This window comes from Pseudomonas kilonensis, from assembly GCF_001269885.1.
GTDB classification, from domain to species: Bacteria; Pseudomonadota; Gammaproteobacteria; order Pseudomonadales; family Pseudomonadaceae; genus Aquipseudomonas; species Aquipseudomonas kilonensis.
The window spans coordinates 1-56991 of sequence record NZ_LHVH01000020.1; the positions used below are offsets into that span (position 1 = coordinate 1).

Consider the following 56991-nt stretch of genomic DNA (forward strand, 5'->3'; position numbering starts at 1 on the left):
GTGCCAGTCAAAACTCCATTGCTGACACACCGCCTTCGCGAGCAAGCCCGCTCCCACAATGTTCCCGGCTGATCGCAAAATCCACGTTCGCCAGTAATCCCCTGTGGGAGCGAGCCTGCTCGCGATGGCGTCAGGCCAATCGGGATTGATGTTGACTGACACACCGCTATCGCGAGCAGGCTCGCTCTCACAAGGTTGTCGGGTTGGCACGAAGAAAAAAGCCCGGTCAGTTGGACCGGGCTCGCAAGGGTGAAGCCTTATTCCTTGGGAAGACTTCGATACTGCGTCGTCGTCATCCCCGCGTACCCCCAATTATCCGTGTCGACCTCCTCGATCACGATGTGGGTCAAATGCGGGTCCTTGCCCAGTACGCGCTGGAGGGTTTCGGTGATTTCGGAAATCACCTGGGCTTTCTGTTCACGGGTGACGCCGTCTCGGGTAATTCGCACATTGACGAAAGGCATGTTGCACTCCAGCAGCTGAGAAAGTGCGCAGGAAGAATCCCACGCCGTTGAGAGGCCACTATATTTATACGCCGCAGACTGATAAACAGGCCTTTGGAAACTTCAGTTGATACGCGGTGTAATGAATCATGAAGCGTCATTTCGAAGACCTGCAGTTGGGCAGCATAGAATTGTTCTGCCTGGCGGCGGAGGCGGGCAGCTTCACGGCGGCGGCGCAGTTGGCGGGGGTTACCCCGGCGGCGGTGAGCCGCTCGATCTTTCGCCTGGAAGAGCGCCTGGGCTCACGGCTTTTCGTGCGCACCACCCGCAGTATTCGCCTGACCGAAGCCGGCAAGACCTATTTCGAGCAATGCCGCCAGGCGTTGACGCAACTGGTCGAGGCGCAACAGGAAATGATGGGCGCGCAATCGGTGCCGTCCGGGCAACTGCGCATCAGCCTGCCCACCACCTACGGTCATCACCGCATCCTGCCCTTGCTGCCGGCCTTTCGGGCGCTGTACCCGCAAGTGACGGTGGACCTGCACCTGAGCAATCGAAACATCGATTTCGTCGCCGAAGGTTATGACCTCGCCATCCGGGTGCGGGCCCAGCCGGACTCGTCGTTGATCGCCCGGCTGCTGGAAGACGGGAAACTGGTGGTGGTCGCGTCTCCTGACTATCTGCGCAAGGCCGGCACGCCGCAGGTGCTTGAAGACCTGGACGATCACGAGTGCATCCAGTTCGAATTGCCCAGTAACGGGCGACGGATTTCCTGGTTGTTCAATGTCGAGGGCAAGGAAAAGGAGGTGTTCGGCGAAGGGGGTTACTGTTGTTCGGACGATGTGCTCGGCGGTGTGACGCTGGCCAAGCATGGCGCGGGCTTGTTCCAGACTTACAAATTCATCGTCGAACAGGAGCTGGCTAACGGGCAACTGGTGGAGGTGCTTGCGCCTTTCGCGGGGCGGTCGCGGCCGTTCACCTTGCTGTATCCCCACGGCCGGTATGTGCCGCAGCGGGTGCGTGCTTTTGTGGATTTCCTGTTGCAATACCGCCAGCAGTGGGCCGCGGATTGAGGGGAAAAAACAACCGGTGAGGGGAGCAAACCGTCATGTGATTTTTAAGGCTGAAAATACATATCGATCGTTCCCACGCTCCTGCGTGGGAACGTCGCCAGGGACGCTCCGCGTTCCGTTTCTGGAAGGTGACGCAGAGCGTCACGGGATGCATTCCCACGCAGAGCGTGGGAACGATCAAAAACAGATATCTCGTGGACCCGGTCAACCCGCTATCAGAACCGAAACGCCTGACGACCGATCAGCAGCCATTTGCCATTCTTCTGTTTCTGCCAGATCTGGAAGTTCTCGATTTCCGTCGGCACCACTTCAGTGCCCTTGAGCGCCTGCGCCGAGAAGTGGTTGCGCACCAGCGCCACATCACCCGACAAGGTGATTTTCTGGTTCTGCATTTCCAGGGTCTTGAATGCGCTCTTGCCCGTTTCGATGTCGGCGATGAAGGCCTTCTTGTCCTGGATGTTGCCGCTGGAGTGACCATAGGTCAGGTTCTCGGCGGCCAGTGCCTGGAGCTGGGGAATGTCTTTGTGCAGCATGGCTTGTGTCAAATGATCGACCGCCTGGGCCACCTCCTGCTCGGCCGATGTAGCGGCTGCCGCTGCGTAGCCGCTGAACAGGCACAAGAAGCTGATGACCAATGTCGCTTTTTTCATGGGGATTTCCTTGTTGTTGTAGGTATCAGGAACGCGAGCGATGTGCGCTCGTCGGTCATCGTACAACTAGGGGTGAGATGTTGGCAAACCAGCCGGGTGCATGGCTCAAGAGCGCTGACAATGTGGCGAGGGAGCAAGCTCTCATGGAACAAATTGCAACCATGTGATTTTTAAGGCTGAAAATACATATCGATCGTTCCCACGCTCCTGCGTGGGAATGTCGCCAGGGACGCTCCGCGTTCCGCTTCTGGAAGGTGACGCAGAGCGTCACGGGATGCATTCCCACGCAGAGCGTGGGAACGATCAAAGTCCAATCGGTCTATGAGGAACCGCAGGTCAATATCGGGCAAGGTGCCATTTGATAACGCAACAAGTTGTAGCCGGTCAACTGTAGGAAAATTCCCCAAGGCATCCGCCAACGTATTATCTACGGCATGACCTCGTTTAATATCGATGAGGCCAAAGCGTCCCATAAGACACTGTATTTACACCCATACAGCCCCAAGAAATAACGAAGAAAAGTCGCCATGTTTAATTTAAGAAAACATATCCAGCGCGACACGTTTAAATACATTCCACATAACGCCCCAAAGGCTACGAGCCCTTGCGTCCTTACTTACGCATGCGTCAGAATCCGCTGGCTTGTGCGCTTTGCCCCTGGCTTCTATCGTTTACCTGCCACTGCCCATCAGTGGTCGGGTTTAGTAGCCCATCAGGTTTGGTAAGGTGCTTGAGCACCGTTCAGTCAGGTTATTTATATGCCTGCACTAAATGGTGGTTGTGCGCAGGGTGCCCTCGGGCGCGCCGGGTTTTGCCAATTCCTACCGGTCTACTAACCTGCGTACAGCCGCCACCCTTCTTTTAGTAGAGAACGGTTGCAGCTCCAATGTAGGAATTGTCAATTATGTTCAAAGTAACGCCCAACCCCCCGGATATCTATTCGGTACTCTACGGCGACTCTCTCGACCCTGAAAAGTTGAAAGAGGCGGCAGACCGCGCGCTCAAGCACTACCTGAACCCCGGGGCAACGAAAACGCAGATACCGCCCCGCAAGCCCAGCACGATCTTCACCATCGACGCAGCGGTGGATGACGAAACGTTACTCGTGGAGGCGTGCGAATCCTTGGCATCCGCCAGCGTGATGGTCAGCGACCTCACCGAGTTGACGGACGGCCCAAGGCGCCAAACGATGCTGGTGCTGCAACGGGTCATCATGTTGGGTGAGCTAGCGGTCAATCGAGTACTGGATAACTACAAGCCTGGGTAGTCGCCAGGTAGTGTTGTGGGGGGCGCCGCAAGCGCCCTCACAACCTAAGTCCACGACGCTCGGTGGAATGTTGGGTTCCCTTGTTGTTCCGCCTTCACAACCCTTCCCGAACCGCCCCCCGAATCCCCTCCAGCAACATGGTAAACGCCGGGTTGTCGTTGTCCTCGCGCCACACCAGGTGCAATTCGCTCTGCACCCCTTCGCCCAGGTCGATCTCGCGAAACACCACCTGCTTGAACACCACGCTGGTGGCGCAACGCGGTACCAGGGCCAGGCCCATGCCGGCGTTGACCAGTGCCAGGATCGTCAGCGACGACCCCAGCCACTGCACGAATTGCGGTGCGACCCGGGCCGAGCGGAGCATGCCGGTGAGCAGTTCGTTGAAGGGCGGGTAGGCGGCGTGGGAGTACATCAGGAACGGTTGTCCGTCCAGGTCCTGGACGCTGACGGTTTCAGCGCTGGCCAGCGGATGTCCGGCAGGCACCGCCAGCACGAAGGGTTCGCGCACCAGGCATTCGGTGGCGTAGCCGGTTTCCAGCAGTGGCGAGCGGACGATGCCCAGGTCGATGCGCCGAGCGCGCAGGGCTTCATGCTGCTGGTAGGTGTTCATCTCCGCCAGGACGATTTTGACCTGGGGCTGTTTCAGCCGGGCCTCGGCAATCACCTTGGGCAGAAACTCGTACACCGCACTGCCGACGAAGCTGATGGTGACCGAGCCGATGTCACCCTTGGCAAAACGCTTGGCGGCCTCGGCGGCTTGTTGCGCCTGTTCCAACAGGTTCTGGGCCTCGATGAAAAACGCCCGGCCGGCGGCGGTGAGCGCCACGCTGCGGGTGCTGCGAGTGAACAGCTCGACGCCCAGGTGGTGCTCCAGCAATTGGATCTGCCGGCTCAGCGGTGGCTGGGTCATGTTCAGGCGTTCGGCGGCGCGACGGAAGTTGAGTTCGGTCGCCACGGTGGTGAAGCAGCGCAGCTGGGCCAGTTCAAACATTGATTCAATCCAGGTATCAATCAAGTGCCAAGTTAGATTAGACGGGAACAATCCGTCGCGTCCATCATCGTCCCGTTCCCCACAAAAACAATGATCGGGAGGCACCCCTTGAATAACGTAACGGACTCCACCCATGACAGCACCCTGGCGCTCGCGGCGGCCAAGGTCAAACGTCATGTCCTGCCGCTGGTGGTGGTGATGTTCATCGTCAACTACATCGACCGGGTCAACATCGGCTTCGTGCGCAGCCACCTGGAAACCGACCTGGGCATCGGCGCGGCGGCCTACGGGCTCGGCGCCGGACTGTTCTTCATCGGCTACGCGCTGTTCGAAGTCCCGTCCAACATGCTCTTGCAACGCTACGGCGCGCGTGCCTGGTTGACGCGCATCATGTTCACCTGGGGCGCGGCCGCCATGGCCATGGCCTTTGTGCGCGGCGAGACCAGTTTTTATGTGCTGCGCTTCATCCTCGGCGCGGCGGAGGCGGGGTTCTTTCCCGGCATCATCTACTACTTCACCCAATGGCTACCCGCCAACGAGCGCGGCAAGGCGATGGCGATCTTCCTCAGCGGTTCGGCCATTGCCTCGGTGATTTCCGGCCCGGTGTCCGGCGCCTTGCTGCACATCAGCGGGTTGGGCCTGCATGGCTGGCAGTGGATGTTCCTGATCGAAGGTTTTGCCTCCATCGTGCTGTGCGGGTTTGTCTGGTTCTGGTTGCAGTCGCATCCGAGCCAGGCGAAATGGCTGACGGCTGAAGAGAAAAGCGTATTGATCGCCGCCATCGCTGAAGAGCAACGGGCCCGGGAAGCGGCCCAGGTGATCAAGCCGTCGATGTTCAAGTTGCTGGCCGACCGGCAGATCGCGCTGTTCTGTTTCATCTACTTTTCCATCGCCTTGACCATCTACGGTGCCACGTTCTGGCTACCGAGCATGATCAAGAAAATGGGCAACCTGGGGGACTTCCAGGTCGGTTTGCTCAACTCCATTCCATGGATCATTTCCATCATTGCGATGTACGGCTTTGCCGCCCTGGCCGGCAAATGGAAATTCCAGCAGGCCTGGGTCGCGGTGACGCTGGTGGTCGCTGCGTTCGGCATGTTCATGTCCACCACGGGCGGGCCGATCTTTGCCTTCGTGGCGATCTGTTTCGCGGCTATTGGTTTCAAGGCTGCCTCGGCGTTGTTCTGGCCGATTCCCCAGGGTTACCTGGATGCACGCATCGCGGCGGCGGTGATCGCCTTGATCAACTCCATCGGTAACCTCGGCGGTTTTGTCGCGCCGACGGCGTTCGGTTTCCTGGAGCAGACCACCGGCTCCATCGAAGGCGGCCTGTATGGGTTGGCCGCCACGTCGCTTGTCGCCGCCGTGGTGATCTTTTTCGCCCGCACCGCACCGAAGCGCGACACCCCGAACTCACGGTCCGGCCGCCCCGAAACCGTTGCCGGAGCCGATCAGTCGCAAACCTCTCAAGCTTTGAAACCTGGCCCATCGGGAGCCGCTGTATGAAGATCAAACGCGTCACCGTCACCCCCATCGCTTTTCGCGATCCACCTTTGCTCAACGCCAGCGGCATCCATGAGCCGTTCGCGTTGCGCTCGATCATCGAGATCGAGAGCGACAACGGTTACATCGGCCTCGGGGAGAGCTACGGCGATGCGCCGGCCCTGGCGATCCAGCAGCAGTTGCAGAGCCAGTTGATCGGCCTGGATCCGTTCAACCTCAACCAGTTGCGGGCCATCGTCCAGGCGACCGTCGCCGCGCAGAAACCGGTCAGCGTTGCCGGTGCCGAACTGGCGCCGGGTTCCCACGCGAGCAAGGCAGTGAGCAATGCCTATTCGGCGTTCGAAGTGGCATGCCTGGACTTGCAGGCCCACTCCCTGAACGTGCCGCTGGTGGACCTGCTGGGCGGCGCGATTCGCGACGAGATCCCGTTCAGTGCCTACTTGTTTTTCAAGTACGCCGAGCACATCGATTCGCCGTACCCGCCCGACAGTTGGGGCGAGGCGCTCAACGAACAGCAGATCGTCGCCCAGGCCCGGCGGATGATCCAGGACTATGGCTTCAAGAGCATCAAGCTCAAGGCCGGCGCCCTCGATCCGGAGCATGAAGTCGCGTGTATCAAGGCGCTGAAACAGGCCTTTCCCGGCTACCCGTTGCGCATCGACCCCAATGGCAACTGGTCCCTGGAAACCTCGATTCGCATGGCCGAGCTGCTGGGGGATGACCTGCAGTATTACGAAGACCCGACGCCGGGGCTGGAAGGCATGGCCGAGCTGCACAAACGCACGGGGCTGCCGCTGGCGACCAACATGGTAGTCACCGATTTCGATGAGTTTCGCCGCAGCGTGGCGCTGGACAGTGTGCAAATCGTGTTGGCCGACCACCATTACTGGGGCGGCCTGCGCGACACCCAGGCCTTGGCGAAAATGTGCAGCACCTTTGGCCTGGGCGTGTCGATGCATTCGAACTCGCACCTGGGCATCAGCCTCATGGCCATGGCCCACGTGGCGGCCGCGGTGCCGAACCTGGACTACGCCTGCGACACCCATTACCCCTGGCAGGAACCGGATGAAGAAGTGATCAAGGGCGGCAAGCTGCCGATTGTCGACGGCTGCGTGAAGATCACCCGGGCGCCTGGCCTTGGCCTGGAATTGGACCGGGATCAACTGGGCAAGCTGCATGAGCAGTTCCTCAGTTGCGGCATCCGCCAGCGCGACGATGTGCGGCAGATGCAGCGTTACCGGCCGGAGTGGAAGACCGTCAAGCCGCGGTTCTGAGCCGAAGGCGAGGGGCCTGCTGCGCAGGCCAGCGGGAGCAAGGTCTGTGGGAGCAAAGTCTGTGGGAGCAAGGCTTGCCCGCGATGAACGATAACGCGGTCCGGCGGTTCGACCGCGGCGCGGCTATCGCGGGCAAGCCTTGCTCCCACAGGTATCTCCACAGGTATCTCCACAGGTATCTCCACAGGTATCTCCACAGGTATCTCCACAGGTCTTGCTCTCACAGAAAAATCCCTCCCACATCCCTAGGCCGCCCTGCGACCCACACCCAAAGTACCGCACCCGCCAGCCTCGCCGTCTTACACCCAAACTGCCGCGCCGGGCCGGCGCTGCCAAAGCATCCGCCAATTGCCTCCAAGGCAGCGTATGACGCGCCCGGGCGCCTTTCGATAATCGCCTCCGACATCCCGTCCCCTGTTGCGGAGCGCGCCATGCACAACAATAAAAATACCCGCCAACGTTTTTTGCCTGCGGTCATCGTAGGTGTTTCGAGCCTGGGCCTGATGCCTTGGGCCAACGCCGAAATCATGCTGTACGACAAGGATCAGACCACCTTTTCCACCGACGGCTACATCAACGCCTTTTACGTCAACAGCGACGTCGACCGCGCGGGTGAGCAGTACGACCGTCGGCAGGCGCGGGTCAAGATGGGCTTCTTGCCCAACTACCTGGGCTTCAACATGGGCAAGCAGGTCGATGACCTCAAGCTCGGTGCCCGGGCTTCGTTCTGGGTGACCATCAACGACAGTGAAACCAATGGCACCGACACTGCCATCGACGTGCGCCAGTTCTACGGCACCGTGGCGAACCCGGAGTGGGGTGAGGTGCTGATCGGCAAGGACTTCGGCCTGTTTGCCCGCTCCAACATCCTGCTGGACGAACTGCTCGCCGGTTATGGCCAGGTCAGCGACACCCTGGGGCTGGTGGACGGCGGTGGCGTGTCGTTTGGCAACATCGGCAGCGGTTATCCGTACCCGTTCCCGACCTCGCAGATCACCTACCGCACGCCGGTGATGGAGGGGCTGCGGGTGGCGGTGGGGATCATGGACCCGGTGGACACCAACGACAACAGCGCCACCGGCAAGGCCTATCAGGAAAACCCGCGCACCGAGAGCGAGATCACCTACCAGTTCGACCTGGGCGGGGCGAAGATCTACAGCTGGCTCAACGGCAGCTACCAGACCTCGGACAACACCGACGCCAGCGTCGAATCGGTGACGTCCAAGGGCCTGGGGTATGGCGTGCAGGCGAAGATGGGCGGGTTGTCGCTGACCGGCTCGGGGTTCCAGGCCAAGGGCATCAACCCGTTCTTCACCAACAACGCCGGTGAAGCCACCCTGCGCAATGTCGACAGCAAGGGCTACCTGTTGCAGGGCTCCTACAAGCTGGGCAAAAACCGCCTGGCGCTGTCCTACGGCAAGACCGATGACGACGGCAACGGCGTGGTGGGCAGTGGCGCCGATTATGAAACCCGTGGCATCGCGCTGTTCCACGACATCAACGACAACCTCAAGCTCGTGGCCGAGTACAACCAGTTCGAAATCAACGGCCACGACACCAGCGCCCAGAACGAAGACACCGATACCTTTGCGGTGGGTGCGGTGCTCACCTGGTAAGAGTTGGATCCTTTGGGTCCGACGCCGTCTGTGGGAGCAAGGCCTGTGGGAGCAAGGCTTGCCCGCGATGAACGATAACGCGGTCCAGCAGTTCGACCGCGGCGCGGCTATCGCGGGCAAGCCTTGCTCCCACAGATAAATCCCCTCGCCACAATAGTCATTCCAACAGGACACCGTCTCAGTCTTTTGTGGCGGGGACGTTTGCTCCCGGGGGGCTGCGCATCAGCCCCCTTTTTTTCAGTGTGACGTCCCCTCGGCGAACTCGATCTTGTTGCCGACGTTGTATTTGCCCGAAGGCTTGTTCATGGGCAGGCGCTTGATTTCCTTGAGGGTGTTGCTGTCGTAGACGATCAGCGCGCCATCGGTGTCCCAAATGCTCAGCAGCAGGTAGCGGCCGTCGCGCGTGAACTCGACGTGGGCGGCGGTTTTGCCGGGCATGGGCCGCAGGGTATGGGCGATTTCCAGGGTCTGTTTGTCGATCAGGTGGATGGCATCGTTGTCCGGGCCGAAGAACACGTCGGTCCAGGCGTAGCGGGAGTTGACGTGGCTGCGCAGGAAGAAACCCGGCCCGAGCGTGGGGATCTGCTTGATGACTTTCCAGGTGTCGAAGTCGATCACCGAAATCAGCCCCTTGCTGATGTTGGGTGTGGCGAACACCCAGTGCCCATCGCGTTTCCAATAGGTCCCCGAGCCCAGGTGCGGCATGCCCGGCAGCGCGATGTCGGTGACGATCCGCCCCGTGTCGAGGTCGATCACCTGGCCGCCCTGGGCCTTGCGCGAGGTGGCGAGCAACTGCCGGTAATCGGGCGAGAAGGAAAAATCATCAAGGAAATCCCCGGCCTCGATCCGCCGGGGCACGAAGTCCGGGTTCGGGCCGGTGGACAGCTCCCAGAGCTCTTTCACATCCTTCAAGGCGACGATGAAGCTGTTGCGCGGCGGCGCGGTATAGACCGCACTGACCCTCGACGCCTGGCCATCCAGCCCCACCGTTGCAATGGTCTTGACCAGTGACAGGTCGCGGGCATCCAGCACCACCAGGTTGCCGGGCAAGGTGTTGCCCACCAGCACCCAGCGCCCATCCTTGCTCACCGCCAGGTTGCGGGTATTGAGCCCGGCCCGCACCTCGGCGATGAGCGTGAGGTTGTGCAGGTCATACAGGCTGATCCAGCCGTCCCGGGAGGCGAAATAGACGAAGCGTCCGTCCGGCGAAAACTTCGGCCCGCCATGCACCGCGAAATGTGAGGCGAAGCGCGCCAGGACCTCGAAGCGATCGCCGTCGACGATATCGATGTGATGATCGCCAGCTTCCACCACCACGAACAGGTTCAGCGGGTCGGCGTGGTGCTGGGGTTTATCCGGCAGGCTGGTGACATCCGCCAGCAGGCGATGGCTGCGGCGCGTGTCGTCCTCGCTCCAGGTCGGTTCGACCGCGGGTGGACGCTGGAGATAGTGGGTCAAGCCATCGATCTGCGCAGGCTCCAGCACCGCACCGAACGCCGCCATCTGGCTGGCCGGGCGGCCATTTTCGATCACCTGGCGGATTTCGTCGGGCTTGATCCGACTCAGGCTCTGGGGCAACAGCGCCGGCCCGGCGCCGCCGATGCGATTCACCCCGTGGCATTGCTGGCAGTGTTGCTGGTAGTTCTGTTCGGCCAACGCCAGGTCCGGTTCAGGTACCGTGGCGCCGTGGACAGCGCCGATCCACAGCAATGGGGCAAGCCAGCCGATTCTCATGAGGCGACCCTCGCGATACTTGGCTGGAGCGGTAGGGCCGGGTGCAGGCGGGCCGGATGCTCCAATACCTGATGGGCAAACAAGCCAACCACCTTGCCGATCACCGTCAAGGTCGGCAGGCCTTCGGCGCATGCCAGCGCCATCTGCGGCAATTGCTGGAGGGTGCCGCGCAGGACCTGCTGGTCGGGGCGCGTGCCGTTGCTGATCAGCGCCGCCGGCGTATCAGCCGCCAGGCCCGCCGCGATCAGTTGTGCGGCGATGGTGCCGAGGTTCGACAGACCCATGTAGAACACTAGGGTCTGGCTGTCATCCGCCAGGCTTTGCCAGGGCAGGTTCAAGTCGCCTTCGCGTTGCAAATGACCGGTGATGAAACGACAGGAATTGACCAGGTCGCGATGGGTCAGGGGAATGCCGGCATAGGTGCTGCAACCAGCTGCGGCGGTGATGCCGGGCACCACTTGGCAATCGATGCCGCGGGCCAGCAGATACTCCAGTTCCTCGGCGCCGCGACCGAAGATGAACGGATCACCGCCCTTGAGTCGCACCACCCGTTGTCCCTGGTCGGCCAGGTCGGCCAGCAGTTCGTTGATCTGTGGCTGGGGCAGGCTGTGGCAACCGGCGGCCTTGCCGACGTAATGCCGGGCGCAGGTCAGCGGGATCAGGCTGAGCAATTGCGCGCTGATCAAGCGGTCGTAGACCACCGCGTCGGCCTGCATCAACAGGCTCCAGGCGCGCAATGTCAGCAGGCCCGGGTCACCGGGGCCGGCGCCGACCAGGGCGACTTCACCCGGTCTGAAGGACGCTTGCAGGGCAGCGGGCAAAACGATGGAGGCAGGCATGGGACTTCCTTGGTTCGGTATCAGGTTCGCCGTCGGTTGATCAGGCGCAGGGCATCGCAACGCTGGGGATCGCGTGCAAGCCGATTTCTTCGTCGCTGAGGTGGCAGCCGGGGTCCTGGCCCCACAGGTCGCCGTCGGCCCAGGCCCGGGTGCGGGTATTGCCGTTGCAGATTGCCAGCCAGCGGCATTGCCCGCAGCGACCGCCCACGGCCCGTGGGTGTTCGCGCAGCTTCAGCAGCAGGGCATCGGGGCGCTCGAGCCAGAGTGTCTTGAACGGTGTCTGGCGGACATTGCCCACCGAGTGCTGCCACCAGTACGTGTCGGGGTGGACCTCGCCGGTATTGTCGATGTTGGCGATGCCGCTGCCCGAGGCATTGCCGCCCCAGGCCCGCAGCATCTGCTCCAGTGCGGCGTAGTGTTGGGGCAGGCGCCGGGATACCCATTGCAGCAACAGGATCGCGTCGGCGTCGTTGTTGCCGCTGACGAAGTCACTGTCGCGGCCTTGTTCGATGTCGTGCCAGGCCCGCTCGAAGATCAAGGTCATGGCCTCGCGGCTCATCTGCTGATGGGCATCGAGCTTGCGACTGCGCTTGCCCCGGCCGCTGTAGTTGAGGTGCGACAGGTAGAATTTCTGTACGTCGTACTCATTCATCAAGTCCAGCAAGCGCGGCAACTGGGCATGGTTTTGCTGGGTGAGGGTGGTGCGCAACCCGACCCGGATGCCTTGTTCACGGCAGAGCCGGATGGCGGCCATGGAGCTGGCGAAACTGCCCTTGAGCTGACGGAATTCATCGTGGGTCGCTTCCAGGCCGTCGATGCTGATGCCCACGTAATCGAAGTTCGCCGCCGCAATCTGTTCGATATTGGACGTGTCGATCAGCGTGCCGTTGGTGGACAAGGCGAGGAAAAAACCTTTGTCGCGGGCATAGGCGCTGAGTTGGAACAGATCCTCGCGCAACAGCGGTTCGCCGCCGGACAGGATCAACACGCGCACGCCGGCATCGTGCAGGTCGTCGATGACCTGGAGCGCCGCCGCGGTGTCCAGTTCATCGCGAAACACGCTGTCGGCCGACGTTGCATAGCAGTGCTTGCAGGTCAGGTTGCAGCGCCTGAGCAGGTTCCAGATCACCACCGGCGGGCGGCAGCTGCCCGGTGGCGCGACGCGTGGGGCAGGGCAATGCCCGTCCAGGGCTCGCAGGTAATGGCTGATCCTCAACATGAGTCGCTCTCCTTTGATGTGGGAAAGGCTTGGTGGGAGCAAGGCTTGCCCGCGATGAAGCCGATGCGGTCCTTCTGGAACCGAGGTGCTTGCTTCGCGAGCAAGCTTTGCTCCCACAGGCGCCAGGCGCAGGCCGGTCTCAACATAAGGTGCTCCTTTGATGTGGGAGCAAGGCTTGGTGGGAGCAAGGCTTGCCCGCGATGAAACCGATGCGGTCCTTCATAAAACCGACGCCCCTGTTTCGCGAGCAAGCTTTGCTCCCACAGGTGTCAGACGCAGGCCGGTTTTTTTCAGGATGCGGCTGATCCTCAACATAAGTCGCTCCGTGGGAGCAAGGCTTGGTGGGAGCAAGGCTTGCCCGCGATGAAACCGATGCGGTCCTTCATAAAACCGACGCCCCTGTTTCGCGAGCAAGCTTTGCTCCCACAGGCGTCAGGCGCAGGCCGGTTTTTTTCAGGATGCGGCTGCTCACCAGCATGTCGTCGGCGGCGCAGGCGTCCCCCAGCAGGTAGCGCAGGTGTTCGCGGTAGCTGTCGATTTCTTCGCGGCTGCGGCCATGGACCATGGCGAACAGGTTGTAGCGCCAGCCGGGCCGGCGCGGGCGCCGGTAGCAGTGGCTGACGAAGGGCTGCGCCCCCAGCAGGGCGCCGAGACGCGAAATGTCGGCATCCGCCACGTCCCAGACCGTCATGCCGTTGTGGCGATAGCCCAGGCGATAGTGATTGGGCACGGCGGCAATGCGGCGGATCGCACCCTCGGCCTGCAGGCGCTTGAGCAGGTCGAGGGTGGATTCCACGCTCAGTTCCAGTTGTTCGGCCAGCCAGGCCCAGGGGTCTTCGAGCAAGGGCAGGCCGGCCTGGGTCAGTTCCACCAGGCGCAGCGCCAAGGGTGTTTCATCCAGCCGTGGCGGCGCTTGCCACAAAGACTCAGACAGGGAAATACAGGCCGACATGGTAGGTCTCCTCTTTGGGCAGGTTCAGCGGCACCAGGCCGGTCAGGTGTTCGATGTGCAGCAGGGTGTCGTTGATCGCCTGTTCGCTGGGGCAGGCGAGCACGAACCACATGTTCCAGGTGTGCTCGCGGCGGTAGTTGTGGGCGACTTCGGGCATGTCCGCGAGCAGCTCGGCGATGGCCTCGAAGCGCGGCTCGGGCACTGCCAGCGCCGCCAGGGTGAACGCACCGCCCAGGCGATCGATGTCGAACATCGGACCGAAGCGGGTGAGGACCCCGTCGTTGAGCAACTCATGCAGGCGGTCGAGCAATTCGGTGCTGCTGCTGTCCAGTTCCTGGGCCAGGGCCTGCCAGGGATGACGCACCAGCGGCAGGCCTAGTTGCAGGCGATTGATCAGGCGACGGTCCAGGTCATCCATCGATACGGGCTCCGGCGGGGGCGGCGAAACGTCCGCCGCATTGCTTGAACAGGTGCGTGCTGAACAGCAACTGGTGGGGCAGGTCGTCCAGCTGGTGTTCTTCCAGCAACGCCTGGACCTGGGTCTCGACACGGTCACGCTGGCGACCGTGGATCATGCAGAACAGGTTGTATTGCCACTGGGGCAGGCGCCTGGGGCGTTGGTAGCAAAGGCTGATGCCCGGTGTTTGTCCGAGGCGTCGGCCGACTTCATCGACCAAGGCGTCCGGCACGTCCAGCACCAGCATGGCGTTGGCGGCAAACCCCAAGGCGCGATGGTTGACCACCAGGCCGACACGGCGGAACAGCCCCTGTTCATGCCAATGCTGCACCTGCTCGAGCACCTGCGGCTCACTGGCCTCGATCTGCTCGGCCAGGGCCTGGAAGGGACGCGATGTCAGGGGCAGGCCGGTTTCCAGCAAACGGCGCAGTGCCAGTGACTGTTGTTCGCTCAGGGCGTTTTTCATGGGGTGGCCTCCAGGGCAAAGCCCAGGTCGATGCGGTAGGCGGTCAGCATGGGCAGGTCCAGTGGCGTGAGACCGGTGTCGTTCTCCAGTTCCTGGAGGATGTTTTCCAGGTGGGCACGGTTGGGGCCGGTCAGCACGAACCACAGGTTGTAGCGATGTTCGCGGGCATAGTTGTGATTGACTTCCGGGTATTGGCTGATGCGTGCGGCCACCTGGTGCAAGCGGTCTTCGGGCACGGCCAGGGCGGCCAGGGTGCTGGCCCCGGCCCGGGTGTGTTCGAACACCGGGCCGACCCGCGATAAGGTCCCGGCCACTTGCAGATGTTGCAGGCAGTCGATGACCTGGGCTTCGCTGCAGCCCAAGGTCTCGGCCATGGCCCGATAGGGCTCGGCGCACAACGGCAGGCCATGCTGGAATTGATCGATCAGGCGCCGGGCCAGTGAGCTGGAAGTCATGGTCAGAACCCCGACTTGTGCGCGCGACTGCTGAAGAAAATGCCGCTCGGGCTCAGGGCCGGCAGGCTGCCCAGGCGTTCGAGGCGATAAGGATCCCAGACCTGCACCTGACCACCATCCCGGGCGGACAGCCACAACTGGTCACCCCGCGCGGTGAACTCCATGTGCAGCACCGCCGGGCCTGGCCGCAGGTCGGCGACGATGGCGTGGGTCTGGGTGTCGATGACCTGGACGCGGTCGTTGTCCGGGTAGGCAAAGTTGACCCACAGCTGCCGACCGTCCGGACGCGCCGTGACGAACACTGGTTGACCGGCCACGGCGATGGCGTCGGTCTGTTGCCAATCCTGGGCGTTCATCACCAATACCTGGTGATGCCCGACGGCAGGCACGAAGGCTTGCTGGTCGGCCAGGGCCCAGCCCTCCAGATGCGGCATCTTGTACACCGGGAGCCGCGCCTGGCCGCGGCCGTAATGGCCCAGTACCCGTTTCACCCCGCGCTCCGGGTGCCAGAGATCGAGTTGGGCCATGCCGTCTTCACCGAACAGCCCGGCCATGTAATAACGCCCGTCCGGGGTGATCAGGGCATCGTAGGGTTGCTGGCCGATGGCGGTGAAACGTTCGATGCGCGGGCTGAGGCCTTGGCTGAAGTCGGCGGTCCAGATCTCGCCAGTGTCGAACAGGCTGAACACGAAGCGTTGTCCCGGCGCATCCACCAAACCGACCACCCGTGAGCGCTTTTGTCCGCCGGGCAACGGCGTGGCCGGGATGTCGGCGACCTGTTCCAGGGTCTGGGCGTCGAACACCTTGACGCCGCCGGGCTCGTAGTTGGAAACGGCGATCAGCTTGCCATCCTGGCTGATTGCACCGCCGATGCTGTTGCCGCCCTGAATGATCCGGCGTTCGATGTGCGCGCGCAGCAGGTCGACTTTGCTCAGGCCCCCATCGCGACCGAACACGTAGGCGTAGCGCTGGTCGCGGGAGAACACCACCGAGGCGTGGGACAAGTCGCCCAGGCCTTCGACGCGGCCCAGGGCGGTGCGGGTGTCGCTTTCAATGATTTGCAGGCTGCCGGTGGCGCGCTCCACCACCACGCCCAAATCGCCGGTGCCGCGCAACGGTGTCTGGGCGCAACCGCAGAGCAGCAGGGCGATGGCGGTGGAGGAGAGGAAAGAACGGATCATGAGGCGGGTTTTCCTTGAAGGAGCCGGTCCACCAGCCAGCGAATGTCGTCGGGCGCAAGCAACGGTGCCCAACCGGGCATGGCGCTGCCGGGCCGTCCGAGGGTGACGGTGGCGATGAGGCTGTCGCGGGATTTTCCGGCCAGGGCTTCGTGGGTCAGGGGCGGGCCGAGGCCGCCGGTCATGTACAGGCCGTGGCAGGCGCCACAGTCCTGGTCCAGCAGGTGTTGCAATTGGGCCTGGCGCTGGCTGTCGGGAGCGGCCAGCACGCAGGAAGAGAAAACAAAGAGGAGGGTGGTTATCAAGGTTGCAGAGCTGTGTCGTTCCATGACGTCCTCCTGATCAAGAAATAAAGTTGGGTGCGGCCCCTGTGGTGAGGGGATTTATGTGGGAGCAAAGCTTGCTCGCGAAACAGCCGCCTTGATTTCTGAAAGACCGCATCGCCCCCATCGCGGGCAAGCCTTGCTCCCACATCAATCCCATGCCACATGAATTTCCTCGCTACAGGGATGTGTTATTTAAGGGTCAAGACCCACGCCGCCAGGATCTTGGCTTCCTCTTCCGTCACGGGGTTGGCCGGCATCGGCATCGGTCCCCAGTTGCCTTGCGTACCTTCCTTGATGTGCTTGGCGAGTAAATCCTGTGCTCCGGCGACGCCGGCGTTTTTTGCTGCGACTTCCTTGAGTGCCGGGCCAACCACTTTGGTATCGATGGCGTGGCAGGCCGCGCAGGGCTTGCTCTTGAACAGCGTCGGGCCGTCTTGGGCCAACGCCGGCAGGCTGTAGGCGGCAGTCAAGGCCAAGGCAATCAGAATAGGCTTCATGGTTTTTCCTCTTATTGATGGGGCTCAATAGATGTCGTGTTGGGTGTTGTAGACGTTGAATTTTCCGGTTGGGGTGATCAGGCGTTTGTCCTTGATCACGTTCTTGACCTTGAGGGTCTTGTCGTCGATCACCACCAGCGCCGACTCGTCTTCCTGGCCACTCCAGACCGAGAACCAGACCTCGTCGCCGGCCTTGTTGTATTCCGGTTGCACCACACGCAGCGCGCCTTTCTTGATACCGGCGTACTCGGCAATCGGCAGCACGGTGTAGCCGGCGTCGAGCTTGTCGATGTTGAACACCGCCACCGACTGGCTGAGCTTGGCGTCCGGGCTGAGGGTGGTGTCGACATACAGGTGGCGAGACTGGGGATGAGTCTTGATGAACAGCGAGCCGCCACCTTGGCCCTGGAGCGAGCCGACCTGTTTCCAGGCGTATTGGGGGTGCTTGACCGGGTCGGTGCCGATCAGCGAAACCCCGGCATCGCCCAAGTGGCTGGTGGCCCAGACCGGTCCGTAGAGGGGGTGGTTGAAGTTGGCGCCGCGTCCAGGGTGCGGGGTCTTGCCAACGTCCACCAGGGCGGTGAGCTTGCGTTCCTTGGAGTCGATCACCGCGACCTTGTTGGAGTTGTTGGCGGCCGTCATGAAGTACCGATGGCTGCTGTCCCAACCGCCGTCATGCAGGAACGGCGCGGCGTCGATGCTGGTGATGGTGAGGTTCTTGATGTCCTGGTAGTTGACCAGCATCACCTTGCCGGTTTCCTTGACGTTGACGATGAACTCCGGCCATTCGTGGGACGCGATGATGGCCGCGACCCGAGGCTCGGGATGGTATTGCTGGGTGTCGACGGTCATGCCGCGGGTCGAGACGATCTGCTTGGGCTCCAGGGTCTCGCCGTCCATGATGGTGAACTGCGGCGGCCAGTAGGAACCGGCGATGGTGTATTTGTCCTCGTAGCCCTTGAACTTGGAGGTTTCCACCGAGCGGGCCTCGATGCCTACCTTGATTTCCGCGACCTTGGTCGGCTCTTTCGGCCACAGGTCGATCATGTCGATCTTGGCGTCCCGGCCGATTACCAGCAGGTAGCGACCCGAGGCCGAGATGCGCGAGATGTGCACCGCATAACCGGTGTCGATCAGCTTGACGATCTTCTTGCTGTCGCCGTCGATCAGGGCAATCTTGCCGTCGTCGCGCAGGGTCACCGAGAACAGGTTTTGCAGGTTGAGGGTGCTGAGTTGCCTGGTCGGCCGGTCTTCGGGTTTGACCAGCACTTTCCAGGTCTTGCGGGTTTCGGCCATGCCCCATTCCGGTGGGGTCGGTGGGGTGTGCTGGATGAACTTGGCCATCACCGTGATCTGGTCTTTGGTCAGTGCATTGGAGGTGCCCCAGTTCGGCATGCCGGCGGCCGAGCCGTAGGTGATCAGCGCCTCCAGGTAGGCCTGGCCGCGCGATTGGGTGATGTCGGGTGTCAGCGGCTTGCCGGTGGCGCCTTTGCGAAGCACACCGTGGCAGCCGGCGCAGCGCTGGAAGTAGATTTCCTTGGCCGAGTCGAAGTCGGCCTGGCTCAGGTCGGGCGCGCCTTCGGTCTTGACCACGCGGGGTTGTTCCGGCGCAGCGTTTTGGTCGGCGAAGGCGTGGGGGGCGGCCAGCGCTGTACACAGCGCCGTGACCCGCAGGGCCCACGATTTTTTGTGGCTGATCAGCATTCCATTTCTCCTCAGGCGTGACCCGCGCTGCGCTGTAATTGACGTTCGGCGCGCAGGTTCTTGGTGCGTTGCAAGGCTATGCCCGAGGCGGTGGTTAGCCGCTTGACGGCGATCAAGTTTGCCGGCCGCAGCCCTTGCCAGGTTGTCGCAGGGCACCGTAGCGTGGCCTGCAATCGTGTTGTCTGATCAGGCCTTGCCATGAACGCTATCCACACTTTGCAGCACCCCGACGAACCCTTTTATCAACCCCAGGACAACGAGCAGGCGCTGTTCGAACAGGCCTGGCATCACGGCATGCCGGTGCTGATCAAAGGCCCGACCGGCTGCGGCAAGACCCGCTTCGTCCAGCACATGGCTCACCGCCTGAAACTGCCGCTGTACACCGTGGCCTGCCACGATGACTTGAGCGCGGCCGACCTGGTGGGCCGTCACCTGATCGGCGCCCAGGGCACCTGGTGGCAGGACGGGCCCTTGACCCGGGCGGTGCGCGAGGGCGGCATCTGTTATCTGGATGAGGTGGTCGAAGCGCGCCAGGACACGGCCGTGGTGTTGCACCCGCTGGCCGATGATCGTCGGCAGTTGTACCTGGAACGCACTGGCGAAGTACTGCAGGCGCCGCCGTCCTTCATGCTGGTGGTGTCGTACAACCCCGGTTACCAGAACCTGCTCAAGGGCATGAAGCCCAGCACGCGCCAGCGTTTCGTGGCGATGCGCTTTGGCTATCCGGCGGTGGCCGATGAAGAGCGCATCGTCGCCCGCGAGGCGGGGGTGGATCTGGCCCTGGCGGCCCAGGTGGTGCGATTGGGGCAGGCGCTGCGCCGGCTCGACCAGCACGACCTGGAGGAGGTCGCCTCGACGCGCCTGCTGATTTTCGCCGCGCGCATGATTGGCTCCGGCATGGACCCGCGCCAAGCCTGCCTGGCATGCCTGGCCGAGCCGTTGAGCGACGACCCGCAAACCGTTGCCGCGTTGATGGATGTGGTCGATGTCCACTTTGGCTGAAACCGTTGCCGTGCCCCGACGCTTGCCCGGGGACCTGGCGATGTGGTTTTTCATCCTCGCCGAGCTGTCGGTGTTCGCGCTGTTGATCCTGGCGTTCACCGTTGCCCAGGCGTTGCATCCGCAGACTTTCAGCGAAGGCCGGCAATTGCTGGACCGCTCCACGGGCCTGGCGATGACCCTCAGCCTGCTGACCGCTGGCCTGTTCGCCGCCCTGGCCCAGGAGCAAGTCAGGCAGGACCGACCGCGTCGAGCCGCACTGTTGTTGTGGGTGGCCTTGTTGCTCGCCTGCGGCTATGTGGGGATCAAGCTCACGGAATACGCCCATCTGTTGGCGAACGGCCTGGGGATGGAGCACAACACGTTCTTCACCTTGTACTGGATCCTCACCGCGTTTCATTTTCTCCATGTGTTGCTGGGCATGGTGATCCTCGCCTGGCTGGCCGAAGGGTGTCGGCGACGTCGTTATGGGGCGCAGCGTAACAGTGGGCTGGAATCCGGCGTGCTGTATTGGCACATGGTCGATCTGGTCTGGGTGTTGCTGTTCCCGGTCGTCTACATCCTTGATTGAGCGGAGGTGCTCATGTCGGCTTCCCGTGTCTTGATTGCATGCTGGATGACGCTGGCGGTGCTGAGCACCGGCACCGTTGCCCTGGGCCAGATCGCGGCTACCGGGCTGGTGTCCATCGCCATCCTGGTGGTCGCGGTGACCAAGGCCTGGCTGATCGCCGACGGCTTCATGGAACTGCGCCACGCGCCGCGATTGTGGCGGTGGTTGGTGTTGAGCTGGGCGGCGCTGCTCGCGATTGCGATCTCGTTCGCGATCTGATCGTTCCCACGCTCTGCGTGGGAATGCATCCCGTGACGCTCTGCGTCACCTTCCTGAAGCGGAACGCGGAGCGTCCCTGGCGGCGTTCCCACGCGGGAGCGTGGGAACGATCGAAGCTCATCTGCCCGGAACAACCCACCAAAACCATCGGAGATTCTTGATCGCCATCAAGCGGTTTCCGACCCCTTGCTTCCTAGAATGAACACGCCAAGCAATGAGGAAGTGACCATGTCAGATACCTTCACCAAAGGCATGGCCAGGAATATTTATTTCGGGGGAAGCATCTTCTTTTTCCTGATATTCCTGGCCCTGACCTACCACACGGAACAGACCTTTCCAGAACGCAGCAACCAGGCGCAATTGACGGAATCGGTGATACGCGGCAAGGGCGTCTGGGAGCGCAACAACTGCATCGGCTGCCATACCCTGCTGGGCGAGGGCGCGTATTTTGCGCCGGAGCTGGGCAACGTGGTCAACCGTCGCGGCGGCGAGGAAGCCTTCAAGCCGTTCCTGCAGGCCTGGATGAAAATGCAGCCGCTGAACGTTCCGGGTCGTCGGGCCATGCCGCAGTTCAACCTGAGCGAGCAGGAAGTCGACGACATCGCCGAATTCCTCAAATGGAGCTCGAAAATCAATACCAATGGCTGGCCGCCAAACAAGGAGGGCTGAGAGATGAGCATGGCTAATCCGCATCTGAAATTCGCCTCGCAGGCCGTCGCCAAACCCTACTTCGTGTTCGCCCTGATGCTGTTCCTGGGGCAGGTGTTGTTCGGTTTGATCATGGGCCTGCAATACGTGGTCGGCGACTTCCTGTTCCCGCTGATCCCCTTCAACGTGGCCCGCATGGTCCACACCAACCTGCTGATCGTCTGGCTGCTGTTCGGTTTCATGGGCGCGGCGTATTACCTGATACCGGAGGAGGCGGATCGCGAACTGCACAGCCCGAAACTGGCGCTGTTGCTGTTCTGGGTGTTCGCCGCCGCGGGTGTGGCGACGATCCTGGGCTACCTCTCGGTGCCTTATGCGACGCTGGCGAAGTTCACCGGCAACGACTTGCTACCGACCATGGGCCGCGAGTTCCTGGAGCAGCCGACCATCACCAAGATGGGTATCGTGGTGGTATGCCTGGGGTTCCTCTATAACATCGGCATGACCCTGCTCAAAGGTCGCAAGACCACGGTCAGCATGGTGATGATGACCGGCCTGATCGGCCTGGCAGTGTTCTTCCTGTTCTCCTTCTACAACCCGGAAAACCTCGCTCGCGACAAGTACTACTGGTGGTGGGTGGTGCATCTTTGGGTGGAAGGCGTCTGGGAACTGATCATGGGTTCGATGCTCGCTTTCGTCCTGATCAAGATCACCGGCGTGGACCGCGAAGTGGTGGAAAAATGGCTCTACGTGATTATCGCCATGGCGTTGATCACCGGGATCATCGGCACTGGCCACCACTTCTTCTGGATTGGCGCGCCTGAGGTCTGGTTGTGGGTAGGCTCGATCTTCTCGGCTCTGGAACCGCTGCCGTTCCTGGCGATGGTGGTCTTCGCCTTCAGCATGGTGAAGAACCGTCGTCGGCACCACCCGAACCGCGCCGCTACCTTGTGGGCCAAGGGCACCACGGTCACCGCGTTCTTCGGCGCGGGCGTCTGGGGTTTCCTGCACACCCTGGCACCGGTCAACTACTACACCCACGGTTCGCAACTGACCGCGGCCCATGGTCACCTGGCCTTCTACGGTGCCTACGCAATGATCGTGATGACGCTGATCAGCTACGCCATGCCACGCTTGCGGGGCTTGGGTGAAGCGGCGGACGAGCGTTCGCAGCGCCTGGAGATCTGGGGCTTCTGGTTGATGACCTTGTCGATGGTGATGATCACCTTGTTCCTCACCGCGGCCGGTGTCGTCCAGGTCTGGTTGCAGCGCTGGATGACGGATGGCAGTGCCTTGCCATTCATGGCCACGATGGATCACTTGAAGCCGCTGTTCTGGGCGCGGCTGGTCAGCGGCGTCGGGTTCCTGGCCGGGTTGCTCTGCTACCTGTTCAGCTTCCGTCAACGTGGCCGTGCGGCCCTGCGCGCACCGGCGGCGGTGGTGCCTTCGTAAATCACCACAACTACTGAGCCGGACTCATTTGGGGTGAGAGGATTCATGTGGGAGCAAGGCTTGCCCGCGATGGGGGCGATGCGGTCTTCCAGAGATCAAGGCGCCTGTTTCGCGAGCAAGCTTTGCTCCCACATGAATCCCCTCGCCACAATGGGGTCGGCTTAAGAGGAAATAACCATGGCATTCACCCTGGAGCTGGAAGAATGGGTCGGCAGTGTCTGGCACCGTTTCATCACCCGCCGGGCCAGTGCTGACTTTCCTGAGGCCCGGGTCGAGCTGGTTCCCCGGCAACGCGCGTTGCAGGTGCTGTTTCGCGCCACCGGCGGTGCGCCTCACCTGGGGGTGGAAGCGGTCAGCGACCGCGACCTGTTGCTGCGGCGCAACCTGTTGCAGCAGATCGCCGGCACCTGCAAGCAAGTGCCCCTGGCCTGTTGCGATGGCGACAATCTGCGGCTGCCGGCGAGCCTGGCGACGTTCCCTGATGTCGGGCTCAACGAAGAGCTGTATCGCTGGCTCGCCTTGCTGGCCGCGCAGTCGGGGCCTATGAAGCACTGGGGGCGGGACAATCAGCGCTGGACCCTGGCGGTGTTGAAGCGCTACCCGGCGCTACGCCCGCGCTACCGGCGACTGGTGGAGGCGCACCTGTCCCTGCGCCCCGATCCGGCCACGCTCAACCCGGCCGAAGCCGCCCTGGAGCGGGCGTTGTGCCAAGCCTTGCGCGAACCGGGCAGTGTCGAACATTTTCCCCGCAGCGAGCGGGCGGCCTGGCCGTTGCCGCTGTGGCTATACCCACCCCAACACCTGGCCAATCCCCAGGCCGCCAACCTTGAGGAGTCCGAGCAATACCTGGCGACGCCGCCCGGTGAACAGCAGGGCGGGCGCAAGCGCGCCGAGCGAATCGACGACACCACCCGTGACGGTGGGCTGCTGATCGTGCGCCTGGAAAACCTGTTCAGCTGGACCGAACACGTGGACCTGGATCGCTGGGCGGATGACAGCGAAGACCCGGACGCTGCCCGCGTCGCCGAAGACCTGGACCAATTGACCCTGTCGCGCACCCGCTTGCGCAAGGGCGGTGGTTTGAAACTGCACCTGGACCTGCCGCCGGCCGATGTGGATGACATCCCGTTGGGAGCAGGCATCCTGTTGCCGGAATGGGATTACCGCAAACAACGCCTGCAGGACGACTTCGTCAGCCTGCAAACCTTCACCCCTCGCGATTGCCAGCCGCAGCCGTTGCCCGCACGCCTGCGAAGCTCGGCCCAGCGCTTGCGTCGCCAGTTCGAACACCTGCGCAACGATCGCCAATGGTTGCGCCAGCAAACCCAAGGCTCGGAACTGGACCTGCAAGCCTGGCTGGACTTTCATGTCGAGCGCCAGCACGGGCAGTGCAGCGAACGCGGACTGTTCATGGACCAGCGCCAGACTCGCCGCGACCTGGCCTGCTTGCTGCTGGCCGACCTGTCGATGTCCACCGATGCCCACCTCAATGATGAGCACCGGGTGATCGACGTGATCCGCGACAGCCTGTTGCTGTTCGGCGAAACCCTGTCGCTACTGGGAGACGATTTTGCCTTGTACGGGTTCTCTTCCTTGCGCCGCCAGCAGGTGCGCATGCATGAACTCAAGGCCTTCAATCAGCGTTATGACGACCACACCCGCGGACGCATCCAGGGGCTCAAGCCCGGTTACTACACGCGCATGGGCGCGGCGATTCGCCAGGCCACGCAACGGTTGGCGGGTTGCAAGCGGCGGCGCAAATTGTTGTTGCTGCTCAGTGACGGCAAGCCCAATGACCTGGACCTCTACGAAGGACGCTACGGTGTGGAAGACACCCGTCAGGCAGTGCTGGAAGCCCGGCGCCAAGGGCTGACGCCGTTCTGCATCACCATTGATCGCGAAGCGGGGGATTACCTGCCGTACATGTTCGGAGCCAATGGCTACACCTTGATTCGCCAGCCCGAGCAACTGCCGCTGCGTTTACCGCAGTTGTACCGGCAGTTGACTCAGGATTGAGGGGGTCAGACGATGCTGCGAGGCAGCCAGAAGAACATGACGATGCAGAAGATCGTCAAGCCGGCACAGAACCAGGTGAAGCGCCGCAACCGGCGCTCGCCGGCCTTTGCGGCCTCTACTGGCAGGGGCATGCCGCACTGGCGACATTCGGTTTCATGTATCGGGTTGGCTTGCTGGCAATACAGGCAGGTGGGCTGTGTAGTCATTCGAACTGTTCCAGGCGCAGGCGATCGAGAATGGCGATCTGGCGACCGTCCTGGGTGATGATTTTTTCATCGATCAGGCGGCGGATGATCCGCGAGAAGGTTTCCGGCTGGATCGACAAGTGCCCGGCGATCAACTGCTTGGCCATCGGCAGTTCGAACTGGCTGTCCACGGTTTGCAGGCGCACCAGTTGCGTCAACAGGTAGCGCACCACGCGGTGCGTGGCGTTCTTCAGCGACAGGGTTTCAATCTCGTTGACCCGTTGGTGCAGGCGCACGCAGAGCTTGCCGAGCAGGGCGAAGGTCAGCCGGCTGTTGCTTTGCAGCAGACGCATGTAGGTGGCGTTGGACAGCCGGTAGACCTGGGTCGGGCCGACGGCTTCGGCGGACGCGACGTAGTTGGGTGTGTCCATCAGCATCATGGCTTCGGCGAAGGTCTGGCGCTCGCCGATCACCTCGAAGACTTTTTCCTGGCCGTCCGGGGTCAGCCGATAGATTTTCACGGCGCCGGAAATCACGAAGTAAAACGCCTGCGCCGGTTCTCCCTGGCGGAACAGCGGATCGCCCCTGTCGATGTTCAGCAGTTGGCTGTTGCTCATCAATTCGTTGAGCTCTTCTTCGTTCAAAGGCTCGAACAGGTGATGGCTGCGCAGAATCTGGTGATGGACGCGGTGGAGCACCATGGCATGGAATCCTTGTAAGGGCGAAAGAGGTGATCGGGGTCAGACCAGGCTCAGGGACAGGCCGCTGGCAAGCGCCACGACGCAGGAAAGCAAGACGAACCAGGTAAGCGGCAGAACGACGGATTTCATGGAGGACCCCGACAAGAAAGGTGATGCCGTGCCTGAGCAAGAGACGGGCCATGCCTGCGGGCGTTGATTCCTGGGGTGTTGAAGATGAGGTGGGTAAAAATGACCCTGGTCTGACAGGGTTAAAACAACCATTAAAGGGTAACTAATACCCCATTCAGCTACAGTCTCTATGGGCGCGAGCCGTTGTGGGAGCAAAGCTTGCTCGCGATGAACGATAACGCGGGCCAGCTGTAGACCGCGGCGTCTTCATCGCGAGCAAGCTTTGCTCCCACAACGGCAAGCCCCTTGCAAGTACCTGTTCGAGGCGATGCGCTGGCTTGATCTGAGACAAGGCCCGCCGGCGTCGATAGCCGATCATTCGAACCCTGGTTTGTTGTACCTCGCTGGCGGTTCAGCGAGGCAAAAGGAGTGATGTATGCAAGTGCTTGACCGTCGCAAGGCCATGGCCATCGCGCCGCTGTGGCGCCTGGCGTTTCGGCCATTCTTTCTGGCCGGTTGTGTGTTGGCGCTGCTGGCCATTCCCTTTTGGCTCGCGGCGTTTACCGGGCGCTTGTCAGCCTGGCAGCCGGCCGGCGGCTGGTTGGCCTGGCACCGGCATGAACTGTTGTTCGGTTTCGGCCTGGCGATCATCGCCGGGTTCCTGCTGACGGCAGTGCAAACCTGGACCGGAACCCCGGGGCTCAGCGGCAAGCGCCTGGCAACCCTGGCATTGTTGTGGCTGGGCGCGCGGCTGGCCTGGCTGGTCGATGCGCCCTGGCCATTGCTGACGCTGCTGGAGCTGGGTTTTGCCCTGGCGGTCGCGGCGTTGATGGGTGTGATGTTGTGGCGTGTGCGGCAGAAGCGCAATTACCCGATTGTGCTGGTATTGCTGCTGTTGGCCGCCGCCGATGGGTTATCCGTATACGGCCTGGTGCAGCACAACGAGGGCTTGCAGCGCCAGAGCGTGCTCACCGGTCTGTGGCTGGTGGCGGCGATGATGGGGTTGATCGGCGGGCGCGTGATTCCATTCTTTACCCAGCGCGGCCTCGGACGGGTCGAGGGCGTTGCCCCTTGGCCGTGGCTTGATCGCCTGTTGCTGGCAGGGTCGGCGTTGGTGGCGTTGTTGTATGCCTTCGGTCCGGCGCTGGTGGCGAGCGTCTGGGCCGGCCTGTTGTTCGCCGCGTTGGCGATGGGCCACGGGATTCGACTGGTGCGTTGGCATGATCGGGATTTGTGGCGGGTGCCACTGCTGTGGTCGTTGCACCTGGCCTACGCCTGGCTGGCGGTGGCCTGCCTGGGCATGGCGCTGTGGCACTTCGGCGTGCCGGTGAACCCGAGCCTGGCGGTGCATGGCCTGACCATCGGCGCCATGGCCGGGTTGATCCTGGCGATGATTGCCCGTGTCAGCCTGGGCCATACCGGGCGCCCCCTTGAGCCACCAGCGGGCATGACCCTGGCCTTTATCCTGTTGAACCTGGCGTGCCTGAGCCGCGTGCTGTTGGTGCTGCTGTTGCCGTTGGCCGGGCTGTGGCTGGCGGCGCTGTGCTGGACACTGGCGTTCGGTCTATACGCCTGGCGCTATGGGCCGATGCTGCTCAAGGCCCGGGTGGATGGGCATCCCGGATGAGCCGGTTGGGCAGAGGGAATCGATAATGTACGGGGTCTTGCTGGTTACCCACCTGTTGGCGGCCATCGCTTTCATTGGCACGCTGTTTTTCGAGGTCTTCATCTGGCATAGCGCCCGCCGACCCTTGACCCAAGGCGTCAAGGACGCTGCCGACCAGGCCATCGCCCAGCGCTCGCGGCATGTGCTGCACGGCGTCGTGCTGGTGCTGTACGGCGCCGGTATGGCCCTGGCCTGGCAGCATCGCGGCGCATTGAGCCAGCCGTTGAGCAACAGCTTCGGCCTGCTGCTGAGCCTGAAGATCCTGCTGGCGCTGAGCATCATCGGTCACTATTTGTGGCTGGCGTATTGGCTCAAGAGCGGTCGCCTGACGCCCAGCCGCGCCTGCTGGTTGCGGCGCAGTATCCTCGGGCACATGGTGCTGATCGTGGTGTTGGCGAAGGCGATGTTCTATTGGCAGTTTTGAGCTGCGGATGAGGGCAGCAGATGAGGGCAGCAAATGAGAGCTGCAAATGAGAGTTGCAAATGCCTGTGGGAGCAAAGCTTGCTCGCGATGGCTGTGAATCAGTCAACATTGATATTGACTGACACTACGCCATCGCGAGCAAGCTTTGCTCCCACAGGAGTAACACAGAAGTAATGGGCAATGTTTGAGGGTCAGCGAACAGGCTTCATCGCATTGACGAACAACACATTGTTTTCCAGGTGGATGTGCTGCATCAGGTCATCACGAAACTCCACCAGCCCGCGATACAGGGCGCGCCAGGTGTTGCAGGCGTCGGCGGGTGGGGTGATCTGGTCGGTCAGGGTGAGCATGGTTTCCAGGGCTTCACCGTGCTGGTCGTGTTCGTAGCGCAGCACCTGGATCGGCGCCGAGGCCCGTTCACCCAAGCCTTGTTGCAGCATCGGGAACAGCACCTGTTCTTCCTTGAGCATGTGGCCTTCGAGTTCCTGGTACATGTCCTGCAGGTGATCGGCCAGGCCGTTCGGGCAACTGGGTCGCGCACCGTGGACCTGCTCGACGCGCCGGGCCAGGCGGATCAGTTCCGGCAGTTGTTCGCGATGGCGCGCGTGGTAGCGCTCCAGGATGTGGGCAATCAAGGTCGCCTGGGGCTCGTCGCGCCAGTCATGGCCCAGCTCCCCGGCGGCTTGCAGGGTCCGCAGGGCGTCGGCGATCAGCAGCGGGTTCAGGCCTTTGCCCAGCGCGGCTTCGCGCAAGGATTTTCGCCCGCCGCAACAGAAGTCGAGGTTGTAATGATGGAAGGTACGGGTAGCACCGGGAATGTCGCAGGCCAGTTGGCCGAGGCTTTGTTCCAACAGATCGAGGCTCATCATGTTTCCTTGGGTTGAATCCCGGTAGGGACAGATGAGCGAACTTTGCAGTCGACGTGCCAGATTCAACTGATTGAAAACAAAGCATTAAATTTTTGCCAGGGTGATTGTCACCCTGATTGTGAAGGGTCAAACGAACCCTGGAGGGTCACCACTACCATGCTGCGTGAAAGCCTGGCCGCCGACCTGATCGTCGAGCTGCCCAATGCGGTGCGATTGCAGCGCCTGGTGCAGACCCTGCGCGAATACTTTAACAGTGGCGCCGTGGGGCTGCTGCGTCTGGACGATGACAGTCTCAGGCCTGTGGCCACCGTGGGCCTGGTCCACGAGGCGCTGGGACGGCGCTTCGTGATTGCCCAGCACCCGCGCCTGGCGGCGATCATGGCGTCGCGCGAACCCACCTGGTTCGAGCCGGACAGCCGTTTGCCGGACCCTTATGACGGCTTGCTCGACAACCACGTCGGTGAGCCACTGCCGGTGCATGACTGCATGGGCGTGAGCCTGTACGTGGAAGGCCGGCTCTGGGGGGCGATCACCCTGGATGCGTTGCATGCCGGCACCTTCGACAGCCGCGCCCGGGAGGAACTCAAGCGCTGTACCTTGCAGATCGAGGCGGCGGTGCGGGTCACTCGCCTTGAGCAGGAAAACCGTAGCCTGCGAGCATCGCGCAGCGACCAGACCGACCTGCGGCTACCCGCCGAAGAGGGCGAGATCCTCGGGCGCAGCGAGGGTTTGCAGCAATTGCTTAACGAGCTGGATGTGCTGGCCGACTCTGAATTGCCAGTGCTGTTGCTCGGGGAAACCGGCGTCGGTAAGGAGCTGTTCGCCCGGCGGCTGCATCGCCTGTCTCGGCGCGGCCACAAGCCGTTGGTCCAGGTCAACTGCGCGGCGTTGCCCGAGTCCCTGGCCGAAAGCGAGTTGTTCGGCCACGTCAAAGGCGCGTTCTCCGGGGCGACCACCGACCGCGCCGGGCGCTTCGATGCGGCCAATGGCGGCACGCTGTTTCTCGATGAGGTCGGCGAACTGCCGTTGAGCGTCCAGGCCAAGTTGCTGCGCACTCTGCAGAACGGCGAGATCCAGCGTCTGGGGGCGGACAAGCCGCTGCACGTCGATGTGCGGATCATCGCCGCCACCAACCGGCACTTGCCCGACAGCATTCGCGACGGGCTGTTTCGCGCCGACCTGTACCACCGGCTTTCGGTCTACCCGGTGCCGATCCCACCGCTGCGCGAGCGCGGCCACGATGTGTTGATGCTGGCCGGGCACTTTCTCGAACTGAACCGCACACGCCTGGGCTTGCGTGGGTTGCGCCTGTCACCGGCGGCTGAACAGGCGCTGCTGGCGTACTCCTGGCCCGGCAACGTGCGGGAGCTGGAACACGTGATCAGTCGCGCGGCGCTCAAGCAACTGAGCCGCGGCGCCAATCGCAGCCTGATCATGACCCTGGAACCGCAGGTGCTGGACCTTGACGTCAACGCCAGCGCAGCTTCGGCGCAGGCGCTGCCGGAACAAGCCCTGCAAGCGTTGGATGCGCCCGTGCAACCCTTGAGCGAGGCTGTCGACGGCTGCCAGCGACAGGCGATCCTCAAGGCCCTGGAACGCTGCGGGCAGAACTGGGCGGGGGCGGCGCGGTTGTTGGAGGTTGACCCGAGCAATCTGCATAAGCTGGCGCGGCGGTTGGGGCTTAAGTAGCGGCAGACCGGGTTGCCGCCTTCGCGAGCAAGCCCGCTCCCACATTGGATCTGTGATTGTCTTCAGTTTTCTGATCACCCCCAATCCCCTGTGGGAGCGGGCTTGCTCGCGAAGAGGCCGGCACTTTCAACACAAGAACCGGCATTGACAACGATCAAGGCCCGCCACCGCCGCAGAATCCACACTGGCCCAAACCCACAGTGGAGATTACCGTCATGCCCCTTTCCCTGGCCAAAATGCGCCGCCAGTACACCCTCGATGGCCTGGATGAAGCCCAGGCCCCCGACGACCCCATGGCGTTGTTCGCGCTCTGGATGCAACAGGCCCGCGACACCGAAAGCCCACCCGTGGAAGCCAACAGCATGGCCCTGGCGACGGTGGACGAGCAGGGCCGGCCTCACTGCCGGGTGTTGTTGCTCAAGGGCTTCGACGCCCAGGGCTTTTCGTTTTTCGGCAACTACGACAGCGCAAAGGGCCAGGACCTGGCGGCCAACCCCTGGGCGGCCATGACGTTTTTCTGGCCGGGGCTGGAGCGGCAAGTACGCATCGAAGGGCCGGTCGACAAACTCGATCCGGCGCTGTCGGATGCCTATTTCGAATCCCGTTCCGTCGCCAGTCGCCTGGGGGCCTGGGCGTCGCCACAAAGCCGACCACTGTTAGATCGGGCCGCGCTCGAGACCTTGCTGGCGCAGACCGAACAACGCTTTGCCGATCAACCCGTGCGGCGCCCCGACCATTGGGGAGGCTATTGCCTGCGGCCCGAACGGATGGAGTTCTGGCAGGGCCGCGCCGACCGTTTGCACGACCGCCTCGACTACCGCCTGCAGGATGACGCCTGGCAGCGTTGCCGCCTGGCACCCTGAATGGATGCCTTGTAGGAGCTGCCGAGCGTAGCGAGGCTGCGATCTTTTGATCTTTCGCTTGAGACTCAAGTGGCCCGGGAAAGATCGCAGCCTCGCTTCACTCGTCAGCTCCTACTGGGACAGGATCGTTCTTGCATGGGGTGCCAAGGGAGGTACCTCCAACGAGGAATAGGCCCGGCAACGATTGCAGTTCAGGCTGGGCCATCTTTTCTGACAGGACGGCTGATCATGGCCCATCTGACGCAACGCCTCTTTCAACCGCTGAACATCGCGGTCCTTACCATCAGCGATACCCGCACCTTCGACACCGACACCTCGGGCCAAACCCTGGCGGACCTGTTGCAAACGGCCGGACACGTGCTCATCGACCGTGGGCTGGTGAAAGACGATATCTACCAGATCCGCGCCCAGGTCTCCCAATGGATCGCCGACCCCAAGGTGCAGGTGGTGTTGATGACCGGTGGCACCGGGTTCACCCCGCGCGACAACACCCCCCAAGCGGTGGCGCCACTGCTGGACAAGCAGGTGGACGGTTTCGGCGAGCTGTTCCGCCAGGTGTCGCTGGCGGAGATCGGCATGTCCACCCTGCAATCGCGCGCCTTGGCGGGCATGAGCAATGGGGTGCTGGTGTGCTGCTTGCCGGGTTCGCCGGGGGCGTGCCGGACCGGGTGGGAGCAGATCCTGGCCGGGCAATTGGACAGCCGCACCGGCCCGTGCAATTTCACCCCGCACCTCAAGCCCCAGGACGGCATCGCCCCAACGGCTTGCGAGACACGCTCGTGAGCGGTCGGGTGTGCGACAGCGGCGTGCTGATGCCGGTGGATGAGGCGATCCGTCATCTGCTCGACCAGGCACCGCCGCCACCGCCCGTGCAACGGGTTGGCCTGGACCAGGCCCTGGCGCGTGTGCTGGCCACTGACATTGTGTGCCCGATGAACCTGCCGGCCTGGGACAACAGCGCAATGGACGGCTATGCCCTGCGGGCCGCTGACCTGCCGGGTGACGGCGGCTACCTGCTGTTGGGCGGGCGGATCGCCGCCGGTGACGAGCCGGGCGAGCCGTTGCAGGCCGGGTACGTCGTGCGGATTTTTACTGGCGCGCCGCTGCCACCGGGTGCCGACACGGTGGTGCCGCAGGAAAGCTGTCGCGTCGATGGCGAGCGGGTCTGGTTGCCATCGGTCAATGGCGGCGACCATGTTCGCAAGGAAGGCGAGGAACTGCGTCGAGGAGACCGGCTGCTTGAAGCCGGCACGCGCTTGCGCGCCCAGGAGTTGGGTTTGCTCGCCGGTGCCGGCGTCGGCCAGGTGGACGTTTATCGCCCCTTGCAAGTGGGCTTGCTCAGCAGCGGCGATGAGCTGCGCGAGCCGGGCGAGCCACTGGCGCCAGGACAGATCTACAACAGCAATCGCCATAGCCTCGCCGCACTGTTGCGCGGTTGGGGTGTCGAGGTGCATGACTTCGGGGTCATGCCCGACCAGTTATTGGCCAGTCGACAAGCGTTGCGCCTGGCCGCCGCCGAATGCGATGTGCTGATTACATCCGGCGGTGTCTCGGTGGGTGAAGAAGACCACCTCAAGCATGCCATCGAAGCCTTGGGCAGCATCGACCTCTGGCGCCTCGCCATCCAGCCGGGCAAGCCCCTGGCCTTTGGGGATGTGGAAGGCAAGCCTTGGATCGGGCTGCCAGGCAACCCGTCGGCGGCATTGATTACCGCACTGATCGTCGTGCGTCCGTTCCTGTTCCGGGCCCAGGGCATGGGCGACGTGTTACCTGTGCCGTTGCAGGTGCCAGCCGGGTTCGACTGGCTCAAGCGCAACCGACGCCGGCAGTACCTGCGGGCCAGGTTGGTTCCGGATGCCAGCGGCCACCTGTGTGTGGAACTGCACCCTCAGCAAAGTTCGGCGATGCTGACGGCCGCTTGCTGGGCCGATGGGCTGGCGGTGGTGGAGTGTGAGGCGCAACTGCACAAGCACGACAAGGTGCTGTACCTGCCATTCGCCGAGCTGATGCATTGACGGCAATTGATTGTCGTCAAGGTCGCCGGCCGAGGGCTGGCTAGACTGGCGGCGCTTGAGTTTTTCTCATGAGGATGCCCCATGCAACTGGTTTGCCCGGCAGGGAATCTGCCTGCCCTCAAAGCGGCGGTGCGCCAAGGCGCCGATGCCGTCTATGTCGGCTTTCGCGATGACACCAATGCCCGGCATTTTGCCGGGCTGAACATGGACGACAAGCAGTTCGACGCGGCTGTCGCACACATCCGTCAGCATCAACGCAAGCTGTACGTGGCGGTCAATACTTACCCGCAGCCCAAGGGCTGGGAGCGCTGGCAACGGGCGGTGGACCGCGCCGCCGATTTCGGCGTGGATGCCCTGATTGCCGCCGACCCTGGCGTGCTCAGCTACGCCAGCCAGCGCCATCCTCGGTTGGCGCTGCACCTTTCCGTACAAGGCTCGGCCACACACGCCGCGGCCCTGGCGTTCTACGCGCAGCGCTATGACATCCGCCGCGCCGTGCTGCCGCGGGTACTGTCCCTGGCCCAGGTGCGACAGGTGGCGGCGGGCAGTCCGGTGCCGATCGAAGTCTTCGGTTTCGGCAGCCTGTGCATCATGGCTGAAGGCCGTTGCCACTTGTCTTCCTACATCACCGGCGAATCGCCGAACCTGTGCGGCGTCTGCTCGCCCGCCAAGGCGGTGCGCTGGAGCGAGGATGCCCAAGGCCTCAGCGCACGCCTGAGCGAGGTGCTGATCGACCGCTACACCCCCGAAGAACCGGCCGGTTATCCGACCCTGTGCAAAGGCCGCTTCCTGGTCGGCGGCAAGCGCTTCCATGCGCTGGAAGAACCCACCAGCCTCGACACCCTCGACCTGCTGCCGGAGCTGGCGGCCATTGGCGTCGAAGCGGTGAAGATCGAAGGTCGCCAACGCAGCCCAGCCTACGTTGAACAAGTGACCCGGGTCTGGCGCGCCGCACTGGATGCCCATAAGGCCGCGCCGCAACGGTTCCGGGTGCAGGAAGAATGGCGCCAGGCGCTGGCTGGCTTGTCCGAAGGCAGCCAGACCACCCTGGGTGCCTACCATCGATCATGGCAATGAGGGGAGGCCAGATGAAACTCAGCCTGGGACCGGTCCTGTTTTACTGGGACAAAGCGCAACTGGGGAATTTCTATGCCGAGATGTCGGCATTGCCGCTGGACGTGATTTACCTGGGGGAAACCGTGTGTTCGAAACGCCGGGCGTTCTCCCTGGATCAATGGCTGGGGTTGGCGCGCGAGCTGCAAGCGTGTAGCCAGGCACAAATTGTGTTGTCGAGCCTGACGCTGATCGAAGCGGCCTCGGAGCTGTCCTCGCTGCGCCGCCTGTGTGACAACGGCCAGTTGTTGGTGGAAGCCAATGACATGGGCGCGGTGCAGTTCATGGCCGAACGCAAGCTGCCTTTCGTTGGCGGCCCGGCGCTGAACCTGTACAACGGCCACGCCCTGGGGCAATTGCTCGACAGCGGCATGATCCGTTGGGTGCCGCCGGTGGAGTGCTCGGCGGCGCTGATCGGCGATGTGCTGGAGCAGGTGCGGGACATGGACCACGAGGTGCCCGAGGTGGAGATCTTCGCCTACGGTCATCTGCCCTTGGCATACTCGGCGCGCTGCTTTACCGCTCGAGCCGAAAACCGCCCCAAGGACGACTGCCAGTTCTGCTGCATCAACTACCCCGACGGCCTGGCGCTGAGCAGTCAGGAAGGCCAACAGTTGTTCACCCTCAACGGCATCCAGACGATGTCCGGCGAGGTGACGAACCTGCTGGCCGACTACAACGCATTGATGGCCTGCGGCGCCGATGTGCTGCGCCTGAGTCCGCGTGCCCAGGGCATGGCCGAGGTGGTCACCGCCTTCGACAAGGTTCGCCAGGGCGAGGCACCACCGCTGTTCGTGGACGGTTGCAATGGCTACTGGCACGGCCATGCCGGCATGTTGAAGGTAGAGGAGGCGGGCCTGTGTTGAGTCCGAAGAAATGGGTGCTCAAAGGCGCCGACCGCTTGCTGCCGTTGGTGGGCAAGGTGCCGTTCGTGGTGCAGCGACTGGCGTTGCAGCAGGCGCTCAATCGCTGCCTGGCCGAGCCGTTGCGCGATGGCGGGTTCGATGTGCTGCGTGGGCGATGGTTGTGCCTGCGCGTGCCTGACTTGAAGTTGTGTTGGTACCTGACCTTGGCGCGGGATGGATTGCGCATTGCCGAACGGGCCGAGGCCCAGGTCACCATCAGCGGCAACTGGCGCGAGTTCCTGTTGTTGGCCAGTCGGCAGGAAGACCCGGATACGTTGTTCTTTCGTCGGCGGTTGGTGATCGAGGGGGACACCGAGTTGGGGCTGGCGTTGAAGAACTTGATCGACAGTCTTGATCCAGACGTCCTGCCGCCTTGGCTCTGGCGCAACCTGGAGCGGGCGGGCAAGGGGTTGGCGACGGTCTGATGAAAGCCCCGAGTTTATTGCCTCTGGTGTATTCGTGTTCCGGTTGTTCCAACGTGGCGCAACTGGCCAACACCGTTGCCCTGCGCCTGGACCGTGCGGGTTTGGCGGAGATGTCTTGTATTGTCGGGGTGGGTGGGCATGTGGCGCCACTGGTTGACAAGGCGCGGTCGGGGCGGCGGATCATTGCCTTGGATGGTTGTCCGTTGCAGTGCGTTCAGGCGTGTTTGCGGCAGCATGATTTGGTGGCGGATGTGCATGTGATTCTGAACCAGCTGGGGTTGCGCAAGCGGTTTGGGGTGGATTGCGCTGAGCCCGAGATGGAGTTGGTATTTTCGCGGGTGGTGGGGTTGATTGATGTGGGTTAGGTTGGGTGAATATCCATTTCTTTGGTAATGGCGGCTTATGGTTCCGCTCTTACAGCGGCTCACTTTTGAGAAGCGCAAAAGTAAGCAAAACGCTCCTGCCCCACCACTCGGCACCTCGCTTAGGCTCGGTGTGCCCTCACTCCGGCATTGCTCCGTGGGCCCGCCGCGAAGGGCCATCCATGGCCCAGCGCGGCTATCCCGGCATCCATGCCGGGATGCCCACTGCGCAATACCTGCGTTCAGCCAGCGTGGTTAACGGGGCGCCCGAGATCAACGTCCATCGCGAGGCGGCCTTATAGCCGACCTGGTTCTTGGTGGAGACCGCGTTTCTCCTGTGGGAGCGAGCCTGCTCGCGAAGAGGCCAGCAAGTTCAACATCCATGTGACTGAACCACCGCAATCGCGAGCAGGCTCGCTCCCACACTGGATCTTCAGTAGCCCCAAAATCAATGTTCACCGCAAGTCCCCTGTGGGAGCGAGCCTGCTCGCGAAGAGGCCAGCAAGTTCAACATCCATGTGACTGAACCACCGCAATCGCGAGCAGGCTCGCTCCCACACTGGATCTTCAGTAGCCCCAAAATCAATGTTCACCGCAAGTCCCCTGTGGGAGCGAGCCTGCTCGCGAAGAGGCCAGCAAGTTCAACATCCATGTGACTGAACCACCGCAATCGCGAGCAGGCTCGCTCCCACACTGGATCTTCAGCAGCCACAAAACCTATGTACGCCGCAGCCCTCTTGTGGGAGCGAGCTTGCTCGCGAATGCGGTCTCACAATCGACGCGGATGCTGAATGTGCCGGCTAAATAAACCATCCAAGACAGTTGCTCCCACAGGAGAAACGCGGTCTCACCCAGAGCCAGGTCGGCTATAAGGCCGCCTCGTGGTGGACGTTGATCTCGGCGCCCCGTTAACCACGATGGCCGAACGCAGGCATTGTGGAGTGGGCACCTCGGCATGGATGCCGAGGTAGCCGCGCTGGGCCATGGATGGCCCTTCGCGGCGGCCCACGGAGCGATGCCGGAGTGAGGGCATGCCGAGCCTAGGCGAGGCACCGAGTGGTGGGGCAGAAGCGCTTTGGTTACTTTCGCGCTTTTCGAAAGTGACCCGCTGTAAGAGCGGAACCATACGCCGCCGTTACCGAAGAAATGGATATTCACACAAACCTACTGCTGATAGCCCTCAAGCCCATCCTCGGACAAGATACGAATCTGACGCCGCTCCATGGCAATCAACCCCCCATCAACCAACCGATGAAGAATCCGAGAAAACGTCTCCGGCTGAATCCCCAACTTGGAAGCCACCAGCCGCTTCGACACCTGCAACACCACCTGACCATCCCGCGGATCCCGCTCCTGCAGCAGGAAATTGATCACCCGCCGACTGGCACTGGCCAAGGTCAAGTTATCGATATCCTTGAGCCGCTGATGCAAATGAATACTCATGCTCGCCAGGATCGCCAGGCAGACCTTGGGCTGGTCCTCCAGGGCCTTGCGGTAATGGGTACCCTCGATACTCACCAGCACGCTGTCCTTGATCGCCGACGCACTGACCGGATAGCAGCGGGCCTGGCTGAACAGCAAAGCCTCGGCGAAGGTCTGGCCGGGCTGGATGATTTCCACCAGGTTCTCCTGGCCCTCACCGGTCACCCGGAACAGCTTGATCTGGCCACTGACCAGCAAGAAAAACCGCTTGGCCGGATCGCCCTGGTGCATGAGCGTGCTGTTGCATTCCAGGCGTTTGAGGACAGCCAGGCTGCAGACATCTTCAAAGACCCGCTCCGGCAGTTGGCTGAACAGATGATGACGACGCAACAGTAAAACGATGGAAGGGTGGGTCAGCATGGCGTACCTCCGCGTGCCGTCATGGTAGAGCCCAAATCGCCGCCGGCCTATGCCTCGGCAGGCCTACCTCGGAAGAGGGATGGGCTGCGCGATCAAGACACAAACCCTGTGGGGAACGAAATCCAGATCTGCTGCCAATCCCCTGTGGGAGCAAAATCCGGGTCTGCTGCCTATCCCCTGTGGGAGCAAAGCTTGCTCGCGATAGCGGTGGTTCAGCTTGCGCAGATGTTGAATGTACCGCCGCCATCGCGAGCAAGCTTTGCTCCCACAGAGGGTATGTTTCACTCCCACAGAGCGTGTGTTTTGCTGGGCTAGCCCGCCCCGCGCAAATGCTCCATCGCCCAAACCGCCGCTTCCACTCGCGATCGCAAGCCGAGCTTGTGCAGCAGGTTCTTCACATGCACCTTGACCGTGCCTTCGGTGATGCCCAGCTTGTGCCCGATGACTTTGTTGCTGTAGCCGCCGGCGATGGTCTTGAGGACCTGGCGTTCGCGTTCGGTCAGTTCCACATCGGCCTGGCGCGGTGGCGAGCGCAGCGCCTGGGCCATGACGCGGGTCAGGCCGGGGCTGATCACCAGGGCGCCGTTGAGGGCGTCGCGGATGTACTGGATCAGCAACTCCGGTTCCATGTCCTTGAGCAGGTAACCGTTGGCATCCAGGCGCAGGGCATCGCGGATGTCGTCCTCGGCATCGGAGACAGTGAACAGCAGCACCTTGCCGGTGTAGTGCATGGCGCGCAGCCGGCGCAGGGTCTCGATGCCGTTCATCTGCGGCATGTTGTTGTCCAGCAGCACCAGGTCGGGCTTGAGCGGTTCGATCAGAGTCAGGGCTTCTTCGCCGTGGCTGGCTTCGCCAACGATCTGCAAATCGTCTTCGAGCTCAAGCATCTGGCGGATCCCGCGACGCATCATCGGATGATCGTCGACCAGTAGCAGGGTGTGGCGCAGGGGGGCGTTCATGTTGCGAGGCCTTCGGTGTGTTGGCCCAGGAATTCCGGTTGGAAATGCACCTGGATACGGGTGCCCTGGGGTGTACGGGAGTGAATCTGCAGTTGGCCGTGCAGGCTGCGGGCCCGCTCGTTCATGATGTTCAGGCCATGGTGTTCGCGCTGGTCGACCTCGCCGCTGAAGCCGCGGCCATCGTCTTCGATCGACAGCTGCACGGTCTCGCCTTCCTGGCGCAGTTCGAGCCAGGCGTTTTCGGCGTGGGCGTGGCGCAGGCAGTTGGACAGGGCCTCGCGGGTGATCTGCAGGATGTGGATCTGCTCGCTGGCCGACAGCTCGAAGGCCAGGGTGTCGATGAACAGGTGCACCTGGAAATCCCCTCGGTTGGAGAACTCCTCGGCGGTGTCCTTGAGCTCTTCGACCAGGCCGTCATCGTGGATCTGCAAGCGGAAGGTGGTCAGCAACTCGCGCAACTGGCGATAAGCATTGTTGAGCCCTTCACGCAGTTCACCGGTGACGGTCTCCAGGGTCTGCACCGGTTCGCCGCGACGCATCAGGGTCTGCATGCGGCTGACTTGCAGCTTCATGTACGACAAGGCCTGGGCCAGGGAGTCGTGCAGCTCGCGGGCAATGATCGTGCGTTCATCGAGCAGCAGCAGGCGATGGTCCTGTTCGCGCTGGCGCTTGAGGGACAGCGACGTGCCGATCAGGTTGGCCAGGGCCTGGATCAACGCGGTTTCCCAGGGCTGCGCCGCATGGCCGTCGACAAAATGCGCCTTGAGTTCACCCAGCTCGTTGCCCTGGTTACTGATGCTGAAGGCTTGCGGGCGCGCAGCGTTGTGTTTATGGCAACTGGCGCAATCGCTGCTGGCGCAGACCTGTCGGTTGGCGGCGCCATGCAGGGCCAGCAGGTGCCTGGCCGGTGACTGCAATTGCCCTTGCAGGCACAGCGTCAGGCGCAGGCCCGGCAGGCGCTGCTGGAAGCGTCGGATCAGTTCATCCAGCCCTTCGGCATTGGCCTGGCGTGTCGCCAGGCTGCGGCTGCTCTGGTACAGCAATTCGAGGGCGGCGTTGGCCTGTTGCAGGTTCAGGGTCTTTTGCTGAACCTGGTTTTCCAGGGTGCGGTGTGATTGTTCGATGGTTTCGGCCATGGTGTTGAAACTGGTCGCCAACTGGCCCAGTTCATCTTCGGACTGGTGATTGACCCGCACCTGGAATTCGCCACGGCGAAAGCGCTGGGTGGCATCCACCAACTCCTGCAAGGGCGTGACCACGCCGTACTGCAATTCATACAGGCCGATCAGCAGGATGATCATGGTGCTGAACAGCGCCATGCCCTGGATCACTTGCTGCCAACCTTGCTTGTGCTCGCTCTGGCGTTGCAGCAGGGTGACGAACCGGTCCAACTGGTTGACGAAGGCATTGGCATTGGCCTGGAAAAACGCCGAGTCACCACGCTCGATGGCCGGGCGCAAGGTCTGGTTCCAGCGTTGCACAAGGTCGCGATAGCTCTTGTGCAGGGAGGTTTCCGGCCCATCTTCCAGCACGGCGCGCAGGGCAGGGCTGTCGAGGCGTTGTTGCAGGCTGGCGGTGATCGCCGGGATGTCGTCGTTGGCCCCCGCCGCCAGTTTCCAGCTCAGGTGGTAGGTCTCCATGCGCACGGAGCCGGCGGTGTTGATGGCCGCGGCGTCGCCTTGGCTGAACCAGGCGATCAGGCCAGCGCTCAAGGAACTGGCCAGGGCCAGGATGGCGATCAGGATCACCGCTAGCCCGGCGCGTGCGGGCAGGGAACTGCGCAGCCAACGCATCATCGACGCGGGCCTGCGAGGAAAAACGGTGAAGCGAGCATAGGGGGCGCCCTGGACCTGGGTGTAGCAGCCAATCCTGGGCGCACTACCTCTAAAGAGTTGTCGGCCGCTCCATTTCCATAAAAGCTTCGGCAGACTTGATCAAGATATTGATAAATAAAGGGTTGTATCAATATCCGGGTCTACCTCCTTGGAGGTAGACGGGCCAAGCATAGGCCTGTACCGCCCCGGCGCACGTTGATCCAGGTCAAGTTTTCGCGGGGTTCGTATCACTAGGCTGCGCTCATCGAACTGACGGAGTGCATCGTGATGCGAGCGCAAGTGCAACAAGGGCTGGTACTAGGGATGAGTACCCTGGCCTTCACCGTGTGCTTCATGGTCTGGATGATGTTTGCTGTGCTGGGGGTTCCGATCAAGGAACTGCTGGCCCTCAATGAAACCCAGTTTGGCCTGCTGGCCGCCACGCCGGTGTTGACCGGTTCGCTGGTGCGCTTGCCCCTGGGGCTTCTGACCGACCGCTTTGGCGGACGGATCGTGTTCTTCCTGTTGATGCTGGCCTGCGTATTGCCGCTGTACATGATCACCCTCGCCACGGCCTTCTGGCAGTTCCTGGTGCTGGGCCTGTTCGTCGGCCTGGCCGGTGGCTCGTTCTCGGTGGGCATCGCCTACGTCGCCAAGTGGTTCGACAAGCAGAACCAGGGTTTTGCCATGGGCGTGTTCGGCGCCGGCAACGCCGGTGCGGCGGTGACCAAGTTCCTCGCTCCGGCGCTGATCGCGTTCGGCAGCTGGCACCTGGTGCCGAAAGTGTTCAGCGCCATCCTGTTCATCACCGCGCTGCTGTTCTGGTTTCTCACCACCGAGAAAAAGGAACACAGCGGCACGGGCGGTGCGACGTTGCGCGAGCAATTGCAAACGCTGAAAGAGCCAGCCGTGTGGCGCTACTGCCAGTACTACTCGATCGTCTTCGGCGGCTACGTGGCCCTGGCCTTGTGGATGACCAAGTACTACGTGCAGGAATACGGCTTCAGCCTGCAAAGCGCGGCGCTGCTGGCGGCGTGTTTCTCCCTGCCCGGTGGCGTGCTGCGGGCCGTCGGTGGCTGGATGTCCGACCGCTGGGGCGCCCAGAGCGTGACCTGGTGGGTGTTGTGGGTCAGCTGGATCTGCCTGTTCCTGCTCTCCTATCCCCAGACTCAACTGCAAGTGCAGACCGTCAACGGCATCGTCGATTTCCACATCGGCCTCAACGCCACGCTGTTCACCGTGCTGCTGTTCGTGATGGGCATCGCCTTCGCGTTCGGCAAGGCCTCGGTCTTCAAGTACATCGCCAACGACTACCCGAAAAACATGGGCGCGGTGTCCGGCATCGTCGGCCTGGCCGGCGGCCTGGGCGGGTTCGTGCTGCCGATCATGTTCGGCGCCCTGGTGGACCTCACCGGCGTGCGCTCGTCCTGCTTCATGTTGATGTACGGCGTGGTCTGGGTCTCCCTGGCCTGGATGTACTTCAGCGAAATACGCAAGCGCCCGCTGCTGGGTAAACAGCCGCCGGCCACTCAATCCCCGTTTTCCAGCATTGCCCAAGGAGAAGAACATGTCCGTTCTGCAAACGCCTGAAAAGGGCCCGGTCATTCATGACTGGCGCCCGGAAGACCCTGCTTTCTGGGGCAGTAGCGGCAAACTGACCGCCCGGCGCAATCTGTGGATTTCCATCCCGGCGCTGCTGTTGGCCTTCGCGGTGTGGATGGTCTGGAGCACGGTGATCGTGCGCCTGAACGCCATCGGCTTCAGCTTCAGCACCGACCAGCTGTTCTGGCTGGCGGCATTGCCGGGGCTGTCCGGCGCGACCTTGCGCATCTTCTATTCGTTCATGGTGCCGATCTTTGGCGGGCGTCGTTGGACCGCGCTGAGCACGGCGTCGTTGCTGATACCGGCTTTGTGGATGGGCTTCGCCGTGCAGGATTCGGCCACGCCTTACAGCGTGTTCGTGCTGATCGCATTGCTTTGCGGTTTTGGTGGCGGCAACTTCGCCTCGAGCATGTCCAACATCAGCTTCTTCTACCCCAAGTCCCAGCAGGGCACGGCCCTGGGCCTGAACGCCGGGCTGGGTAACCTGGGCGTGTCGGTGATGCAGTTCAGCGTGCCACTGGTGATTTCCTTCGGTGTGTTCGGCTTCATGGGCGGCCAACCGCAAGTCCTGGCCGACGGCAGCTCGCTGTGGTTGCAGAACGCCGGTTTCATCTGGGTGCCGTTCATCCTCGCCGTGACCCTGATTGCCTGGTTCGGCATGAACGACCTGTCCAGCGCCCGCGCTTCGTTCAGCGAGCAGGCAGTGATCTTCAAGCGCAAGCACAACTGGCTGATGTGCTGGCTGTACCTGGCCACCTTCGGTTCGTTCATCGGTTTCTCCGCCGCCTTCCCGCTGCTGATCAAAACCTCGTTCCCAGAAGTCATCGCCCTGAAATTCGCCTTCCTCGGCCCGTTGGTGGGCGCGCTGGTACGGCCGCTGGGCGGCTGGCTGGCGGACAAGCTCGGTGGCGCGAAAGTCACCTTGTGGAACTTCGTGTTGATGATCGCGATGGTCTTCGGCGTCCTGCACTTTCTTCCGCAGAACGGCCAGGGCGGCAGCTTCTACGGCTTCCTGGGCATGTTCATGTTGCTGTTCATCACCACGGGTGTGGGCAACGGTTCGACCTTCCGCATGATCCCGGTGATCTTCCGCACCCAGCACGAGAAAGCCGCCCTGGGCAAGAAACCCGAGCAACGCGAGTTGGCGCTCAAGAATGCCGGCAAGGAATCGGCTGCCGTGCTGGGTTTCAGCTCGGCCATGGGCGCTTTCGGAGCCTTCTTCATTCCCAAATCATTCGGCACTTCGATGGCCCTGACCGGCGGCCCGGAGATGGCCTTCTACATGTTCGTCGGCTTCTACCTGAGCTGCATCGTGGTGACCTGGTGGTGGTATGCCCGCAAGGGCGCCGCGACACCTTGCTAAGCCGAACCTAAACCTGCGTGGGCGGGGCGCAGACCCCGCGGAGCAAGCCTGAGAGGAACACACTGTGAGTCATTTACTGGATCAACTGCGGTTTTTCAACCGCAAGCAAGGCGAGTTTTCCGATGGTCACGGCGAGACCCGCAAGGAGTCCCGCGACTGGGAGAACGTCTACCGTTCGCGCTGGCAGTACGACAAGATCGTGCGGTCCACCCATGGGGTGAACTGCACCGGTTCGTGCTCGTGGAAAATCTACGTCAAGAACGGCCTGATCACCTGGGAAACCCAGCAGACCGACTATCCGCGTACCCGCAACGATCTGCCCAACCACGAACCACGCGGATGCCCTCGCGGCGCGAGCTACAGCTGGTACATCTACAGCGCCAACCGGCTCAAGTACCCGAAAATTCGCAAGCCATTGCTCAAGCTGTGGCGCGAAGCCCGGCAGACCCTGCCGCCGGTGGAAGCCTGGGCCAGCATCGTCGAGGACAAGGCCAAGGCCGACTCCTATAAAAGCAAGCGCGGCATGGGCGGCTTCATCCGTTCCAACTGGGAAGAAGTCAACGAGATCATCGCCGCCGCCAACGTCTATACCGTCAAGGAACACGGCCCGGACCGGGTGGTGGGCTTCTCGCCGATCCCGGCCATGTCGATGGTCAGCTATGCCGCCGGCTCGCGTTACCTGTCGTTGATCGGTGGCGTGTGCCTGAGCTTCTACGACTGGTATTGCGACTTGCCGCCAGCGTCGCCGATGGTCTGGGGCGAGCAGACCGACGTGCCGGAATCGGCCGACTGGTACAACTCCAACTACATCATTGCCTGGGGCTCCAACGTCCCGCAGACCCGTACCCCTGACGCCCACTTCTTCACCGAGGTGCGCTACAAGGGCACCAAGACCGTGGCGATCACCCCGGACTATTCGGAAGTCGCCAAGCTCACCGACCTGTGGCTCAACCCCAAGCAGGGCACCGACGCCGCGTTGGCCCAGGCCTTCAACCATGTGATCTTCAAAGAATTCCACCTGGACAAGCCGAGCGCCTATTTCACCGAATACGCCAAGCGCTACACCGACCTGCCGGTGCTGGTGATGCTCAAACCGATGCTCGGCGCCGCGCCGGGTGCGGGTTACCAGCCGGACCGTTTCCTGCGGGCCAGTGACCTGACCGACAACCTCGGCCAGGACAACAACCCGGAATGGAAAACCATCGCCATGGATGCCGCCGGCGAACTGGTTTCGCCCCAAGGCTCCATCGGCTATCGCTGGGGTGAGAAGGGCAAGTGGAACATCCTGCCCCGTGAAGGCGGCGAGGGACGTGAGATCGACCTCAAGCTGAGCCTGATCGGCGGCGACGTCGCCGAGGTGGCGTTCCCGTACTTCGCCGGCGAAGCCCAGGAGTACTTCCAGCATGTGGCCGGTGATGCGGTGCAGTTCCGTCGGGTGCCGGTGCACAGTGTGGTGCTGGCCGATGGCAGCGTGGCGAAAGTCGCCACCGTATTCGACCTGTCGGCGGCCAACCTGGCGATCGACCGTGGCCTGGGCGGCGCCAACGTTGCCAAGGACTATAACGACGCCTCGGTGCCTGGCACCCCGGCCTGGCAGGAACAGATCACTGGCGTAAGCCGCGAGAAGGCGATCCAGATCGCCCGCGAGTTTGCCGACAACGCCGACAAGACCCGTGGACGCTCGATGATCATCGTCGGTGCGGCGATGAACCACTGGTACCACATGGACATGAACTACCGCGGGCTGATCAACATGCTCATGCTCTGCGGTTGCGTCGGCCAGACCGGCGGCGGCTGGGCCCACTATGTCGGCCAGGAAAAACTCCGTCCGCAATGCGGCTGGCTGCCCCTGGCCTTTGGCCTGGACTGGAACCGTCCGCCACGGCAAATGAACGGCACCAGCTTCTTCTATGGCCATAGTTCGCAATGGCGCCACGAGAAGATGAGCATGCACGATGTGCTCTCGCCCCTGGCCGACAAATCGCAATTCCCCGAGCACGCCCTGGACTACAACATCCGCGCCGAACGGGCCGGCTGGTTGCCGAGTGCACCGCAGCTCAACACCAACCCGCTGCACATCTGCCGCGACGCCGCCGCCGCGGGCATGGAACCCAAGGACTACGTGGTCAAGTCGCTGCAGGACGGATCCCTGCGTTTTGCCTGCGAGCAGCCGGACAGCCCGGTGAACTTCCCGCGCAACATGTTCATCTGGCGTTCCAACCTGCTGGGCTCCTCGGGCAAGGGCCACGAGTACATGCTCAAGTACCTGCTGGGCACCAAGAACGGCGTGATGAATGAAGACATCGGCCATGGCACCGAGTGCAAGCCCACCGAAGCCGAATGGGTCGACGAGGGCGCCATTGGCAAGCTCGACCTGGTGACCACCCTGGACTTCCGCATGTCCTCGACCTGCGTGTATTCCGACATCGTCTTGCCGACCGCCACCTGGTACGAAAAAGACGACATGAACACCTCGGACATGCACCCGTTCATTCACCCACTGTCGGCCGCCATCGATCCGGCCTGGGAATCGCGTTCGGACTGGGAAATCTACAAGGGCATCGCCAAGGCGTTTTCCGCCATGTCGGTCGGCCACCTAGGTGTCGAGAAAGACCTGGTCACCGTACCGCTGATGCACGACAGCGTCGGCGAACTGGCCCAGCCATTCGGCGGCACCGACTGGAAAAGCGCCGGTGTGGCACCGGTCCCGGGCAAGAACGCGCCGAACCTGCACGTGGTGGAACGCGACTACCCGAACATCTACAAGCAGTTCACCTCCCTGGGTCCGATGCTGGAAAAACTCGGCAACGGCGGCAAGGGCATCAACTGGAACACTGATACGGAAGTTAAATTCCTCGGCGAACTGAACCACAAGGAAGTCGAGGCGGGTATCAGCCAAGGGCGGCCAAAAATCGACAGCGCCATCGACGCTGCCGAAGTGATCCTGTCCCTGGCGCCGGAAACCAACGGCCATGTCGCACTGAAAGCCTGGGCGGCGCTGTCGGAATTCACCGGCATCGACCACAGCCACCTGGCCATCTCCAAGGAGCACGAGGCGATTCGCTTCCGTGACATCCAGGCCCAGCCACGCAAGATCATTTCCAGTCCGACCTGGTCTGGCCTGGAAGACGATCACGTGAGCTACAACGCCGGCTACACCAACGTCCACGAGTCGATCCCATGGCGCACCATCACCGGTCGCCAGCAGTTCTACCAGGATCACCCGTGGATGCAGGCGTTCGGCGAGCAGCTGATGAGCTACCGGCCACCGGTCAACACCCGCACCATCGCTGGCGTGAAGGGCAAACGCAGCAATGGCGAGACCGAGATCGTCCTGAACTGGATCACCCCGCACCAGAAGTGGGGCATCCACAGCACCTACAGCGACAACCTGCTGATGCTGACCTTGAGCCGTGGCGGACCGATTGTCTGGCTCTCGGAAATCGACGCCAAGCGCGCCGGTATCGAGGACAACGACTGGATCGAATGCTTCAACGTCAATGGCGCGCTGACCGCCCGAGCGGTGGTCAGCCAACGGGTCAAGGAAGGCATGGTGATGATGTATCACGCCCAGGAACGGATCGTGAACGTGCCGGGTTCGGAAACCACCAAGACCCGTGGCGGCCACCACAACTCGGTGACCCGCGTGGTGCTCAAGCCCACCCACATGATTGGCGGTTACGCCCAACAGGCCTACGGCTTCAACTATTACGGCACGGTCGGTTGCAACCGCGACGAATTCGTCGTGGTGCGCAAGATGGTCAAGGTCGATTGGCTCGATGGTTCCAGTGGCGATGATTTGCCGCGTCCACTGCCGACTGATATCGAGGAGAACTGAGATGAAGATTCGCTCACAAATCGGCATGGTCCTGAACCTGGACAAATGCATCGGCTGCCACACCTGCTCGATTACCTGCAAGAACGTCTGGACCAGCCGCGAGGGCATGGAATACGCCTGGTTCAACAACGTCGAATCCAAGCCTGGCATCGGCTATCCCAAGGAGTGGGAAAACCAGGACAAGTGGAAAGGCGGCTGGATCCGCAACGCTGACGGTTCGATCAACCCGCGCATCGGCGGCAAATTCCGCGTGCTGGCGAACATCTTCGCCAACCCGGACCTGCCGAGCCTGGACGATTACTACGAGCCGTTCGACTTCGACTACCAGCACCTGCACACCGCACCGCTGGGTGAGCACCAGCCCACCGCGCGACCTCGCTCGGTGGTGTCCGGCAAGCGCATGGAGAAAATCGAATGGGGCCCGAACTGGGAGGAAATCCTCGGCACTGAATTCGCCAAGCGACGCAAGGACAAGAACTTCGACAAGATCCAGGCGGACATCTACGGCGAGTACGAAAACACCTTCATGATGTACCTGCCGCGCCTGTGCGAGCACTGCCTGAACCCGACGTGCGCGGCGTCGTGCCCGAGCGGTGCGATCTACAAGCGCGAGGAGGACGGCATCGTCCTGATCGACCAGGAGAAATGCCGTGGCTGGCGCATGTGCATCAGCGGCTGCCCGTACAAGAAGATCTACTTTAACTGGAAGAGCGGCAAATCGGAAAAATGCATCTTCTGCTACCCACGCATCGAAGCCGGGATGCCGACCGTCTGCGCTGAAACCTGCGTTGGACGTATCCGTTACCTCGGTGTGCTGCTGTATGACGCCGATCGCATCAGCGAAGTGGCCAGCACCGCCAATGAGCAGGACCTGTACGAGAAACAACTGGAGATCTTCCTCGACCCGAACGACCCGGCGGTGATTCGCCAGGCCCTGGCCGATGGTGTACCGCAGTCGGTGATCGACTCGGCGCAACGCTCGCCGGTCTACAAAATGGCCGTGGACTGGAAACTCGCACTGCCGCTGCACCCGGAATACCGCACCTTGCCAATGGTCTGGTACGTGCCGCCACTGTCGCCGATCCAGAACGCTGCCACGGCCGGCACCGTGGGCATGAACGGGGTGATCCCGGACGTCGACAGCCTGCGTATCCCGCTGCGCTACCTGGCGAACATGCTCACCGCCGGCGATGAAAAGCCGGTCAAGCTTGCGCTCAAACGCTTGCTGGCGATGCGTGCCTACAAACGCTCCGAGCAGGTCGACGGCGTGCAGGACCTGCAAGTGCTGGCCGACGTCGGCTTGAGCGTGAACCAGGTGGAAGAGATGTACCGCTACCTGGCCATCGCCAACTACGAAGACCGCTTCGTCGTGCCAAGCGCCCACCGCGAAGACGCCATGAGCGACGCGTTCGCCGAGCGCTCCGGTTGCGGCTTCAGCTTTGGCAGTGGTTGCAGTGGCAGTTCCGACACCAACATGTTCGGTGGCAAGAAGGCCAACCGCCGCGACGTGATCAAAACCGTGCAGTTGTGGGAGGAATGAGCATGCGCATTCTCAAAGTGATTTCGTTGCTGCTCGACTACCCGACCGAGACCCTGGTGGCCGGTCGTGACGAGCTGGAACAGGCCATTCTCCAGGCGCGGGAAATCAGTCCCGCCCAGCGCTCCGGGTTGTTCGAGTTGCTGGAGGTGATCTGCGGCAAGGACCTGATGGATGGCCAGGAGCACTACGGTGCGCTGTTCGGTCGCGGTCGTTCGCTGTCACTGCTGTTGTTCGAGCATGTCCATGGCGAATCCCGTGACCGCGGCCAGGCGATGGTCGACATGATGGCCCAGTACGAAGAGGCCGGTTTCGCCATCGGCGTCAAGGAGCTGCCTGACTACATCCCGTTGTACCTGGAGTTTCTTTCCACCCGCGAAGACATCGAGGCCCGCGAGGGCCTGGCCGATGTAGCCCACCTGCTGGCCTTGCTCGCGGCGCGCCTGGAAGAGCGTGAAAGCGCCTACGCCAGTTGCTTCCGGGCTCTGCTGCAGATATCCGGCGCAGAACCCCAGGTGGCGGTGGCCGAGATGCTTGAACAAGTAAAGGCCGAGCCACGGGATGACTCCCTCGAAGCCCTGGACAGGGTCTGGGAAGAAGAGGCGGTCGATTTCATGAAGGCCGAGCAGCAAGACCGTTGCAGCTCGATGCCAAGCGCGCCGGGCAAGGCGCGGGACGAAAGTGCGGTGCCGCTGCACTGGGTGGATTTTCAGCATGAAGGGCGGGCCGCAGCGCCAGCCGGGGAGGTGGGCAATGTCTAAATGGGATCTGTTGTTGTTCGGGGTCTACCCCTATGTCGCCCTGGCGATTTGCCTGATCGGTAGCTGGGCGCGGTTCGACCTGTCCCAGTACACCTGGAAGGCCGGTTCCAGCCAGATGCTCAACAAGCGCGGCATGCGCGTGGCCAGCAACCTGTTTCACATTGGCGTGCTGTTCGTGCTGGCCGGGCACTTCGTCGGCCTGCTGACGCCCGCGGCGATCTACCACCATGTGCTGAGCACCGAGAACAAGCAGTTGCTGGCGATGGTCTCCGGCGGTTTCTTCGGCGTGCTGGGCCTGATCGGCCTGGTGATGCTGCTCAACCGTCGCCTGACCGACCCACGGGTTCGCGCCACGTCCAGTGCCTCGGACATCCTCGTGCTGGTGGTGCTGCTGGTGCAACTGGTGTTGGGGCTGATGACCATCGTCGCGTCGACCGCCCATATGGACGGCTCGGTGATGGTGATGCTGGCCGACTGGGCGCAGAACACCGTGCTGTTGCGCCCGGTTGAAGCCGCGACCTCGATAGCGCCGGTGGGCCTGGTCTACAAGCTCCACGTGGTGCTGGGCCTGACCCTGTTCGTGTTGTTCCCGTTCACCCGTCTGGTCCACATCGTCAGTGCGCCGGTCTGGTACCTGGGGCGTCGTTATCAAATCGTTCGGCAGAAGTTTTGAGGAGAAGATCATGGCGAGTGGATGCGGATGTGGCGGTGGTGGTGGCGGCAGCGGCGGCTGTGGTTCTTCGGCAAAAGCGGCACCGGTGATGGCGCCGGTGGCCGATGCCGAACCGGCAGGGGCGGTGCAGTTCGAGCCGGCCCAGGCCGGGCCGGTGGCGGAGAGTGAAGCGCCGGAGTTGATTGCCAGCAGTGAGCAGGAGTGGCCGATCATCAGCGTCAACGGGGTGTCGATCACCCCGCAGGCGATGGCCCAGGAGCTGCAGTATCACCCGGCTGACAGTCGCGAGGATGCGGTCTACCAGGCCGCTCGGGCGCTGGTGATTCGCGAATTGCTCCAGCAGCGTATCGCCGAGCTGGGCCTGGCGTTGCAGGTCGGTGCCGGGGAAAACGAAGAGGAGGCGGCGACGCGGTTGTTGCTCGAACGCGAGGTGTTGGTGCCACAGTGCGACGAGGCCACCTGCCTGCGTTACTACGAAAACAACCGGGCGCGCTTTCACAGCGCGCCGTTGCTGGCGGTGCGGCACATCCTGCTCGAATGTGCGCCGGACGATGCCGAGGCGCGCAGCTTGGCCCATGTCCAGGCCGAGCTGCTGCTGGAGCGGCTGGACCAGTTCCCGGGCAGTTTTGCCGAGTTGGCGCTGACGCATTCGGCGTGTCCATCCAAGGCGCAGGGCGGTTCGCTGGGGCAGATCAGCAAGGGCCAGACCGTGCCTGAACTGGAGCGCCAGTTGTTCACCCTGCCGGCGGGCCTGGCCGGTAAACCGCTGGAAAGTCGTTACGGCTGGCACGTGATCAGCATCGACCAGCGAATCGATGGTCAGCCATTGCCGTATGAGGCGGTAGCGACGGCGATTCGCACTCAGTTGCAGCAGGGCGTGTGGCAAAAAGCGCTGGTGCAGTACCTGCAAACCCTGATCGGTGCGGCGGATATTCGCGGCATTCACCTTCAGGGTGCCGACTCGCCGCTGGTGCAGTGAGCACGGGCTCAATCGGGAGATCTTCATGAACGCGGTGTTGCAGGACGGATTTGGGCGCCAGATCGATTATTTGCGGATGTCGGTGACCGATCGTTGTGATTTTCGTTGTGTGTATTGCATGGCGAAAAACATGACGTTCCTGCCGCGTCAGCAAGTGTTGACCTTGGAGGAGTTGCAGCGCCTGGCGCGGTTGTTCGTCGGCCTGGGGGTGAAGAAAATCCGCCTGACCGGTGGCGAGCCGCTGATCCGTCCGGGCATCGTCGGGCTGTGTCGCGAGATCGCGGCATTGCCCGGCCTGCGGGAACTGGTGATGACCAGCAACGGCTCGCAGCTGGGACGATTGGCCCAGCCGCTGGTCGAGGCCGGGGTCAAGCGCATGAACATCAGCCTCGACAGCCTGGACGGCGAACGTTTTCGGGCGATCACTCGCAACGGCAACCTGGACCAGGTGCTGGCCGGCATCGAAGCGGCGAAGGTCGCCGGGTTCGAGCGGATCAAGCTCAACTGCGTGGTCATGAAGGGACGCAACTTTGATGAAGTTCCGGCGCTGGTGCAGTACGCCATCGACCAACGTATCGACATCAGTTTTATCGAGGAGATGCCGTTGGGGGAGGTCGGGCGTTCCCGGGGCGAGTCGTTCTGTTCCAGCGATGAGGTGCGGGCCGAGATCGCCCGCCATCATCGCCTGCTCGACAGCGCCGAGAGCAGCGGCGGACCGGCGCGCTATGTGCGCCTGGAGCGTCATCCGGATACCCGGATCGGTTTCATTTCGCCCAACACCCACAACTTCTGCGCCAGTTGCAACCGCGTGCGCATGACCGTCGAAGGGCGCTTGCTGTTGTGCCTGGGACAAGAGGACTCCCTCGACCTGCGCGGCTTGCTGCGGCGTTATCCGCTGGAAGACCAACCGGTGATCCAGGCGGTGCAACAGGCGTTGCGTGGCAAGCCACTGCGCCATGACTTCAATCCGGGTGGGGAAGTGCAGATTGTGCGGTTCATGAACATGAGTGGGGGCTGAGCAGTACACAGGTCCCACAAGGGATTTGTGGTGGATACAAATCTTGCAGCCCCCCCGAAACTCCTGTGGGAGCGGGCTTGCTCGCGAAGGCGGTGGGGCAGCTTGCATGGATGTTGAATGTGATGGCCTCTTCGCGAGCAAGCCCGCTCCCACAGGGGATCTGTGGTGAAGCCAAATCCAATGGTCAGCCGGAAACCAGTGTGGGAGCGAGCCTGCTCGCGATGACACCGGCCCAGTCAACATCAAATTTAACTGACCCACCGCTATCGCGAGCAAGCCCGCTCCCACAAGGGATCTGCGGCGCTTGCAAAAATGACTTTTCGAGCCCGAATGTGGGCCGCTGCCGATTCTTGATGTCGATCAATTGCAACCCTGCCTTTTGCCCGTACTCTCTACTGCATATTGTGTTTAAAGATATCAAAAAGCCTATATGTAGTGTTTGGAGCCAAAATGCAGAGCACGTTGATCTCAGTAGGGTGTAACCGCTTGCACAAGCGCGATGGCAGTGTGGTCGCCTTTGATGCGGACAAGATCCGCCAGGCGCTGATCGCCGCTGGCAAGGCCACCGGCGAATACGCCGAAGCCGAGGCCGAGGCGTTGCTGGAGGCGGTGTTGGCGCGGTTGGAAGGGCAGACGCGGTTGAACGTCGAGCAGATCCAGGACCGTGTCGAACGAGTGTTGATGGACGCCGGTTTCTTTCTCTCCATGCGTGCCTACATCGTGTATCGCGAGCAACACGGACGCCTGCGTCGGGATCGTCGCACACTGGTGGAAGTCGCCACGTCGATGAACGAATACCTGGATCGCGAAGACTGGCGCGTGCAGGCCAACGCCAACCAGGGGTATTCCCTCGGCGGGCTGATCCTCAACGTTTCGGGCAAGGTCACCGCCAACTACTGGCTCGACGAAGTCTACAGCCAGGCCATCGGCGAGGCGCACCGCGAGGCTGACCTGCATATCCATGACCTGGACATGCTCGCTGGCTACTGTGCCGGCTGGTCCTTGCGCACCCTGTTGCACGAAGGCCTCAACGGCGTGCCCGGGCGGGTCGAGGCCGGGCCGCCCAAGCATCTGAGCAGTGCCTTGGGACAGATGGTGAATTTCCTCGGCACCCTGCAAAACGAATGGGCCGGCGCCCAGGCGTTCAGCTCGTTCGACACGTACCTGGCGCCCTATGTACGCAAGGACCAACTCAGCTACGACGAGGTCCGCCAGTCGTTGCAGGAGTTCATCTACAACCTCAATGTGCCGTCGCGCTGGGGCACGCAAACGCCGTTCACCAACCTGACATTCGACTGGGTCTGCCCGGAGGATCTGCGCGAACAGATCCCGGTGATCGGTGGCGAGGAGATGCCGTTCGCCTACGGAGACCTGCAAGCGGAAATGGAGTTGATCAACCGCGCCTACATCGAGGTGATGCAGGCCGGCGATGCGAAAGGCCGGGTCTTCACCTTCCCGATCCCGACCTACAACATCACCCATGACTTCCCGTGGGACAGCGAGAACGCCGACCGGCTGTTCGAAATGACCGCCCGCTACGGCCTGCCGTACTTCCAGAACTTCCTCAACTCGGACATGCAACCCAATCAGGTGCGGTCGATGTGCTGTCGCTTGCAACTGGACGTGCGCGAGTTGCTCAAGCGCGGCGGTGGCTTGTTCGGCTCGGCGGAGCAGACCGGTTCCCTGGGGGTGGTGACGATCAACTGCGCCCGCCTGGGCTATCTGTACAAGGGCGACACCAGCGCCTTGCTGCAACGCATCGATACCCTGATGGAACTGGCGATGGAGAGCCTGGAGGTCAAGCGCAAGGTCATCCAGCATCACATGGATGCCGGTTTGTACCCTTACACCAAGCGCTACCTGGGTACCTTGCGCAATCACTTCTCCACCATCGGCGTGAATGGCCTGCACGAAATGCTGCGCAATTTCACCGATGACCAGCAAGGCCTGCACACCGAGCAAGGCCGGGAATTCGCCCTGAAACTGTTGGATCACGTGCGGGCCACGCTGCTGCGATTCCAGGAAGAAACCGGCCACCTCTACAACCTCGAAGCCACGCCCGCCGAGGGCACCACGTACCGCTTCGCCAAGGAAGACCTCAAGCGCTACCCGGATATCTTGCAGGCCGGCAGCCCGGTTGCACCGTACTACACCAACTCATCGCAACTGCCGGTGGGCTTCACCGAAGATCCGTTCGAAGCCCTGGAGCTGCAAGACGAACTGCAATGCAAATACACCGGCGGCACCGTATTGCACCTGTACATGGCCGAGCAGATTTCCTCCACACAGGCCTGCAAGCAACTGGTGCGCAAGGCCCTGGGACGTTTCCGCCTGCCGTACCTGACCATCACGCCGACCTTTTCCATCTGCCCGGTGCACGGCTACCTGGCCGGCGAACACGAATTTTGCCCGAAATGCGACGAGGCCTTGCTGCTGCAACAACAGCGCCAGGGCAGCGTTCACTGATCCGATCCATCGACCGCAAGGAGCTTCACCCATGAATGCATCGCAAAGCCTTCCCCAAGCACAACGTCAACGTTGCGAAGTCTGGACCCGCGTGATGGGTTATCACCGCCCGGTAACGGCCTTCAACCCGGGCAAGCAGTCCGAGCACCGCGAGCGGGTGCACTTCACCGAACGCGCGGCCGGGCGTCCATGAGTCGAGTGCTACGGGTCGGGGGCATGGTGCCCCTGACCACCCTCGATTATCCGGGCCAACTGGCGTGCGTACTGTTTTGCCAGGGCTGTGCCTGGCGTTGTCGTTATTGCCATAACCCGCAACTGATCCCGCCGCGCGGCAGCGCGGAGGTGGATTGGTGCCGGGTGCTGGCGTTCCTGCAACGTCGCCAGGATCTGCTCGACGCCGTGGTCTTCAGCGGCGGCGAACCGACTTTGCAGGACGGCCTGGCGCCGGCCATGGAGGAAGTGCGGCAGATGGGTTTTCGCATCGGCCTGCACAGCGCTGGCATCAAGCCAGCGGCCTTCGCCAAAGTGGTCGGTCTTGCCGACTGGGTGGGCTTCGACGTCAAGGCCTTGCCTGAAGATGCCCTTGATGTGACCCGGGTCGAAGGCAGCGGCGCCGCCAACTGGCGCAGCCTCGACCATCTGCTGGCCAGCGGCGTGGATTATGAATGCCGCACGACGGTGCACTGGCATCTGTTCGACCCCGAGCGGTTGCTGACCCTGGCCCGACGCTTGAGCGAACGCGGCGTCACGCGGTTCGCCGTGCAACTGGTACGCACTGCCCGGATGCTCGATCCCCACCTTTCCAGCGTCTCGGCACATGCTTTGCAGCCCGAACTATGGGCCGCCATGCGCGAGCTGTTTCCTTCGTTCGTCTTACGCAGTTGAGCGAACGTGGGGACGCGTGAGCGACAGCGGCCCGGGACAACCGGGCCCTCTTTTTTTCAAGGTTTTCAAATGCGCTGCCAACCGGCAGGTAGTTGAACAGGGAGCATTTGATATGACCAGACTCACCACCGCCCAACGCATCGTGATCGGCTTTGCCATCGCGCCGCTGGCCTTGATCGCCTTGACGTTCTACGCCTTGAACGACCTGGCGATGCTGCGCGACCAGGCCGAGCAGATCGTTCGGCAGGATTGGCCGAAGATCGATCCGATCATGGTGATCGCCACGGGTGTGCGCGATAACGCCAGGAACACCCGAGACTTGCTGATCGACAAGAACAATGCGCAAGTCCAGCAATCCATCGACGCCACCCGGCAACGGATTACCCAGGCTTTCGCCACGCTTGAGCCGCTGTTCGATCAGCCTGAAGGCAAGGCCGCGTATGCCGAATTGAAGAAGCGTCGCGAGGCCTATGTGGCGGCTTTCGTCCAGGTGCAGGCGTTGATCCGCCAGGGCGCGACGGAGGAGGCGATGACGCAGCTCAAGCAAGGGGTGATTCCGGCGGAGCGCGAGGTGTACAAGAGTCTCGAAGGGATCATGGCGATGCAGGGCAAGGTCTTCGTCGAGCGTGAGCACCAGGCCCAGGCACGTTACAACGATGCGCGGCGCAACATGCTGGCGTTGGTGCTGGCTTGCCTGGCACTGGTGACGACCGTGGCGGTCCTGGTGATCCGCAGCGTGACCCGCCCCCTGGGCGGTGAGCCCAATGACGCGGCGCGGGTGCTTAACCTCATCGCCCAGGGCGACCTGACGATCCGCGTGCCCGTGGGCGTCGGCGCCAATGACAGCGTGATGAGCAACATGCACGACATGCAGCAGAGCCTCAACAGCATGGTCCGGCACATTGCGGCCTCGGTGGATCGGGTGGCCAGTTCCTCCGAAGAACTGAGCGCGGTGAGCAGCCAGACCAGCAGCACCTTGCAGTTGCAAGGGCATGAAATCGAACAGGCGGCCGCGGCCGTGAACCAGATGACTGCCGCGGTGGATGAAGTGGCGCGCAATGCGGTGAGCACCAGCGAAGCCTCGCGAGTGTCCGAGCAAACGGCCCAGCGCGGGCGTGAACAGGTCCAGGAAACGGTGGCTTCCATTACCGCGCTGGCCGAAGGTGTGACGGACAGTTCCGGGCGAATCCAACAATTGGCCGGACGGGTCCAGGACATCAGCTCGGTGCTGGATGTGATCCGCAGCATTGCCGATCAGACCAATCTTCTGGCACTGAACGCCGCCATCGAAGCGGCCCGCGCCGGCGATGCCGGGCGTGGCTTTGCGGTGGTCGCTGATGA

General features: G+C 62.4%; 53 protein-coding genes (1 of these 53 only partly in view). 33 read left to right on the plus strand and 20 right to left on the minus strand.

All coding sequences use genetic code 11. The features are described from left to right. Nucleotides 1-257 precede the first annotated feature (257 nt). Entirely contained in the window at nt 258-464 is a 207-nt protein-coding gene (locus AD662_RS13630; RefSeq protein WP_003202537.1) for a tautomerase family protein, read from the minus strand. Between the two features lie 128 nt (nt 465-592). On the opposite strand from AD662_RS13630, the gene AD662_RS13635 reads away from it, so the two are divergent. Further along, nucleotides 593-1516, plus strand: a complete 924-nt coding sequence (locus AD662_RS13635; RefSeq protein ID WP_053188007.1) for a LysR family transcriptional regulator — start codon at nt 593-595, stop codon at nt 1514-1516. A 215-nt stretch (nt 1517-1731) separates the two neighbouring features. On the opposite strand, the gene AD662_RS13640 is transcribed toward AD662_RS13635, so the two are convergent. Beyond that, entirely contained in the window at nt 1732-2166 is a 435-nt protein-coding gene (locus AD662_RS13640; RefSeq protein ID WP_053188009.1) for a nuclear transport factor 2 family protein, read from the minus strand. 904 nt (nt 2167-3070) lie between these two features. Here AD662_RS13640 and AD662_RS13645 point away from each other — a divergent pair. Further along, nucleotides 3071-3433: a DUF6124 family protein gene (locus AD662_RS13645; protein ID WP_053188012.1), complete on the plus strand. Its 363-nt coding sequence runs from the start codon at nt 3071-3073 to the stop codon at nt 3431-3433. A 94-nt stretch (nt 3434-3527) separates the two neighbouring features. Here the strand turns inward: AD662_RS13645 and AD662_RS13650 are convergent, their stop codons facing one another. Further along, on the minus strand, nt 3528-4424 hold the full coding sequence (locus tag AD662_RS13650) for a LysR family transcriptional regulator (protein WP_018609622.1): 897 nt from the start codon (nt 4422-4424) through the stop codon (nt 3528-3530). Nucleotides 4425-4514: 90 nt separating this feature from the next. Here AD662_RS13650 and AD662_RS13655 point away from each other — a divergent pair, with 90 nt between their 5' ends. From AD662_RS13655 to AD662_RS13670, 3 genes are all read left to right on the plus strand, one after another. After that, a complete protein-coding gene (locus tag AD662_RS13655) occupies nt 4515-5930 on the plus strand; it encodes an MFS transporter (protein ID WP_053188015.1) in 1416 nt (471 codons plus the stop codon). After that, nucleotides 5927-7201 (plus strand): glucarate dehydratase family protein, encoded by a 1275-nt coding sequence (locus AD662_RS13660; RefSeq protein ID WP_053188017.1) that lies wholly within the window; start codon nt 5927-5929, stop codon nt 7199-7201. Before AD662_RS13655 ends, AD662_RS13660 begins: the two co-directional genes overlap by 4 nt. 431 nt (nt 7202-7632) lie before the next feature. After that, nucleotides 7633-8817, plus strand: coding sequence for a porin (locus AD662_RS13670; protein WP_053188023.1), 1185 nt, complete (start codon nt 7633-7635; stop codon nt 8815-8817). A gap of 237 nt (nt 8818-9054) precedes the next feature. On the opposite strand, the gene AD662_RS13675 is transcribed toward AD662_RS13670, so the two are convergent. From AD662_RS13675 to AD662_RS13725, 11 genes are all read right to left on the minus strand, one after another. Further along, entirely contained in the window at nt 9055-10551 is a 1497-nt protein-coding gene (locus tag AD662_RS13675; RefSeq protein WP_053188026.1) for a nitrite reductase, read from the minus strand. Continuing rightward, nucleotides 10548-11390 (minus strand): uroporphyrinogen-III C-methyltransferase, encoded by an 843-nt coding sequence (cobA, locus tag AD662_RS13680; protein WP_053188029.1) that lies wholly within the window; start codon nt 11388-11390, stop codon nt 10548-10550. The genes AD662_RS13675 and cobA overlap by 4 nt, the downstream gene beginning before the upstream one ends. A gap of 40 nt (nt 11391-11430) precedes the next feature. Then, nucleotides 11431-12609, minus strand: coding sequence for a heme d1 biosynthesis radical SAM protein NirJ (gene nirJ / locus AD662_RS13685; protein WP_053188033.1), 1179 nt, complete (start codon nt 12607-12609; stop codon nt 11431-11433). A 382-nt stretch (nt 12610-12991) separates the two neighbouring features. After that, a complete protein-coding gene (gene ahbB / locus AD662_RS13690) occupies nt 12992-13561 on the minus strand; it encodes a siroheme decarboxylase subunit beta (RefSeq protein WP_053188035.1) in 570 nt (189 codons plus the stop codon). Then, nucleotides 13536-13979 carry an Lrp/AsnC family transcriptional regulator gene (locus AD662_RS13695; RefSeq protein ID WP_018613495.1) on the minus strand — a complete coding sequence of 148 codons (444 nt, stop codon included), beginning with the start codon at nt 13977-13979 and terminating at the stop codon, nt 13536-13538. The genes ahbB (AD662_RS13690) and AD662_RS13695 overlap by 26 nt, the downstream gene beginning before the upstream one ends. Further along, nucleotides 13972-14484, minus strand: a complete 513-nt coding sequence (gene ahbB / locus AD662_RS13700) for a siroheme decarboxylase subunit beta (protein WP_053188037.1) — start codon at nt 14482-14484, stop codon at nt 13972-13974. Before ahbB (AD662_RS13700) ends, AD662_RS13695 begins: the two co-directional genes overlap by 8 nt. Continuing rightward, complete coding sequence (locus AD662_RS13705) at nt 14481-14939, minus strand: Lrp/AsnC family transcriptional regulator (RefSeq protein WP_018613493.1); 459 nt, start codon at nt 14937-14939, stop codon at nt 14481-14483. Before AD662_RS13705 ends, ahbB (AD662_RS13700) begins: the two co-directional genes overlap by 4 nt. A gap of 2 nt (nt 14940-14941) precedes the next feature. Further along, the gene (locus tag AD662_RS13710) at nt 14942-16120 is read right to left on the minus strand and encodes a cytochrome D1 domain-containing protein (protein WP_053188040.1); all 1179 of its coding nucleotides are present in this window, start codon (nt 16118-16120) and stop codon (nt 14942-14944) included. Then, on the minus strand, nt 16117-16446 hold the full coding sequence (locus AD662_RS13715) for a c-type cytochrome (RefSeq protein WP_024616180.1): 330 nt from the start codon (nt 16444-16446) through the stop codon (nt 16117-16119). The genes AD662_RS13710 and AD662_RS13715 overlap by 4 nt, the downstream gene beginning before the upstream one ends. Before the next feature lie 185 nt (nt 16447-16631). After that, a complete protein-coding gene (locus AD662_RS13720) occupies nt 16632-16940 on the minus strand; it encodes a c-type cytochrome (RefSeq protein ID WP_024616179.1) in 309 nt (102 codons plus the stop codon). Nucleotides 16941-16964: 24 nt separating this feature from the next. Beyond that, nucleotides 16965-18644 (minus strand): cytochrome D1 domain-containing protein, encoded by a 1680-nt coding sequence (locus AD662_RS13725; protein ID WP_053188043.1) that lies wholly within the window; start codon nt 18642-18644, stop codon nt 16965-16967. A 198-nt stretch (nt 18645-18842) separates the two neighbouring features. Here AD662_RS13725 and AD662_RS13730 point away from each other — a divergent pair, with 198 nt between their 5' ends. The 6 genes from AD662_RS13730 (at nt 18843) to AD662_RS13755 (ending at nt 24588) form a co-directional block, all read left to right on the plus strand. Beyond that, the gene (locus tag AD662_RS13730) at nt 18843-19646 is read left to right on the plus strand and encodes a CbbQ/NirQ/NorQ/GpvN family protein (RefSeq protein ID WP_018613485.1); all 804 of its coding nucleotides are present in this window, start codon (nt 18843-18845) and stop codon (nt 19644-19646) included. Next, nucleotides 19630-20214 carry a cytochrome c oxidase subunit 3 family protein gene (locus tag AD662_RS13735; RefSeq protein ID WP_053188046.1) on the plus strand — a complete coding sequence of 195 codons (585 nt, stop codon included), beginning with the start codon at nt 19630-19632 and terminating at the stop codon, nt 20212-20214. The genes AD662_RS13730 and AD662_RS13735 overlap by 17 nt, the downstream gene beginning before the upstream one ends. Nucleotides 20215-20226: 12 nt before the next feature. Then, nucleotides 20227-20472, plus strand: a complete 246-nt coding sequence (locus AD662_RS13740) for a cytochrome C oxidase subunit IV family protein (protein ID WP_053188049.1) — start codon at nt 20227-20229, stop codon at nt 20470-20472. A 228-nt stretch (nt 20473-20700) separates the two neighbouring features. Next, on the plus strand, nt 20701-21141 hold the full coding sequence (locus tag AD662_RS13745) for a c-type cytochrome (protein WP_030137671.1): 441 nt from the start codon (nt 20701-20703) through the stop codon (nt 21139-21141). A 3-nt stretch (nt 21142-21144) separates the two neighbouring features. Beyond that, nucleotides 21145-22572, plus strand: coding sequence for a cbb3-type cytochrome c oxidase subunit I (locus tag AD662_RS13750; RefSeq protein ID WP_024616176.1), 1428 nt, complete (start codon nt 21145-21147; stop codon nt 22570-22572). 177 nt (nt 22573-22749) lie between these two features. After that, complete coding sequence (locus AD662_RS13755; RefSeq protein ID WP_053188052.1) at nt 22750-24588, plus strand: nitric oxide reductase activation protein NorD; 1839 nt, start codon at nt 22750-22752, stop codon at nt 24586-24588. A 5-nt stretch (nt 24589-24593) separates the two neighbouring features. Here the strand turns inward: AD662_RS13755 and AD662_RS13760 are convergent, their stop codons facing one another. Then, on the minus strand, nt 24594-24794 hold the full coding sequence (locus tag AD662_RS13760; protein ID WP_053188055.1) for a protein DnrP: 201 nt from the start codon (nt 24792-24794) through the stop codon (nt 24594-24596). Further along, on the minus strand, nt 24791-25474 hold the full coding sequence (locus AD662_RS13765) for a Crp/Fnr family transcriptional regulator (protein WP_003202487.1): 684 nt from the start codon (nt 25472-25474) through the stop codon (nt 24791-24793). The genes AD662_RS13760 and AD662_RS13765 overlap by 4 nt, the downstream gene beginning before the upstream one ends. Nucleotides 25475-26018: 544 nt before the next feature. On the opposite strand from AD662_RS13765, the gene AD662_RS13775 reads away from it, so the two are divergent. Next, nucleotides 26019-27209, plus strand: coding sequence for an NnrS family protein (locus AD662_RS13775; protein ID WP_053188058.1), 1191 nt, complete (start codon nt 26019-26021; stop codon nt 27207-27209). A 25-nt stretch (nt 27210-27234) separates the two neighbouring features. Further along, nucleotides 27235-27672, plus strand: a complete 438-nt coding sequence (locus AD662_RS13780; RefSeq protein ID WP_053188061.1) for a hypothetical protein — start codon at nt 27235-27237, stop codon at nt 27670-27672. Nucleotides 27673-27863: 191 nt separating this feature from the next. Here AD662_RS13780 and ytfE read toward each other — a convergent pair whose 3' ends face one another. Next, complete coding sequence (ytfE, locus tag AD662_RS13785) at nt 27864-28538, minus strand: iron-sulfur cluster repair protein YtfE (protein WP_053179496.1); 675 nt, start codon at nt 28536-28538, stop codon at nt 27864-27866. Between the two features lie 159 nt (nt 28539-28697). Here ytfE and norR point away from each other — a divergent pair, with 159 nt between their 5' ends. The 8 genes from norR to AD662_RS13825 all read left to right on the plus strand — a co-directional run bounded on the left by norR (nt 28698) and on the right by AD662_RS13825 (nt 35916). Further along, the gene (gene norR / locus AD662_RS13790) at nt 28698-30230 is read left to right on the plus strand and encodes a nitric oxide reductase transcriptional regulator NorR (protein WP_018613457.1); all 1533 of its coding nucleotides are present in this window, start codon (nt 28698-28700) and stop codon (nt 30228-30230) included. A gap of 215 nt (nt 30231-30445) precedes the next feature. After that, nucleotides 30446-31093 carry a pyridoxamine 5'-phosphate oxidase gene (gene pdxH / locus AD662_RS13795; RefSeq protein WP_053179498.1) on the plus strand — a complete coding sequence of 216 codons (648 nt, stop codon included), beginning with the start codon at nt 30446-30448 and terminating at the stop codon, nt 31091-31093. Between the two features lie 228 nt (nt 31094-31321). Next, on the plus strand, nt 31322-31876 hold the full coding sequence (gene moaB / locus AD662_RS13800) for a molybdenum cofactor biosynthesis protein B (RefSeq protein ID WP_018613453.1): 555 nt from the start codon (nt 31322-31324) through the stop codon (nt 31874-31876). After that, the gene (locus AD662_RS13805) at nt 31873-33108 is read left to right on the plus strand and encodes a molybdopterin molybdotransferase MoeA (RefSeq protein ID WP_053188064.1); all 1236 of its coding nucleotides are present in this window, start codon (nt 31873-31875) and stop codon (nt 33106-33108) included. Before moaB ends, AD662_RS13805 begins: the two co-directional genes overlap by 4 nt. A gap of 81 nt (nt 33109-33189) precedes the next feature. Beyond that, a complete protein-coding gene (ubiU, locus tag AD662_RS13810; protein ID WP_024616166.1) occupies nt 33190-34185 on the plus strand; it encodes a ubiquinone anaerobic biosynthesis protein UbiU in 996 nt (331 codons plus the stop codon). 11 nt (nt 34186-34196) lie between these two features. Then, entirely contained in the window at nt 34197-35087 is an 891-nt protein-coding gene (locus tag AD662_RS13815) for a U32 family peptidase (protein WP_018613448.1), read from the plus strand. Then, nucleotides 35081-35551: a ubiquinone anaerobic biosynthesis accessory factor UbiT gene (gene ubiT, locus AD662_RS13820; RefSeq protein ID WP_003202468.1), complete on the plus strand. Its 471-nt coding sequence runs from the start codon at nt 35081-35083 to the stop codon at nt 35549-35551. Before AD662_RS13815 ends, ubiT begins: the two co-directional genes overlap by 7 nt. Next, the gene (locus AD662_RS13825; protein ID WP_018613444.1) at nt 35551-35916 is read left to right on the plus strand and encodes a putative zinc-binding protein; all 366 of its coding nucleotides are present in this window, start codon (nt 35551-35553) and stop codon (nt 35914-35916) included. Before ubiT ends, AD662_RS13825 begins: the two co-directional genes overlap by 1 nt. A gap of 1161 nt (nt 35917-37077) precedes the next feature. Here AD662_RS13825 and AD662_RS13830 read toward each other — a convergent pair. From AD662_RS13830 to AD662_RS13840, 3 genes are all read right to left on the minus strand, one after another. Beyond that, on the minus strand, nt 37078-37755 hold the full coding sequence (locus AD662_RS13830; protein WP_046062140.1) for a Crp/Fnr family transcriptional regulator: 678 nt from the start codon (nt 37753-37755) through the stop codon (nt 37078-37080). Between the two features lie 311 nt (nt 37756-38066). Then, nucleotides 38067-38714, minus strand: a complete 648-nt coding sequence (gene narL, locus AD662_RS13835; RefSeq protein WP_003202460.1) for a two-component system response regulator NarL — start codon at nt 38712-38714, stop codon at nt 38067-38069. Then, nucleotides 38711-40510: a HAMP domain-containing protein gene (locus tag AD662_RS13840; RefSeq protein ID WP_018613439.1), complete on the minus strand. Its 1800-nt coding sequence runs from the start codon at nt 40508-40510 to the stop codon at nt 38711-38713. Before AD662_RS13840 ends, narL begins: the two co-directional genes overlap by 4 nt. A 306-nt stretch (nt 40511-40816) precedes the next feature. Between AD662_RS13840 and AD662_RS13845 the strand changes: the two genes are divergently transcribed. The 12 genes from AD662_RS13845 to AD662_RS13900 form a co-directional block, all read left to right on the plus strand. Beyond that, the gene (locus AD662_RS13845) at nt 40817-42118 is read left to right on the plus strand and encodes an MFS transporter (RefSeq protein WP_018613437.1); all 1302 of its coding nucleotides are present in this window, start codon (nt 40817-40819) and stop codon (nt 42116-42118) included. Further along, complete coding sequence (locus AD662_RS13850; protein WP_053188069.1) at nt 42096-43493, plus strand: NarK family nitrate/nitrite MFS transporter; 1398 nt, start codon at nt 42096-42098, stop codon at nt 43491-43493. Before AD662_RS13845 ends, AD662_RS13850 begins: the two co-directional genes overlap by 23 nt. Before the next feature lie 64 nt (nt 43494-43557). Beyond that, nucleotides 43558-47331, plus strand: a complete 3774-nt coding sequence (locus AD662_RS13855; protein WP_018613430.1) for a nitrate reductase subunit alpha — start codon at nt 43558-43560, stop codon at nt 47329-47331. Nucleotide 47332: 1 nt separating this feature from the next. Next, the gene (narH, locus tag AD662_RS13860) at nt 47333-48871 is read left to right on the plus strand and encodes a nitrate reductase subunit beta (protein ID WP_018613428.1); all 1539 of its coding nucleotides are present in this window, start codon (nt 47333-47335) and stop codon (nt 48869-48871) included. A gap of 2 nt (nt 48872-48873) precedes the next feature. After that, nucleotides 48874-49629: a nitrate reductase molybdenum cofactor assembly chaperone gene (gene narJ / locus AD662_RS13865; RefSeq protein ID WP_014339180.1), complete on the plus strand. Its 756-nt coding sequence runs from the start codon at nt 48874-48876 to the stop codon at nt 49627-49629. Then, the gene (gene narI, locus AD662_RS13870; RefSeq protein ID WP_053179505.1) at nt 49622-50302 is read left to right on the plus strand and encodes a respiratory nitrate reductase subunit gamma; all 681 of its coding nucleotides are present in this window, start codon (nt 49622-49624) and stop codon (nt 50300-50302) included. The genes narJ and narI overlap by 8 nt, the downstream gene beginning before the upstream one ends. A 10-nt stretch (nt 50303-50312) precedes the next feature. Further along, entirely contained in the window at nt 50313-51281 is a 969-nt protein-coding gene (locus AD662_RS13875) for a peptidylprolyl isomerase (protein ID WP_053188072.1), read from the plus strand. Nucleotides 51282-51306: 25 nt separating this feature from the next. Further along, nucleotides 51307-52299 carry a GTP 3',8-cyclase MoaA gene (gene moaA / locus AD662_RS13880; protein ID WP_018613423.1) on the plus strand — a complete coding sequence of 331 codons (993 nt, stop codon included), beginning with the start codon at nt 51307-51309 and terminating at the stop codon, nt 52297-52299. 450 nt (nt 52300-52749) lie between these two features. Continuing rightward, nucleotides 52750-54765: a ribonucleoside triphosphate reductase gene (locus AD662_RS13885; protein ID WP_053188074.1), complete on the plus strand. Its 2016-nt coding sequence runs from the start codon at nt 52750-52752 to the stop codon at nt 54763-54765. Between the two features lie 31 nt (nt 54766-54796). Continuing rightward, nucleotides 54797-54958 (plus strand): anaerobic ribonucleoside-triphosphate reductase, encoded by a 162-nt coding sequence (nrdD, locus tag AD662_RS29945; RefSeq protein WP_014339185.1) that lies wholly within the window; start codon nt 54797-54799, stop codon nt 54956-54958. After that, a complete protein-coding gene (locus AD662_RS13895) occupies nt 54955-55650 on the plus strand; it encodes an anaerobic ribonucleoside-triphosphate reductase activating protein (protein ID WP_053188077.1) in 696 nt (231 codons plus the stop codon). The genes nrdD and AD662_RS13895 overlap by 4 nt, the downstream gene beginning before the upstream one ends. 112 nt (nt 55651-55762) lie before the next feature. Next, nucleotides 55763-56991, plus strand: the 5' portion of a protein-coding gene (locus tag AD662_RS13900) for a methyl-accepting chemotaxis protein (protein WP_053188080.1). The gene runs 391 nt beyond the window's last position; only the first 1229 of its 1620 coding nucleotides appear in the window; the start codon lies at nt 55763-55765; the stop codon falls past the right edge of the window.

Coding starts and splice junctions, on each gene's coding strand:
- narL (WP_003202460.1), bottom strand. CDS start 38,714: ATGAACGCCCCCCTGCGCCACACCCTGCTACTGGTCGACGATCATCCG.
- AD662_RS13760 (WP_053188055.1), bottom strand. CDS start 24,794: ATGACTACACAGCCCACCTGCCTGTATTGCCAGCAAGCCAACCCGATA.
- AD662_RS13780 (WP_053188061.1), top strand. CDS start 27,235: ATGTACGGGGTCTTGCTGGTTACCCACCTGTTGGCGGCCATCGCTTTC.
- AD662_RS13775 (WP_053188058.1), top strand. CDS start 26,019: ATGCAAGTGCTTGACCGTCGCAAGGCCATGGCCATCGCGCCGCTGTGG.
- pdxH (WP_053179498.1), top strand. CDS start 30,446: ATGCCCCTTTCCCTGGCCAAAATGCGCCGCCAGTACACCCTCGATGGC.
- AD662_RS13730 (WP_018613485.1), top strand. CDS start 18,843: ATGAACGCTATCCACACTTTGCAGCACCCCGACGAACCCTTTTATCAA.
- AD662_RS13895 (WP_053188077.1), top strand. CDS start 54,955: ATGAGTCGAGTGCTACGGGTCGGGGGCATGGTGCCCCTGACCACCCTC.
- AD662_RS13655 (WP_053188015.1), top strand. CDS start 4,515: ATGATCGGGAGGCACCCCTTGAATAACGTAACGGACTCCACCCATGAC.
- AD662_RS13885 (WP_053188074.1), top strand. CDS start 52,750: ATGCAGAGCACGTTGATCTCAGTAGGGTGTAACCGCTTGCACAAGCGC.
- AD662_RS13740 (WP_053188049.1), top strand. CDS start 20,227: ATGTCGGCTTCCCGTGTCTTGATTGCATGCTGGATGACGCTGGCGGTG.
- AD662_RS13695 (WP_018613495.1), bottom strand. CDS start 13,979: ATGGATGACCTGGACCGTCGCCTGATCAATCGCCTGCAACTAGGCCTG.
- AD662_RS13670 (WP_053188023.1), top strand. CDS start 7,633: ATGCACAACAATAAAAATACCCGCCAACGTTTTTTGCCTGCGGTCATC.
- AD662_RS13745 (WP_030137671.1), top strand. CDS start 20,701: ATGTCAGATACCTTCACCAAAGGCATGGCCAGGAATATTTATTTCGGG.
- narH (WP_018613428.1), top strand. CDS start 47,333: ATGAAGATTCGCTCACAAATCGGCATGGTCCTGAACCTGGACAAATGC.
- nirJ (WP_053188033.1), bottom strand. CDS start 12,609: ATGTTGAGGATCAGCCATTACCTGCGAGCCCTGGACGGGCATTGCCCT.
- AD662_RS13650 (WP_018609622.1), bottom strand. CDS start 4,424: ATGTTTGAACTGGCCCAGCTGCGCTGCTTCACCACCGTGGCGACCGAA.
- AD662_RS13755 (WP_053188052.1), top strand. CDS start 22,750: ATGGCATTCACCCTGGAGCTGGAAGAATGGGTCGGCAGTGTCTGGCAC.
- AD662_RS13630 (WP_003202537.1), bottom strand. CDS start 464: ATGCCTTTCGTCAATGTGCGAATTACCCGAGACGGCGTCACCCGTGAA.
- AD662_RS13845 (WP_018613437.1), top strand. CDS start 40,817: ATGCGAGCGCAAGTGCAACAAGGGCTGGTACTAGGGATGAGTACCCTG.
- narJ (WP_014339180.1), top strand. CDS start 48,874: ATGCGCATTCTCAAAGTGATTTCGTTGCTGCTCGACTACCCGACCGAG.
- ahbB (WP_053188035.1), bottom strand. CDS start 13,561: ATGTCGGCCTGTATTTCCCTGTCTGAGTCTTTGTGGCAAGCGCCGCCA.
- AD662_RS13715 (WP_024616180.1), bottom strand. CDS start 16,446: ATGGAACGACACAGCTCTGCAACCTTGATAACCACCCTCCTCTTTGTT.
- AD662_RS13635 (WP_053188007.1), top strand. CDS start 593: ATGAAGCGTCATTTCGAAGACCTGCAGTTGGGCAGCATAGAATTGTTC.
- AD662_RS13765 (WP_003202487.1), bottom strand. CDS start 25,474: ATGGTGCTCCACCGCGTCCATCACCAGATTCTGCGCAGCCATCACCTG.
- AD662_RS13705 (WP_018613493.1), bottom strand. CDS start 14,939: ATGACTTCCAGCTCACTGGCCCGGCGCCTGATCGATCAATTCCAGCAT.
- ytfE (WP_053179496.1), bottom strand. CDS start 28,538: ATGAGCCTCGATCTGTTGGAACAAAGCCTCGGCCAACTGGCCTGCGAC.
- AD662_RS13875 (WP_053188072.1), top strand. CDS start 50,313: ATGGCGAGTGGATGCGGATGTGGCGGTGGTGGTGGCGGCAGCGGCGGC.
- nrdD (WP_014339185.1), top strand. CDS start 54,797: ATGAATGCATCGCAAAGCCTTCCCCAAGCACAACGTCAACGTTGCGAA.
- AD662_RS13735 (WP_053188046.1), top strand. CDS start 19,630: ATGTCCACTTTGGCTGAAACCGTTGCCGTGCCCCGACGCTTGCCCGGG.
- norR (WP_018613457.1), top strand. CDS start 28,698: ATGCTGCGTGAAAGCCTGGCCGCCGACCTGATCGTCGAGCTGCCCAAT.
- AD662_RS13710 (WP_053188040.1), bottom strand. CDS start 16,120: ATGATCCGTTCTTTCCTCTCCTCCACCGCCATCGCCCTGCTGCTCTGC.
- AD662_RS13645 (WP_053188012.1), top strand. CDS start 3,071: ATGTTCAAAGTAACGCCCAACCCCCCGGATATCTATTCGGTACTCTAC.
- AD662_RS13840 (WP_018613439.1), bottom strand. CDS start 40,510: ATGATGCGTTGGCTGCGCAGTTCCCTGCCCGCACGCGCCGGGCTAGCG.
- ubiU (WP_024616166.1), top strand. CDS start 33,190: ATGCAACTGGTTTGCCCGGCAGGGAATCTGCCTGCCCTCAAAGCGGCG.
- AD662_RS13850 (WP_053188069.1), top strand. CDS start 42,096: ATGTCCGTTCTGCAAACGCCTGAAAAGGGCCCGGTCATTCATGACTGG.
- AD662_RS13750 (WP_024616176.1), top strand. CDS start 21,145: ATGAGCATGGCTAATCCGCATCTGAAATTCGCCTCGCAGGCCGTCGCC.
- AD662_RS13660 (WP_053188017.1), top strand. CDS start 5,927: ATGAAGATCAAACGCGTCACCGTCACCCCCATCGCTTTTCGCGATCCA.
- moaB (WP_018613453.1), top strand. CDS start 31,322: ATGGCCCATCTGACGCAACGCCTCTTTCAACCGCTGAACATCGCGGTC.
- moaA (WP_018613423.1), top strand. CDS start 51,307: ATGAACGCGGTGTTGCAGGACGGATTTGGGCGCCAGATCGATTATTTG.
- ahbB (WP_053188037.1), bottom strand. CDS start 14,484: ATGAAAAACGCCCTGAGCGAACAACAGTCACTGGCACTGCGCCGTTTG.
- AD662_RS13815 (WP_018613448.1), top strand. CDS start 34,197: ATGAAACTCAGCCTGGGACCGGTCCTGTTTTACTGGGACAAAGCGCAA.
- AD662_RS13720 (WP_024616179.1), bottom strand. CDS start 16,940: ATGAAGCCTATTCTGATTGCCTTGGCCTTGACTGCCGCCTACAGCCTG.
- AD662_RS13825 (WP_018613444.1), top strand. CDS start 35,551: ATGAAAGCCCCGAGTTTATTGCCTCTGGTGTATTCGTGTTCCGGTTGT.
- narI (WP_053179505.1), top strand. CDS start 49,622: ATGTCTAAATGGGATCTGTTGTTGTTCGGGGTCTACCCCTATGTCGCC.
- cobA (WP_053188029.1), bottom strand. CDS start 11,390: ATGCCTGCCTCCATCGTTTTGCCCGCTGCCCTGCAAGCGTCCTTCAGA.
- AD662_RS13830 (WP_046062140.1), bottom strand. CDS start 37,755: ATGCTGACCCACCCTTCCATCGTTTTACTGTTGCGTCGTCATCATCTG.
- AD662_RS13675 (WP_053188026.1), bottom strand. CDS start 10,551: ATGAGAATCGGCTGGCTTGCCCCATTGCTGTGGATCGGCGCTGTCCAC.
- AD662_RS13640 (WP_053188009.1), bottom strand. CDS start 2,166: ATGAAAAAAGCGACATTGGTCATCAGCTTCTTGTGCCTGTTCAGCGGC.
- AD662_RS13725 (WP_053188043.1), bottom strand. CDS start 18,644: ATGCTGATCAGCCACAAAAAATCGTGGGCCCTGCGGGTCACGGCGCTG.